The organism is Agrobacterium fabrum str. C58, from assembly GCF_000092025.1.
Classification (GTDB): domain Bacteria; phylum Pseudomonadota; class Alphaproteobacteria; order Rhizobiales; family Rhizobiaceae; genus Agrobacterium; species Agrobacterium fabrum.
In genome coordinates this window covers 2748331-2804689 of sequence record NC_003062.2, presented here as the reverse complement: position 1 = coordinate 2804689, position 56359 = coordinate 2748331, and the positions used below count along the sequence as shown (strand labels likewise).

Below are 56359 nucleotides of genomic sequence, written 5' to 3'. Positions count from 1 at the left end.
TGCGGTCGAGACTTCGCCGCTTGCCGGCCGGGATGATGCGGAAATCGCGGATGGCCGTTTTCTCGCCGAGGAGATTAGAAAAGGCGCTGGCGCCCTGGCGCTGCATGACAAACTCGCGGCCAAAACTTCTGTTGTCATCGATGGCGGCGGACGCCTCGCAATGGGCGATTTGCTGGCCGATATTCGTCTGAAAGCAATCCGGCTGGAAGGTCGGACTTTCTGGCAACTGCTTGTTGGCGGGCCGGAAAGCAAGGCGTTGAAGGCGGGGCTGGTTGAGCCGGTTGCGGCGGCCGGTGTGGTTCTGTCACTTCTTGTTTTTCTGGCTGAAAAGGGACCGTTTGCCCGCGGCCGCGATGTGGATCAGCAAACGGTGACGGCGATTTGCGGTGAGCGTCTGCTGGGTTGGGGAAGCGGGGGCGAAGCCCGGACCCCTTCGTTGCCCCTGGGTTTGATGATGACGGGAGAGAGCCGCTTCGCCGTTGGTGTCGCGCCTGCTTTCGGGCAGATTCGAAGTGCCGACTTGGCGCATCTCTGCGAGCGGGCTGACACGTTCGGTATCGATGCCCTGCGGCCATCGCTAAACCATAGCCTGCTATTTTTTGGATCGTCGTCGGCCTGTGAGGCTTTGCGTGAGGCTGCGGTGGCATCCGGCTTCGTCACGACGGCAGGCGATGCGCGGTCCTCCATCGCGGTCTGTTCCGGCGCGCCGGGCTGTGCCTCGGCTTTTCTTCACACGCACGACCTGGCGGCTTTTGCTGCCGAAGAATGTGCCGCGTTGCTGGACGGTTCCTTCACGCTGCATGTTTCCGGCTGCGGCAAGGGCTGTGCACATCCCGCCCCTTCGCTCTTCACTCTCGCGGGTACTTCGGATGGCCTGGCATTCTCGATTTCCGGCCGCGCCGGTGACCCGCCAGCCGGGATTTTGCCTTTCGAGCAACAGCAGACCGCGCTTTCGCGGCTTGCCCGTCTTTACGAAAAAGAACATAAGCCCGGTGAAAACGCCGCCATCTTTTTTGCCCGTCTGGGCCGGGAGGAAATCGGTGCGGCGCTTCGACAGGATAACCAATGACCGACTATGATTATATTCGCGATGGCAATGCGATCTATGAGCGCTCTTTCGCCATTATTCGCGAGGAAGCGGATTTATCCGCCTTTACCGAAGAGCAGGCGGATATCGCCATTCGCATGATCCATGCCTGCGGGCAGGTGGAGGCGGCAGGCCATTTCCGCTTTTCGCCGGATTTCGTTTCGGCCGCGCGGGGCGCCTTGCTCGCCGGCAAACCCGTTCTGTGTGATGCGCAAATGGTTGCCCATGGCGTGACGCATGCAAGACTTCCGGCTGATAATGCTGTCATCTGCACGCTTCGCGATCCACGCACGCCGGAGCTTGCGAAAAACATCGGCAACACCCGCTCGGCTGCTGCGCTCGATCTCTGGGCGGATTATCTCGACGGTGCCTTGGTCGCTATAGGCAACGCGCCAACGGCTTTGTTTTATCTTCTGGAAATGCTGGAAAAAGGCGGCCCGCGTCCGGCTGCCATCATCGGTATGCCGGTTGGTTTTGTCGGTGCGGCGGAATCGAAAGATGCGCTGGAGGCAAGTGCGCTTGGCATTCCCTATGCTATCGTCAAGGGACGTTTGGGCGGCTCGGCCATGACGGCCGCCGCCATCAACGCGGTTGCGAGGGCGGGCCTGTGAGTGCTGCGCTTTTTGAACATGCCAAGGGTAAGCTTGTCGGCGTCGGCACTGGTCCGGGTGATCCTGAGCTGCTGACGCTGAAAGCCGTGCGCGCCATCGAAAATGCCGATGTTCTCGCCTTTTTCTGCAAGAAGGGCAGCGCCGGCAATGGCCGTGGCATTGTCGAAGCCTTTATTCGACCCGGCACGCTTGAAATGCCGCTGGTCTATCCCGTCACTGTCGAAAGCGACAAGAACGGCGAAGATTATCGCGGCGCGATTGCCGCGTTCTTTGATCAGTCCGCGAAGGATATTGCCGTGCATCTCGATGCCGGGCGCAATGTGGCCGTGCTCTCTGAAGGCGATCCGCTGTTTTACGGCTCCTATATGCATCTCCATCTGCGGCTTGCGCCGTCCTATGAGGCGGAAGTCGTTGCCGGCATCACCGCCATGTCCGGTTGCTGGTCCATGGCCGGCCTGCCGCTCGTGCAGGGCGACGATATTCTGAGCGTGCTTCCCGGCACGCTGGCAGAAGAGGTGCTCGCGGAGCGACTTTCCGGCACGGATGGCGCCGTGATCATGAAGGTCGGCCGCAATCTGCCGAAAATCCGCCGCGCGCTGGAAGTGGCCGGCAAGCTCGAAGAGGCGCTGTATGTCGAGCGCGGCACCATGGCGAACAGCCACGCGGTGCGGCTCATCGAGCGTGATGCCTCGCCCGCGCCCTATTTTTCGCTGGTTCTGGTACCAGGCTGGAAAACCAGGCCAGCAGGGAGCGAAGGGTCATGACCGGCAAACTCGTTGTTATCGGCCTTGGTCCCGGCAACGGAAATCAGGTGACGCCTGAGGCGCTGGCCGCTGTCGAGTCATCGGAAGATTTTTTCGGTTACATCCCCTATCTCGACCGCCTTTCGCTTGGGCCTCACCAGCGGCGTCATGCTTCCGACAATCGTGAGGAAATCTCCCGCGCCGAACAGGCGCTCACGCTTGCGGCCGAAGGCGGCAACGTCTGCGTGGTGTCAGGCGGTGATCCCGGTGTTTTCGCCATGGCGGCGGCGATTTGCGAGGCGATTGAAAACGGCCCTCTCGAATGGCGTGACATCGACTTTTCCGTCGTGCCTGGTGTGACCGCCATGCTCGCCGTCGCTGCAAAGGCCGGTGCGCCACTCGGCCATGATTTCTGCGCCATTTCGCTTTCAGATAACCTCAAGCCCTGGGGCATTATCGAAAAACGGCTGATTGCAGCGGCCGAAGCCGGATTCGTGATGGCTTTCTACAATCCTGTTAGCAAGGCGCGGCCGCACCAGCTTTCTACCGCCTTCGACCTGTTGCGCAAACATTTGCCCGGCTCGGTACCGGTGATATTCGGCCGCGCCGCAGGCCGGGTTGATGAACGTATTCGGGTGGTGCCCCTGTCGGAGGCGTCGAGCGACATGGCCGACATGGCCACCTGCATCATCGTCGGCTCGGTGGAAACCCGCCTGATCGCGCGTTCCGGCAAGGAACCGATCGTTTATTCGCCACGGTTTTCGAAAAGGGAAAGCTGATGGCGTATGGCGGTGAGCGCAGTGGCGATATCCGGCACGGTCACATTATTCGCGGGCGTATCGTTCAATTGTTGCGGCCGTTCGATCATGATGACCGGCAGGCCGAGCCGTCTCGCTGCTTCGATCTTGCCGTAACTGGCGCTGCCGCCCGAGTTTTTCGATATCACCACCTCGATGCGGTTTTCCTCCAGCATGCGGATTTCATCTTCCGTTACGAAAGGACCACGCGCGGTGATATAGCGCGCATCCGGGGCCCTCAGCGGCGGTTCCACCGGGTCGACGCTGCGGATGAGATAACTGTGCTGAGGTGCTGCTTCGAAAGGAAGAAGCTCCTGACGGCCAAGCGCCAGAAACACACGTTTGCCCGTAGTGCCCAGCGCGGTGACGGCCTGTCCGACGGTGTGGACGCTCTGCCATGTGTCACCCGGCTGACGCGGCCAGACGGGACGCGAGAGCACGACCAGTGGTATATTGGCAAGCCTTGCCGCCTCGACGGCATTGGCGGAAATTCTGGCCGCATAGGGATGAGTGGCGTCCACGAGAATATCGAAACCCTCTGCGCGAATGAAATCCGCCAGTCCTGCCGCGCCACCAAACCCGCCGCTGCGCATCGGCACGGGCTGTTCCACCGGCGAGAGCGTGCGCCCGGCCATGGACAGCAGAATTCGGTAGCCGGAGTCTTCCGCCAGCCGGCCGGCCAGAATGCGGGCATCCGCCGTGCCGCCAAGGATGAGTATGGAGCGTGTCATGACATCTGAATATTCCGGAACGGCAAAGGCTTCCACTGAAAAGAACGAAAAGCCGTGGCTGTCCATTGTCGGTATAGGCGAGGACGGGCTTCAGGGGCTGGGTGAAAATGCGCGTCAGGCGATAGAGGCAGCCGAGGTGGTTTTCGGCGGCAAACGCCATCTGGAACTGGCGGCTGGGGCCATTCGCGGCGAAGCGCGGGCCTGGCCGGTGCCGTTTGATGTGGACATGAACGATGTTCTCGCATTGCGCGGCCGCCTGGTGTGTGTGCTGGCATCGGGCGATCCGTTCTTCTATGGTGCGGGGGTCACGCTTCTGCGGCGGATTCCGGCGGAGGAAACGGCTTGTTATCCCTCGCCTTCCGCCTTTTCGCTGGCCGCCTCGCGGCTTGGCTGGGCCCTGCAATCGGCCGAATGCGTTTCGCTGCATGGGCGCTCAATCGATCTGTTGCGGCCACATCTGCATCATGGCGCGCGGATCATCGCGCTGACGTCTGATGAGCGCGACCCAGCCTTGATTGCGCGGCTGCTGTCCGATGCCGGCTTCGGCCGTTCGGAATTCATCCTGCTTGAAGCATTGGGCGGAGACCGGGAAAAGCGACGGCAAATCCGGGCTGCTGATTTTGGCTTTGAAGATACTGATCCGCTCAATGTCGTCGCGATCGAGGTCGTGGCGGATGAGGGTGCGCGCCTCCTGCCTTTTGCTCACGGGCTTGATGACGGCCTGTTTGAACATGACGGGCAGATCACCAAGCGCGAAATCCGCGCGGTGACGCTTTCGTCACTCGCCTCCCGTCGGGGAGAACTGCTGTGGGATATTGGTGCGGGCTCCGGCTCGATCGGCATCGAATGGATGTTGTCGCATCCTTCGCTGCGCGCCATCGCCATCGAGCAGCATCCGGAAAGGGCTGAGCGGATTGCCCGCAATGCTGACGCTTTTGGTGTTCCGGGGCTTGAGGTCATGATCGGCACGGCTCCGGCGGCTTTTGAAGGCTTGTCTTCACCGGATGCGATCTTTATTGGCGGCGGCGGCAGTGAGACGGGTGTGCTGGAGGCCGCCATGGATGCTCTGAAACCGGGCGGGCGGCTGGTGGCCAATGCGGTGACGCTGGAAATGGAAGCGGTATTGCTTGCTGCCCATGCGAAATTCGGCGGGTCGATGATCCGGCTGGAGGTCTCGCGGGCTGCTGCTGTCGGTTCCATGTCCGGCTGGCGTCCGGCTATGCCGGTGACACAATGGAGCTGGGTCAAGCCATGGTGACCGTGGCTGGCATAGGCTGCCGCAAAGGTGCCGCCTCGGACGCGATCATTGCGGCTGTGCGGGCGGCGGAGCGTGCTTTTGGCGTCACGGTTGACTATCTGGCGACTGCGCCGCTAAAGGCCGACGAGGCCGGCCTTGCGGAGGCGGCGAAGGGTCTGTCTCTGTCGCTTGAAATCGTGGCGCAGGAACGGCTTGAAGCGGTTGCCGCCGAGACAATGACATTTTCACAGGCCAGCCTCGATCACTCAGGTTCGCCAAGCGTCAGCGAAGCGGCAGCACTTGCTGCGGCTGGTGCAGGCGCAAGGCTGGTCGCGCCACGCCTCGTGGTCGGTGACGTCACTGTGGCTATCGCAATGACGAGTGACGCGCCGCATGGTAGCCGCAGCGCCATTGAATACGGAGAACAAGAATGACGGTTCATTTCATCGGCGCCGGTCCGGGCGCCGCCGATCTCATCACGGTGCGCGGGCGCGATCTTATCGCGGCCTGCCCAGTCTGCCTTTACGCCGGTTCGCTGGTTCCGAAGGCCTTGATCGATTATTGCCCGCCGGGTGCACGCATTGTCGATACGGCAGCACTTTCGCTTGACGAGATCGAGGCGGAGTTCGTGGCGGCCGCCAAGGCCGGTAAGGATGTCGCGCGGTTGCATTCCGGCGATCTTTCGATCTGGAGCGCCATGGGCGAGCAGATCCGCCGCCTGGAGCGCCTGGGTCTCGATTATACCGTCACCCCCGGTGTGCCCTCCTTCGCTGCCGCTGCTGCCACCCTGCAGCGGGAGCTGACGGTGCCGGAAATGGCGCAGAGCCTAGTGCTGACCCGTATTTCCGGCCGCGCTTCAAAAATGCCTGAGGGTGAGACGCTGAAGGCTTTTGGCGCGACAGGTGCGACACTCGCCATTCATCTCGCCATCCATGCCATCGGCAAGGTGGTGGAGGAACTGACACCGCTTTATGGCTCCGATTGCCCGGTCGCCATTGTCGTGCGTGCCTCCTGGCCGGATGAACGGATCATTCGTGGCACGCTTTTTGATATCGAGGGCAAGCTTGTGGCCGAGCCGGTGGAACGTACGGCGCTGATCTTCGTCGGGCATGGTCTGGCCTCAACGGATTTCCGCGAAAGTGCGCTTTATAGCGCCGACTATGTACGCCGGTTCCGGTCCCCGAAGGAGGATGGTGCGGGCTGATGCGACGGCGTGGAGGTGGTGCGCCCCTTGAGTGCACCCTGACGGTCAAACACCAGAATATCGAGCGCGATCGCCGGCGTCTTCAGTGCCGCGGCGGCGGTCACCCAGGCTTTTTCCGCAACGACCGCGCCGAGGTCTATTCCTACGCTTTCGGCAAGCTGAAAGGCGTGCGCGACCATGTTCGCCTGACGGATGGCAACGGCGAGATTGTCATCCCCTCCCGCCTCGGCGGCCAATACCGCCAATGCTTCAAGGTCGGCAAGGCCCTTTTTGGAGTGTACGTCGAGCATGCCCTGGGCGAGCTTGGTCATCTTGGCAACGCCACCGGCGATCGTTACCCGCTCGACCGGGTGGCTGCGCAGATATTTCAGCATGCCGCCGATGAAATCGCCCATGTCGATCAGCGCGGTTTCCGGCAGGTCGTAAACGGCTTGGCCGGCCTTTTCGGATGTATTGCCGGTGGCGCCCAGAACATGGGTGCAGCCGGTCGCCCGCGCCACGTCGATGCCGCGCCAGATGGAGTGAATCCAGGCCGAGCAGGAAAAGGGAATGACAACGCCGGTGGTGCCGAGAATAGAAATGCCGCCGAGGATTCCAAGCCTGCCATTCAGGGTTTTTTCTGCCAGTTTCTCGCCGTCGCGGACGGAAATCTCGACCTCGAAATCGGCATTCTCGCCGGCCACTTCGCGAATGGCGGTCTCGATCATCCTACGCGGAACGGGGTTTATCGCGGGTTCTCCCGGTGGCAGGGGCAGGCCCGGCCTCGTGATGATGCCGACGCCCTTGCCGGCCCTGAAAGTGATGCCGCTTCCCGGTTCGCCCCGTCTGACCGTGCTTTCGATCAGCGCGCCATGGGTGACATCTGGATCGTCGCCGGCATCCTTGACAACGCCGGCGCGCGCGAAGTTCTCACCTTTTTCCTCGGTGGCGAGGGAAAATGCCGGCCTCGCGCCGCTTGGAAGTTCCACGTCGACAGGGTAAGGAAACTCGCCGGTCAGAAGGGCGGCGCAAGCCGCCTTCGTGGCGGCTGCCGCGCAGGTGCCCGTGGTCCAGCCGCGGCGAAGGGTCTTTCCATCCGTTTCCATATGCATTCCTATAGCCGGGACGGCTTTTTCCGTCATCGTTAAAAAGCAGCCAAGAACAATGTCGATACCGCAGATTTTGAACAGCATCGCCGCAAAAGGTCCGGTCTTTGAAGCCGGCCACGTCTGGCTCGCGGGCGCGGGGCCGGGCGATGTGCGGTATCTGACGCTCGAAGTGGCGCTCGCGCTGTCGCAGGCCGATATCATCGTGCGCGATGCGCTGGTGAGCGATGATGTCGTGGCGCTCGGTCCGCAGGCGGAAGTCGTCTTTGCCGGCAAGCGTGGCGGCAAGCCCTCCGCGACGCAGGATGACATTACCGCGTCGCTGATCGATTTTGCTCTGCAGGGCAAAAAGGTGCTGCGACTGAAGGGCGGCGATCCCTTTATTTTCGGGCGTGGCGGCGAAGAGGCGGAGGCGCTTGTCCATGCCGGCATTCCGTTTCGCATATTGCCGGGCATGACCTCGTCGTTTACCGCGCTCGCTTCGGCACGCATTCCTGCCACCATGCGCGGCATCAGCCGCGCCGTGACGCTCGCTACCGGCCACGCGGCGGGCACAGAAGAGGATCTCGACTGGCTGGCACTGGCGAAAACGCAGGAACCTATCGTCGTTTATATGGGGCTGAAGAATATCGGCACTATTGCCGGTCTTCTGATGCAGGGTGGACGTTCGGGAAAAACGCCGGTCGCCGTCATCATGTCGGCAACTACTGCGAAAGAACGGATTTTCATCGGTACATTGCAAAGCATAGCTGACGATGCAAAACGGGAGAGCTTCGAAGCGCCGGCTTTGATTATTATCGGCGAGATTGTTTCGATGCGGGATCGTCTTGGAGTGTCGGGCTCATGACGGCGCGGGCAATCATCATCGGTGCGCCGCGCTCGGGCTCCGGCAAGACCAGTGTGACCATCGGCCTGCTCCGGGCTTTTGCGCGCCGCGGGGTGAAGGTGCGCGGCATCAAGACGGGGCCGGATTACATCGATCCCGGTTTTCATGCCTTCGCCACCGGCACACCCGGTCTCAATCTGGACAGCTGGGCCATGCAACCGGACCTGCTGCGACATCTGTTTTCGCAGCAGACCGAGGATGCGGAACTCATTCTCATCGAAAGCGCCATGGGCCTGTTCGACGGTATTCCCGTGGCGGAAAACCGCACCGGCTCGGCGGCGGATCTGGCGCGGCTGTTCCGCATTCCGGTTCTGCTGGTGCTGGATGTCTCCGGTCAGTCGCAGACGGCGGCTACCATTGCGCATGGTTTCGCCCACTACGATCCCGATGTCACCATGGGGGCGGTGGTGCTGAACCGGGCCGGCAGCGAAAGGCACCGGACGCTATGCACTGAAGCCATCGAAAAAATCGGCCTGCCCGTTGTCGGCTGCGTTCTGCGCGATCCTTCCCTCATCTTGCCGGAGCGGCACCTGGGGCTGGTGCAAGCGAGTGAACATCCGGAGATTGACCCCCATATAGACCGGCTCGCGGATGCGATGGAAAAATCCATCGATCTCGACACCCTGTTTTCGCTCGCCGCGCCGGTGGATATGCCCTGCGGTTCGGTGGCGGCGGCGATTGCGCCGCCCGGTCAGCGCATCGCGCTGGCGGAAGATGCGGCTTTCACCTTCCTTTATCCGCATCTTAGGAGGCATTGGCGTGCGGCCGGGGCGGAGATCGTGCCGTTTTCGCCGCTCGCCGATGAGGCGCCCGATGAGAGCTGCGATATTTGCTGGCTGCCGGGCGGGTATCCCGAGCTTTTTGCCGGAAAACTCGCCGATGCTGTCGGCTTCAAGGCGGGCATTACCCGTTTTGCAGAGACCAAGCCGGTGCATGGCGAGTGTGGCGGGTACATGGTGCTCGGTGAGAGGCTGGAAGATGCAGAGGGCGTGATCCATGCCATGACTGGTCTTCTGTCGCACGCCACGAGCTTTGCGACACGCAAGATGAATCTGGGCTACCGGCAGGCCACGATTGCGGCAGACAGCCCGCTCGGCATGGCGGGGGACGTTCTGCGCGGCCATGAGTTTCATTATGCCCGGGTCATCGATCCCGGCCGTGATCAGCCCTTCGCTCATATGGCTGACGGGCAGGGTCGTCCGCTCGGGCCATCGGGCGGCAGGAGAGGTTTTGTCTCGGGCACGTTCTTCCACGCGATCGCCAAAGGCGGTTGATCGTTTGCGGTTCCGGTCGGGGGACCTGCGGCAAAGTGGAGCAAACTGCGAAAGTTTCTAGGCTCCGATCACGGGAAAGTGCTATAGGTCTCTTCATGGGATATGAAAAAGCGGAGTGAGCTCCGGTTACCCATATCCGGTGAAGCGCGACGGGACCTTAAACCGCTTCAAATTTCCCGGTCCGAAGCTGTTATCGCGCATTTTATGTTGAGCGTGCCTGCCATGATGAAACCCGGATTTTTTCTCTCTGCCGCTCTCGCTGCAGCCATTCTGCTGGCTCCTTTGGGCACCGGGGTCGACGGCATTGCCGCCCATGGCGGGGAAGATTATGCAACGCTGGAAAAGCTTGGCGCGGTCCTCTTCGACGATCCCAATCTCTCGATGAACCGCACCATGGCCTGTTCCACCTGCCATATGCAGGCGGCCGGGTTTTCCGATGCACGGGAGAGCGAAAAGGTCGGGCGGGATGTATCACTTGGCGATGACGGGATTTCCCTTGGCGACCGCAACGCGCCGACCGCTGCTTACGCGAAGTTCACGCCGCCTTTCGGCAAGAACGCGGCGGGAGAGTATATCGGCGGGCAATTCTGGGATGGCCGCGCCTCCTTGCTGGAAGATCAGGCGGGCGGGCCACCGCTCAATCCCGTCGAAATGGGCATGCCGGACAAGGCGGCTGTCGTGAAACGGCTCAGGGAGAACCCCGATTACGTCGCGGCTTTCGGCACGCAGTTCGGCAAGGATGTGTTCGCGAGCGACGAAAGCGCCTATGCCGCGATGACCAAGGCGCTGGCGAGCTTCGAGCGCTCGGACGAATTTTCCACCTTCGATTCCAAATATGACCGCTTTCTGCGCGGCGAAGAAAAGCTGACCGATCAGGAGGAGCTGGGCCGCGTTCTGATTTCGTCGACGCAGTTCACCAATTGCAATACCTGCCACGAAATCCGTGGTGCCAAGGGTCTGGAAGACGGCCTCTTTACCAACCACAAATATTTCAACATCGGTGTTCCCGCCAATACATCCGTCAGGGCTGTGAACGGCTCGAAGCCGGATGCTGTCGATCTCGGGCTGGCGCAAAACCCGGCCGTTGCCGGCGATCCAGCCCAGCGGGGCAAGTTCAAGGTGCCGACGTTGCGCAACGTCGCCGTGACCGGTCCTTATATGCACAATGGCGTTTTCAAAGATTTGCGCACGGTGGTGCTGTTCTACGTAAAATATAAGAGCAAGAAGCCTAGCCGTCAGATCAATCCGGAAACCGGCAAGACATGGGATGCACCCGAGGTGCCCGAGAATATTGCCATGACGGAACTGACATCCGCGCCGGCGCTGGACGACAAGCGGGTGGATGCCATCGTGGCATTTCTGAAGACGCTGACCGACCGTCGTTACGAGCATCTTCTGCCAAAGGAGGACGGGCAGACGGCGGCGCCAACTGCCCAGCCCGTTTTAAGCGTTACGCCGAAAGCGCCTTGAATTCGGCGAGAACCGCGTCACCCATGTCAGACGTGCCGACCTGACGGCAACCGTCGGCCATGATGTCGGCGGTGCGGATGCCCTTGTCCAATACATTGGCGATCGCCGCCTCGAGCTTGGTGGCTTCGTCCACCATGTTGAACGAGTAGCGCAGGCACATGGCGAAGGACGCGATCATGGCGATCGGGTTGGCAATGCTCTTGCCAGCGATGTCAGGGGCAGAACCGTGCACCGGCTCATACATGGCCTTGCGCTTGCCGGTCTTGGCATCAGGTGCGCCGAGCGAGGCCGATGGCAGCATGCCGAGCGAGCCAGTCAGCATGGCGGCCACGTCGGACAGCATGTCGCCGAAGAGGTTGTCGGTGACGATCACGTCGAACTGCTTGGGCTTGCGCACCAGCTGCATGCCGCCGGCATCGGCTAGCATATGTTCTAGCTGCACGTCCTTGTATTTGGCCGCGTGGGTTTCGGTGACGACCTGGTTCCACAAAACGCCCGATTTCATCACGTTGCGCTTTTCCATCGAGCAAACGCGGTTGTCGCGGCTGCGGGCCAGTTCGAAAGCGACGCTGGCGATGCGCTCGATCTCGAAGGTGTCGTAGATCTGCGTGTCGATACCGCGCTTCTGGCCGTTGCCCAGATCGATGATCTGCTTCGGTTCACCGAAATAAACGCCGCCGGTCAGTTCGCGAACGATGAGGATATCGAGACCCTCGACCAGTTCCGGCTTTAGCGATGAGGCGGCAGCGAGCGCCGGATAGCAGATGGCCGGGCGCAGATTGGCGAAAAGTTCGAGATCCTTGCGCAGGCGCAGGAGTCCGGCTTCCGGGCGATGCTCATACGGCACGCCATCCCATTTCGGGCCGCCAACGGCACCGAACAGGATTGCATCGGCGGCAAGCGCCTTTTCCATGTCCGCATCGGAAATCGCGACGCCATGCGCGTCGTAAGCGGAACCGCCGACGAGGCCCTCAGAAACGGTAAAGCCGGCATTGTGCGCGCTGTTCATATATTCGATCAGCTTGCGGACCTCAGTCATGGCTTCAGGGCCGATACCATCACCGGGCAGCAGGAAAAGCGAACGGACTGTCATGAGAACCCTCCTTGGGCGGCGCGCCGGAAAACATCACGAAGGGTTTTCGATGGCGGCGAGCGCGGCGTCAAACTCGTTCCGTCCTGCGCATGCCAAGTCGTATCGCAGCCGGACGGGATCGAGGGCTTCTTATCTCCGCCTCAAGGGCTTTTCAAGCAAAGCAAAAGCCGATCCGGTACGGTTTGGTACGGGATCGGCTTTTTTGAAGAGCGGAAATGTAATCAGGCCCAGGGACGGACGGAGGCGTTCGCCTTTTCGAACGTGTCGATGGCGCCGGCATGTTCCAGTGTCAGGCCGATATCGTCGAGACCGTTCAGCATGCAGTGTCGCTTGAATTCGTCGATCTCGAAGGTGATCGTGCCACCATCCGGACCGCTGATTTCCTGGCGCTCCAGATCGATGGAGAGAACGGCGTTCGAGCCGCGCGAGGCGTCGTCCAGCAGCTTTTCGAGGTTCTCGGGGCTGACGACAACCGGCAGGATGCCGTTCTTGAAACAGTTGTTGTAGAAGATGTCGGCGAAGCTGGTGGAGATGACGCAACGGATGCCGAAATCGAGCAGTGCCCATGGTGCATGTTCGCGCGACGAGCCGCAGCCGAAATTGTCACCGGCAACGAGAATCTGGGCGTTCTGGTAGGCGGGCTTGTTCAGCACGAAATCGGGATTGGGCGAACCGTCTTCAAGATAACGGGATTCGGCGAAAAGACCCTTGCCGAGACCGGTGCGCTTGATGGTCTTCAGATAATCTTTCGGAATGATCATGTCGGTGTCAATATTGACGACCGGCATGGGCGCGGCGACGCCCGTCAGCTTGGTAAATTTTTCCATCTGTCGCTTCCCGTGTTTCCCTTGAACAAAATCCGGCACTGACAAAAGCCTGCCGGATGTTTCCTCTGGGGAAATACTGCAAAACCAGGCGCTTTAGAAGCGCAAATCCGCATTCTTCGGTACGCCCGTCGGGCGTTATCGCATCCTGACTGGATTACACGATCTCAGAGATCGATAATCGTGCCCTTGCCGTCGTTCCAGACACGCATGTCGCGCTGGTTACGGGGCTTGACCGGAATGGGGGCCGGCTTCAGACGTGCGGAAAGCAGCCGGGCGGCACTCAAAACCGCAAGCACACCGATGAAAGCTACCGTCAGCGACGCGGTGAAAAGAGCGACCATTGCCAGAATGGCGATTCCAGATGCGGCGATGAAAAACGAACGTATGCCTTGCATGATCCAAACCTTTCTATCGAGACGAATGTGGGCCTTCTTCTACCGGCTTGCAAGAGGATTCAGTGGATTGTCAGCTTGCAGATGTCACAAAAGCTTGACACAAGTGCGGCATCGTCAATTTTTCCGAAAATATTTCTGTGAGACCACGTCGTTCCCTGCTGTCAGTTCCGGCCATCAATATCCGGGCACTCGAAAAAATCCGGGAGCTCGATTGTGATGGCGTGATCCTCGATCTAGAGGATTCGGTTGCGCCCGATATGAAGGGCAAGGCGCGGGAAAATCTGGAAAAGCTGTTCTCAGGCCCGCCTTTCGACGGACGCGAAACCATTATCCGCATCAATCCGCTTTCGACACCTGATGGAAAGGCGGATCTGCAGCTTGTGCTTTCCTGCCGGCCAGATGCGGTTTTATTGCCGAAGGTGGAACAGCCCTCCGATATTCATGACGTGGCCGATTTTCTCGCCGAGGCGGATGCGCCCGAGCATCTGAAAATCTGGGCGATGATCGAGACACCGCTTGGTGTCCTGAATGCTGCCTCGATTGCCGACGCTGCCCATACGCCGAATGCCCGGCTTGCCGCTTTCGTCATCGGGCTCAACGATCTGCGCAAGGAAACGCATGTCCCACGCCTTCCTGGCCGCACCTATCTCGTGCCGTGGATGATGCAGGTGATTCTTGCCGCGCGGGCCTACGGGCTCGATGTCATTGACAGCGTCTCGAATGATTTTCGCGACATCGAGGCTTTCGAAGCCGAATGCGAACAGGGGCGCGCCATGGGCTTCGATGGCAAGATGCTGATCCATCCGGCCCAGATCGAAGCGGCCAACCGGCACTTCGGTCCGGATGAGGCGACGCTTGCGGAAGCACGCGCGATTATTGCCGCTTTCGCAAAACCGGAATCTGTGGAACTGAACATCATCAACATGAACGGTCAGATGATCGAACGGCTGCATGTGGGGCAAGCCGAAAGGCTGGTCGCCATGGCCGATATCATCGCACAAAGAAAGGCAAAAAAGACGTGAAGGTCTATCGTTTCATAACCGGTCCCGACGACGCGAAATTCTGTCACCGGGTCACCGAAGCCCTGAACAAGGGATGGGAACTTGCGGGTTCACCGAGCTATGCCTTCAACGCCGCAAGCGGCGTGATGCATTGCGGCCAGGCCGTGACCAAGGTCGTCGAAGGCAAGGAATACCATCCGGACATGAAGCTCGGCGAGCAATAAGACGCAACGCGGCGGGCCTATCGCTCCGCCGCGGCCTCGTCTGCGCTTTCTTCGATCCGCTCCATGTCGTCATCCGACAGGCCGAAATGGTGGCCGATTTCATGGATAAGGACGTGGGTGATGATATCGCCAAGCGTTTCCTCGTTCTCGGCCCAATAATCGAGAATGGGACGGCGATAGAGCGTGATGCGGTTTATCATCTCGCCCGTTTCCATGGTGAAACGTTCGGAAATACCGCGCCCTTCGAAGAGACCGAGAAGATCGAAGGGTGTTTCAAGCGCCATGTCTTCGAAGACGTCATCGGTCGGAAAATCGGCGATCTCGATGATGAGATCCTTCGTCAGCGCGCGAAATTCCTCCGGCAGGTGGCCATATGCCTCAATCGCAAGCGACTCGAAGGCGGAAAGTGTCGGCGCGTGGCGGTCCCGCCAATCGTCGGTCTGGTCTATGCGGGCCATTTCTGCTCCTTGTTGGAAGGCCCATATAAACACTTGCGGGGCAAATTTCGAGACCCGTCTGCTTCACCCGCCGAAAAAGCATGAAATTCTTGGCGTTACAGTTACTTTTCAAGCCGTCGTCATCTTGACATAAACAGGCGTCTCGCGTAATCGGCACCCAAATTGATGGCGTAGTGCGCCTTCCGTTTATGCCGCCTCTTAAAAGGCGGCTTCACCGGCAGACATTCAAAGGGACTTTCTGTCCTAACGGGTTTCTACCAAATTCCGACTGATAAAAAGACGGCCAGCTTGCATTTGCGGGCAGAGCCGGAACGAACATGAAAGGATAAACAATGTTCGCAGTCATCAAGACCGGCGGTAAGCAGTACCGCGTAGCGGCCGACGCCGTGCTGACCATCGAAAAGCTGGAAGCAGAGGCAGGCGCAACCGTAGAATTCACCGAAGTTCTCGTGATCGGCGAAGGCGCCGACGCTCAGTTTGGTGCTCCCTTTGTCAAGGGTGCCATCGTCAAGGCTGAAGTTGTCGAGCACAATCGCGGCAAGAAGGTCATCGCCTTCAAGAAGCGTCGTCGTCAGAACTCCAAGCGTTCGCGCGGCCATCGTCAGCATCACACTGTCGTCCGCATCACGGACATCGTTGCTGCCTGATCGGCGCGACACGGGAAACAAGGTTTAAAGGAGAACTCCAATGGCACACAAAAAAGCTGGCGGTTCCTCGCGTAACGGTCGCGATTCCGAATCCAAGCGCCTTGGCGTAAAGAAGTTCGGCGGCGAAGCTGTCATTCCAGGCAACATTATTCTGCGTCAGCGCGGCACGCAGTGGCATCCGGGCGCCAATGTTGGCATCGGCAAGGACCACACGATTTTCGCACTGACCGCAGGTAACGTGAACTTCCGTACGAAGGCCAATGGCCGCGTATTCGTATCCGTGGCTCCGAAAGCGGAAGCCGCAGAATAAGCCGGTAAGCGTCATATGCAGCCGGTGTCCCATCGACCCGGCTGAGACGTATCAGGTTCAGTCAAGAAAACAGGGGAGATGGGGCACCACCCAACTCCCCTTTTTCTTTACCCCCAAGGAGGGACTGAACCATGCAAGCTGAATTGTTGAGGGTTGACCAATCACGGTCACCCGAAGAGCGGCCGAGGCCCGATCGGTCGAGGAGCGATTGCCCCGTTTTACTGTCGCAGAGGCTGGTTTTACGCAAGCCTCACGAAGAAGACATCGACGCCCTTGCCCATCTTGCCAACAATGCCAATATCGCGACCATGGTATCGCGTATGCCGCACCCGTACACGGCCAAAGACGCCGCGGACTTCGTGCGACGCTCCAAAGCTGGCGAGATTGGCAAGTGCGTCTATGCGATTACCCGCATGGACAATGGCGAGTTTTTAGGCTGCTGCGCGCTCGAACCCCAGGAAGACGAAAAGACGCTGGAAATCGGTTACTGGCTAGGGGAGCCCTACTGGAACCGCGGCTACATGACCGAAGCGGCGCATGCGCTGATCGACATGGCCTTCCGCACGCGTGAAATCGACCACATCGATGCCCGTTGCCGGGTCACCAACATTGGCTCGCGCCGCGTCATCCAGAAATGCGGTTTCCAGTTCCAGGGCTCCGGCATGGTCGGTTCGCTGGCGCTCGGCGGCATGGTGCCCGTCGAATGGTACCGGCTTGACCGGAAGACGTGGGTTTCGCTGAAGAGCTGGGGGGACATGGGATGAGCGCGCTCGAACTGACCCGTCGCCGGACTGCTACGACCATGGCACCGCCCGGCCCCTGCCCTGTCGTCGAGACGTCGCGTCTGGTGCTGCGCCCGCAACGGCTTTCCGATGCCGGCAGCATCGCGGAATCGCTTGGTGATTTCGCCGTAACCAGAATGCTCGCCCGCGTTCCCGCGCCCTATCACAAGCAGGATGCGCTGGAATGGCTGGTCTTGCGTACATCCGGTACCCTGCCCGACTGGGATTTCGCCATTACCAGTGGCGACGATACCCTGATCGGCGTCGTCTCGGTGGAGTTGCGGCACGGCGAGTGGCATCTCGGCTACTGGCTGAACCGCTTTTACTGGGGCAAGGGTTACATGACCGAGGCAGTGGCCGCCGTGGTCGAGCGGTTTTTCCGCCGCATGCCCGGAGTGGCTCTGCATTCCGGTGTGTTTGCGGATAACCCCGCTTCGTTGCGTGTGCAGGAAAAACTCGGCTTCCGGGTGACCGGCTGCCACCAGATCTACGCCACGGCGCGCGCCACCATGGTGGCGCATATCGATACGGTGATCACGGCTGAGGATTTCATCCGGCCGCACCGCTGACACTGAGGAGCCTCGGGCCGAAAACAGAGAGAGTTTTCGGCCCGAGGCGTTAAACGAAGCCGGTTTAAAGCAAACCGGCCTTGTCCCGCGCAGGGGCTTGCCGCACGATAGTCTTTGACCTCGTGAAGAAGCGCTTGTATTCGAAACGACGATATTTTTGTTTGGCGCGGCACGATTGGTTGGTGCGCCCGCAAACCGACAGAACGGCAGTCCGATGAAATTTCTCGATGAAGCAAAAGTCTATATCAAGTCCGGTGATGGCGGCGCGGGCGCCGTGTCGTTCCGGCGCGAAAAATTCATCGAGTTCGGCGGCCCTGACGGCGGTGATGGCGGACGCGGCGGCGACGTCTGGGTGGAAGTGGTCAATGGCCTTAACACGCTGATCGACTTTCGCTTCCAGCAGCATTTCAAGGCTTCTATCGGACAGCATGGCATGGGCAAGACCCGCACCGGTGCCAAGGGTTCGGATGTCGTGCTGAAAGTGCCTGTTGGTACCCAGATTTTCGAGGAAGACAATGAAACGCTGATCATGGACCTTACGAAGGAAGGTCAGCGCTTTCGTCTTGCTGCCGGCGGCAATGGCGGTTTCGGCAATGCCTACTTCAAGTCGTCCACCAATCAGGCGCCTACCCATGCCAATCCGGGCCTGGCAGGTGAGGAAAAAACCATCTGGCTGCGGCTTAAGCTGATTGCTGATGCCGGTCTCGTTGGTCTGCCGAATGCGGGTAAATCCACATTCCTGGCGACCGTGACCCGTGCGCGTCCGAAGATCGCCAATTATCCCTTTACCACGCTGCATCCCAACCTTGGCGTTGCGACCATCGACGGTCGTGAATTCGTGCTGGCCGACATTCCCGGTCTTATCGAAGGCGCGCATGAGGGTGTGGGCATCGGCGACCGCTTCCTCGGCCACGTGGAGCGCACGCGTGTGCTGCTGCACCTCGTCTCCGCCCAGGAAGAAAAAGTCGGCAAGGCCTATAAGACGGTCAAGGCCGAGCTGGATGCTTACGGCGGCGGGCTGACCGACAAGCCGGAAATCGTGGCGCTGTCGCAGATTGACGTGCTGGACGAGAAAGAACTGAAGAAAAAGGCTAAGGAACTGGAAAAGGCCTGCGGCCGTCCGCCGCTCCTGCTATCCGCTGCCGCCCATATCGGCATGACGGAAGCACTGCGCGCCCTTCGCGACATCATCGTTTCGGCAAGCAATGGCGGCGACACCGCCCTTCCAGACCGGTCGATGCCGCATGAGAGCGAGGTCGAGGAAGAGGACGACCGCCTATGAGCCTGACGCGCAAGCCGCTGGCGAGCCACCACCGGATCGTCATCAAGATCGGTTCGGCGCTTCTGGTGGACCGGAAAAGCGGCCTGAAGAAAGACTGGCTGGATGCCATCTGCGAGGATATCGCGGCGCTGAAAAAAAACGGCGCGGATGTCCAGGTCGTGTCTTCTGGCGCCATTGCGCTTGGCCGCACCGTGCTCGGCCTGCCTTCCGGTGCACTGAAGCTGGAAGAAAGCCAGGCGGCGGCGGCAGTCGGCCAGATTGCGCTGGCGCGGGCATGGTCGGAAAGCCTGTCGCGGCATGAGATCGTCGCCGGTCAAATTCTATTGACGCTATCCGATACCGAGGAGCGTCGGCGTTATCTCAACGCGCGTGCCACCATCAATCAGCTTTTGAAGATCGGCGCCATTCCGATCATCAATGAAAACGACACGGTGGCGACCACTGAAATCCGTTATGGGGACAATGACCGTCTGGCCGCGCGCGTGGCCACGATGACGGGTGCCGATCTCCTGGTGCTGTTGTCGGATATTGACGGGCTCTACACCGCCCCACCGCATCTCGATCCCGATGCGAAATTTCTTGAGACGATTGCCGATATCACGCCCGAAATCGAAGCCATGGCGGGTGGGGCGGCCTCCGAGCTTTCGCGCGGCGGTATGCGCACCAAGATCGATGCGGGCAAGATCGCGACCGCTGCCGGTTGTGGTATGATCATCGCTTCCGGCAAGACGCTCAATCCGCTGAAGGCAATCGAAAACGGCGCACGGTCTTCATGGTTTGCACCCTCCGGCACGCCGGTGACGGCCCGCAAGACCTGGATTGCCGGGCAATTGCAGCCGGCCGGCGAAATCCATGTGGATGCCGGGGCCGAAAAGGCGCTTTATGCTGGGAAAAGCCTGCTTCCCGCCGGTGTGCGGCAGGTGAAGGGCAATTTCGGACGCGGCGATGCCATTGCCATCATCGGCGTCGAAGGCCGTGAAGTGGCGCGCGGTCTTGCGGGTTACGATGCAGAGGAAGCGCGCCTGATCATCGGCCACAAGTCCAACGAGATCGAGACGATCCTCGGTTATGTCGGACGGGCGGCGATGATCCATCGCGACGACCTTGTGATGACTGGCGCTGCCGTCAAAGTGAAACATGCAAAGAAGGATGAGGTCCATGCCTGAACAGGCCGTGAAGCAGAGCCATGATATCGATGCGCTGATGATGACCATCGGCGCTCAGGCGAAAGCTGCTTCGCGACCGTTGTCCATCGCCGGCACGGACCAGAAGAACCGTGCGCTGCTTGCCATGGCATCTGCCATTGAGGCTTCGAAGGAGGCGATCCTTGCCGCCAACCGCAAAGATCTGGCGGCTGCGGAAAGCGCCGGCCTTGCCGCTTCGTTCGTCGACAGGCTGACACTCAACGATGCGCGCATCGCCGGCATTGCCGAAGGCATCCGCTCGGTTGCCGCGCTGGCCGATCCGGTGGGTGAAGTCATCGCCGCCTGGGATCGCCCCAACGGGCTGAAAATCGAGCGCGTGCGCACGCCGCTCGGCGTTATCGGCGTGATCTACGAAAGCCGCCCGAATGTGACGGCGGATGCGGGCGCGCTGTGCCTCAAGGCCGGCAACGCCGTGATCCTGCGCGGCGGCTCGGATTCGCAACATTCATCGCGTGCTATCCATGCCTGTCTCGTGCAGGGCCTGAGGATCGCCGGTCTTCCGGAGAATGCCATTCAACTCGTGCCGGTAACCGACCGCGCGGCTGTCGGCGCTCTTCTCAGCGGGCTTAAAGGTACGGTCGATGTCATCGTGCCGCGCGGCGGCAAAAGCCTGGTGGCGCGGGTGCAGTCTGAAGCCCGTGTGCCGGTCTTCGCGCATCTGGAAGGCATCTGCCATATCTATGTCGACAAATCCGCTGATCTCGACATGGCAAAAGCCATCGTCGTGAATGCGAAGATGCGCCGCACCGGCATTTGCGGGGCGGCCGAAACCCTGCTGGTGGATGCGTCTGCCGTCTCCAGTCATCTCGAGCCAGTCGTCAAAGCCCTGCTTGACGCGGGTTGCGAAGTACGTGGTTCGCAGCCGGTTCGTAATGTGGTTGAGGGGCTGGAGGCCGCTACGGAAGAGGACTGGCGCACCGAATATCTCGATGCGATCATTTCGGTCGCCGTGGTGGATGGCATTTCCGGCGCGATCGAGCATATCGGCACCTATTCGTCCAATCATACCGAGGCGGTGATCGCCGAGGACCCGGATGTGGTCGCGCGGTTTTTCAACGAACTCGATTCGGCCATTCTGCTGCACAATGCCTCGACGCAATTTGCCGATGGCGGCGAATTCGGCATGGGCGCGGAAATTGGCATCGCCACCGGCAAGATGCATGCGCGGGGCCCTGTCGGCGTCGAGCAGCTCACCTCGTTTAAATACCGTGTGCATGGCACCGGCCAGACACGGACCTGATATTTGCCGGCCGATAAGCGCCTCGACAGACGTTATCTCGCCATGCCGCACGTGGAGCGCGGCATGGTCGTCGGGCTTTTCGGCGGCTCCTTCAATCCGCCGCATGCCGGTCATGCGCTCGTCGCCGAAATCGCGTTGCGCAGACTGGGCCTCGACCAGCTCTGGTGGATGGTCACGCCGGGTAATCCGCTGAAAAGCCGCTCCGAACTGGCGTCTCTTGAGGACCGTATCGCCGCCTGTGAAAGGCTCGTCAGTGATCCGCGCATCAAGGTAACGGCTTTTGAGAAATCGCTTGGGATCAGCTACACGGCCAATACGCTTGCCAAGGTGAAAGCAAAAAATCCGCATGTTCGCTTCATCTGGATCATGGGAGCCGACAATCTGAAGAGCTTCCATCGTTGGCAGAAATGGCGAGAGATCGCCGAGACCTTTCCAATCGCGGTGATTGATCGGCCAGGCTCCACCCTTTCTTATCTCTCCTCCACCATGGCGCAGGCTTTCAGCCAGGCGCGGATCGATGAGGATGATGCGGGTGTTTTGTGGAAAAAAAAGGCGCCCGCCTGGGTCTTCATCCATGGTCCGCGCTCGACGCTCAGTTCGACGGCGCTCCGTAATAATCACAAATGATGTATGCGACAGCCGTTGAAGGGTCCATATCTTGAAAAGTTAATGCTTTGATGCCACCTTCATGGGGTGACGCACAGATTCGCGTCGCCAGTATCTGTTTTGTCATTCTTGGAAAGGGAAAACCTCTGACAACAGTACACACCAAGGGAAAAGCATTTGTTGCTATCCCGAAGGGTCAGGACAGTGGCGACGATGCCGCCGATCATGCCCTCGAAACCGTCCTCGCGAGCCTCGAGGACTCCAAGGCCGAAGATATCGTATCTCTCGACATTGCCGGAAAATCGGCGCTTGCAGACTACATGGTCGTGGTCTCCGGGCGATCGAACAGGCATGTCTCGGCGATTTGCGAGCATCTCCTGAAAGATATGAAGGATGAAGGGTTCGGAAACGCCCGAATCGAAGGCCTTGAGGCCGGAGACTGGGTGGTTATCGACGCCGGCGATATCATCGTTCATGTGTTCCGTCCGGAAATCCGCGTCTTCTACAACATTGAAAAAATGTGGGCGACGCCTGAAATGCCGGAAGAAACGCTGCATTGATGCGGTGAGCCTTTGAGCGAGTGCATCGTGTTTGCCGAAGATCACGCCTGACTTCGGAAAAGGTGTCTCTGGCCGGAAATCAGACCGGCCGCATGGGAATCCGCAGGCTATGCTGTTAAGAGCGGGACCCTGTTGGTCACGACGAATGCAGGTTTGCGATGCGGATTTCAATTTTTGCGGTGGGACGGCTGAAATCCGGCCCTGAAAAGGATCTTGCGGCCCGTTATATCGAGCGTCTGGCCAAGACCGGCCCGGCGATCGGGCTGGAGTTTTCCCGGGTGATCGAGGTGGGCGAAAGCCGTGCTTCCAATGCCGAGACCCGCAAGCGCGAAGAAGCGGCGATGCTGGAAAAACATCTGGCTGACGGCGCAGTCCTCGTCTTGCTGGACGAGCGCGGGAAAGCCCTTGATAGTCCTGCCTTCGCTTCGCTTTTTGGCGATCTGCGCGATAGCGGCAAGCGTGACCTCGTGATCGCCATAGGCGGGGCAGACGGGCTCGATTCCGCGCTTTACGACAAGGCGACGGCGGTTCTCAATCTCGGCAAGCTGACCTGGCCGCATCAGATCGTTCGTATCCTGATTGCCGAACAGCTCTACCGCGCCGTCACCATCCTTTCCGGCCATCCCTACCACCGCGTTTGAACGGGTTTCGATTCCAAAAATCGTCTCAATTTCAACATGAAACTCCGCGACACCGCTGGCTGCGGGGGGCTTTGACGGCAGCCTTTTTCAGGCCCCTTGGAAGATCGCGACAAAATCCGTAATATCGGCGCTTCCGCTTCGGCAGCAAAGAAAGTTCAAATGGATACTGAGCCTCAACGACAACGGCACGCTGCCCTTGCGGGCGCGGTTATTGCTGCTTTCGTTTTAGGTGGTAGCCCTGTTCATGCGCGTGATGATGCGGGAGCCGTTCCTGCGGCGACTGACGATTCGTCCCCCGCCGCGCTTCAGGCGCTGGAAAAGCGTCGGGATCAGAACCGGCAGGATCTGGAAGAGCTGGTCGACAGCATCGGCCTCTCGGAGGACAAGACAAGGACGCTCGAGGAAAGCATCGCTTCCCTCAATCAGGACAGCGCCCGCATCCGCGAAGAACTGATCGCATCGGCCGCCCGGCGCAAAGCGCTGGAAGCCAAGATCAGTGACGGCGAAGATCGTCTGGCCAAGCTTTCTGTGCGCGAGGATGACGTCAAGGCATCGCTGCGGGAAAGACGTGGCGTGCTGGCGGAGGTTCTGGCGGCGTTGCAGCGAATGGGCAGAAACCCGCCCCCCGCCCTTCTTGTTTCGCCGGAAGACGCGCTTGCTTCGGTCCGTAGTGCCATTCTTCTCGGCGCAGTCGTGCCCGGCATTCGTGGTGAAACCGACAAGCTGGTCGCCGCTCTCAAAGAATTGACCGATGTCAGGCAGGCAATCGCTCGCGAAAAGGATGATCTTACGGGTATGATGACGGCAAGTCTGGAAGAGGAAAAACGCCTCGACCTGCTGATTGCCGAAAACGACCGCAAGAACACCCAGACGGCGGCGCAGCTGGAGGCGGAACGCAAGCGATCTGAAGAGCTTGCGGGCAAGGCGACGAGCCTTGAGGGACTGGTTAGCTCGCTTGAAGGCGAGATTACCTCGGTGCGTGAGGCGATGGAAAAGGCGCGGGCGGAAGAGCAGCGCCTGGCCCGTCTTTCCGAAGCGGAACGCGAGAAGGAGCGTGCTGCGGCCGAGGCCGGAATGCCCGATAAAAACCGCATTGCGCCCGCATATCCCTTCGCGAGTTTGAAGGGAAAGCTGGAGCTTCCGGTTACCGGCGAGGTGTTGCGGCGCTTCGGCGATGCGGATGGTACAGGCCACTTTTCCAAGGGAATTGTTGTGGCGAGCGGACCGGAAGCCATCGTGACAGCGCCTGCGGATGGCTTCGTGGTGTTTGCCGGAGATTTTCGCAGTTACGGCCGGATGATCATCCTCAATACGGGTAACGGATATCATGTGGTGATGACGGGCATGGACAATGTGAGGACGCGACAGGGCATGTTTGTGTTCTCCGGAGAGCCCATCGCCTCCATGGGTGCAAAAAGAGTAGCGAGTGCAGCAGCATTGGCGCTGGAAACCGACCGGCCAACGCTCTACATTGAGTTCAGGAAAGATGGTGTGCCGGTTGATTCCCAACCATGGTGGACCGCAAAAAATACCGGAAGGGCGCACAATGATTCGTAAGGTTTCGCTTCTCCTTATCGGTGGGCTTATGGGCGCCACGGCGATGAGCGTGATTTATTCGGCGAGCATGCCGGCACAGGCGGCCGGGCCTTCGACCTATAAGGAACTGTCGATTTTTGGCGACGTGTTCGAACGCGTGCGCGCACAATATGTGACGCCGCCCGATGACGAGAAGCTGGTTGAAAATGCCATTAACGGCATGCTCAGCTCGCTCGATCCGCATTCGAGCTTCATGAATGCCAAGGATGCCAACGACATGCGCACCCAGACCAAGGGTGAGTTCGGCGGTCTTGGCATCGAAGTGACCATGGAGAACGAGCTGGTCAAGGTCATCTCGCCGATGGACGACACACCGGCTTCGCGTGCAGGCATTCTCGCCGGTGACTATATTTCGGAAATCGACGGTACGCCGGTTCGCGGCCTGAAGCTGGAACAGGCCGTCGAAAAGATGCGCGGTGCCGTCAAGACGCCGATCAAGCTGACGGTGATCCGCAAGGGTGCCGACAAGCCGCTCGAATTCACCGTCGTGCGTGACGTGATTGCCGTGCGGGCCGTCAAGTCTCGCGTCGAGGGGGACAATGTCGGTTATCTGCGCGTCATCTCCTTTACCGAGAAGACCTATGACGATCTCGAAAAGGCGATCAAGAAGATCAAGGCGGATGTGCCGGCCGACAAGCTGAAGGGCTATGTCCTCGACCTGCGCCTCAACCCCGGTGGTCTGCTCGATCAGGCGATCAATGTCTCCGACGCTTTCCTCGAGCGCGGTGAGGTTGTTTCGACCCGTGGCCGCAATCCCGATGAGACTCGCCGCTTCAATGCGACGGCCGGCGATCTGACCGATGGCAAACCGGTGATCGTGCTCGTCAACGGCGGTTCGGCTTCGGCTTCGGAAATCGTCGCGGGTGCGTTGCAGGATCTGCGTCGTGCGACCGTGGTCGGCACGCGCTCCTTCGGTAAGGGTTCGGTGCAGACGATCATTCCGCTCGGTGAAGCGGGCGCGTTGCGCCTGACCACGGCGCTTTATTACACGCCGTCGGGCAAGTCGATCCAGGGTACGGGCATCGAGCCCGATATCAAGGTGGAGCAGCCGTTGCCGGCGGAATTGCAGGGCCGTGTGACGGCTGAAGGGGAATCAAGCCTTTCCGGTCACATCAAAGGCCAGAGCGAGACCGACGAGGGTTCTGGTTCTTCCGCCTACGTCCCGCCGGAAGCAAAGGACGACATCCAGCTCAACTATGCGCTGGACCTGTTGCGCGGTGCCAAGACGGATCCGTCTTTCCCGCCGAACCCGGACAAGGCTGTGGTCAACAAGCAGTAAGATGATGCGCTGGTTCGCCGGCGCGTTCTCTCCATTGCCCAACCATTTGGACGGACTGTTTATTGTCTTCGGACCTGCGAAAACCGCTTCTGGGTCGTCAGAAAAAAAGCGCCGGTATCAACCGGCGCTTTTCCGTCATTATGCTTCTGTCTGTGCTTGCCGTTCTGTCGATCGGTGGCCTGTCCATCTACACGGCGCTGTCGCCCGGTAATCTGCAGAAAACGGCGGCCGGACCGGATGGACAGCCGCAGCTTGCCGAAAAGGCCCCTGAAAAAGCACAGGTCGATGTGCCTGCTGCCGGTGACACCGCCGGGCTGCAGCCGCAAAGCGGTCGCTCCGGCGCCAATATCAATCGGGCGACCTTGCCCGATGGCAATGTCGTATCGGTTTATTCTCCCCGGCCCCGTGACAGTGACGGCCCTGTGCTGATGAGCGGCCAGACCTATGGCCAGGATCCGCGCATGGCGACGCGGCCCAATGAGGAGCTGCTGGAGGAAACCGCCTTCGGTCAATTGCCCGTTGTCGGTGCGGATGGCCTGCGGCCGATGGAGCAATATGCCCGGCCATGGTCCGGCGCACGCGGCACCCGGGTGGCAATTGTGGTCGGCGGTCTCGGTCTCAGCCAGACGGGTTCGCAAAAGGCGATCCGGGATCTGCCGCCGGAGGTAACGCTCGGTTTTGCCGCCAGCGGCAACAGCCTGCAGCGCTGGATGCAGGACGCGCGCCGTGAGGGGCATGAGATCCTTCTGCAGATACCGCTGGAACCCTTCGGTTATCCCGGCACCAATCCCGGTCCTGACACCTTGCTGGCGGGCGACCCTGCCAAGGTCAATATTGACCGGCTGCATCGCTCCATGGCGAAAATCACCAATTATACCGGCGTCATGAATTATCTCGGCGGGCGTTTCCTGGCCGAACAGTCCGCGCTGGAGCCGGTCATGCGAGATATCGGCAAACGTGGATTGCTGTTTCTGGATGATGGCTCCTCGGCGCAGTCGCTGAGCGGCGGGATTGCGAAAGCCATTTCCGCGCCGCAGGGTTTCGCGGATGTTCTGCTTGACGGTGAAGTCACCGAAGCCTCCATCCTGCGTAAGTTGGACGATCTGGAACGGATTGCGCGCCGCAACGGCCAGGCGATCGGTGTGGCCTCGGCATTCGATGAAAGCATTGCGGCGATCTCGAAATGGTCACGCGAGGCTGGTGGGCGCGGCATCGAGATTGTCGGCGTTTCTGCGCTTGTTTCCGGGCAGGCGGGGCAGTAAACCTTGCCTGCGTCCATTTCCGGCGCTGAGACAGTGCGGGTTTCCCATGACAATCAAAGCAGAAGATTTGCCTTACCGTCCCTGTGCGGGAATAATGGTTTTGAACGCTCAGGGCCTCGTCTGGGCCGGCCGGCGCATCAAGGAGGGCAACTCCGAATATGATGGCTCGCCGCAATTGTGGCAGATGCCGCAGGGTGGCATCGATGATGGCGAACGGCCTTTGACGGCTGCCATTCGTGAACTCTACGAAGAGACGGGCATGAAGACTGTGACCCTGCTTGCGGAGGCGAGCGACTGGATTCACTATGATCTGCCGCCCGAACTGATCGGTATCGGCCTCAGGGGCAAATATCGCGGCCAGGCGCAGCGCTGGTTCGCGTTCCGCTTTGAGGGTGATGAAAGCGAAATCCAGATCGATCCGCCGCCTACCGGGCATTCGGCCGAATTCGACGCCTGGGACTGGAAGCCGATGGAAAGTCTTCCGGAACTGATCGTGCCCTTCAAGCGGGCGGTCTATGAAAAGGTCGTGGCAGAGTTCCAGCACCTTTCGGGCAAATAAAAAAGGCGGCCAAGGCCGCCTTTTTCGTTCTGGCGCCAGTGCTTATTCCGCTTCGTTGGCAGAATCGGCGTTGAGCTGGCCGTATTTTTCCGCGCCGATCTTGCCGAGCAGCTCGAGCTGGGTTTCGAGGAAGTCGATATGGCCTTCCTCGTCGATCAGCAGGGCTTCGAACAGCTTCATGGAGACGTAGTCTCCAGCCTCGGAACAGATATCACGCGATTTCTTGTAGGAAGTCCGTGCGTCATATTCGCCAGCCAGGTCGGCTTCAAGCACTTCCTTGACGTTCTGGCCGATGCGCAGCGGAGCCAGAGTCTGGAGGTTGGGATGACCTTCCAGGAAGATAATACGATCAATGATCTTGTCGGCGTGCTGCATCTCTTCGATGGATTCGGCACGCTCCTTCTTTGCGAGCTTGGTGAAACCCCAATCATTCAGAAGCCGGTAGTGAAGCCAATACTGGTTTACTGCACCGAGTTCTAGAAAAAGGGCTTCGTTAAGCCGCTCGATGACTTTTGTGTCGCCTTTCAATGTCCGCTCTCCTGTTCTCTTCATGGAATCGCTTCAAGCGGGACATAAAATCAAAAACATCAGCCTCAGTCGAGTGGCGACGGGCGTGATATTCTTCCGTGGTTTTGATGATCAGGTCGACAACGGTCGGAAAACAGCCGCAGCAGCGACCGCGTTTTTCCATGGCATGATACACTTTTGCAGGAACGATAAGCTGCCAACAGTCCTCATCGAGGAGTTCGTTGATGACGTCTCGGATATCGTGATCGGTAATGTAATTGCAGCTGCAAACCAGCATGATGGACTGCCTGTATGACGCAACACGTTGTTTTCATTCTTAAACCAAAACAGGACAGTAAATGTCAAGAAAAACCTCCAATAGTGCGACGGCAAGCTCTCTAGACTCGTTCTAAACTATACGAAAACCCTCGTATTTTCATTGGTTTAGCAGTTGCTTTATTGCGGTATTCTGCGTTCAAGTTTTTGTGCGCAACAAAACTATCCAGCATCATTATCACGAAAAGTTTATCATCAGCGTCGGGCCGGATGTGGAGGACGAGCTATCTCAGGCGAAATATTGCCCGCCATTGGCTGTCATCGTGGAGCCGGTGATGAAACCCGCCTCGTCCGACACCAGAAACAGGACGCAACGCGCGATTTCTTCCGGTTCACCCAAGCGTCCGACGGGAATTTGCGGCACGATCCGTTCCGCCAGAACCTTTTCCGGTATCGCCCGCACCATCTCCGTGCCGATATAGCCGGGGCAGATGGCGTTGACGGTGATGTTACGGCTGGCGCCTTCCTGGGCAAGCGCCTTGGTGAAGCCGATATCACCCGCTTTCGAGGCGGAATAATTGACCTGTCCCGCCTGTCCTTTCTGGCCGTTGATGGAGGAAATGTTGACGATGCGGCCGAAGCCGCGCTCGCGCATGCCCGGCCAGACGGGGTGTGTCATGTTGAAGACGCCGGTGAGGTTGGTGTCGATCACCTCTCGCCATTGCTGCGGCGACATCTTGTGAAACATCGCGTCGCGGGTGATGCCCGCATTATTGACGAGCACTTCGACCGGTCCGAAGGTTTCCTCAACCTTCGTTATGCCGTCGACGCAGGCGTCATAATCGCGAACATCCCACTGAAACGCCGGGATGCCGGTTTCTTTCTGGAATGCTTCGGCCCTGTCCGTCGTGAAGGCGTAGTTGACGGCCACGCGGTAGCCGGCTGCCTGAAGGGCGCGGGCGATTGCGGCACCTATGCCGCTCGTCCCGCCGGAAATCAACGCAACCCGGCTCATATCGGCCTCCATGACCTATCAACGAAGCGCCTCAATATGCTAGCGCTCCCAACTATTGCGGAACTCGTTCGTTGTGCCCAACGGCCATAGAAATACGGCCAATGGGAGGCCGCTTCTACCCTATTGTCTGGCGAACCGGAATTGCTTTTTGGCAAACCTTGCGAGGGTTTTTAGAGCGCCTCGATGCACATGGCGACACCCATGCCGCCGCCGATGCAGAGCGTTGCGAGACCCCTCGATACGTTGCGGCGACGCATTTCGAAAATCAGCGTGTTCAGGACGCGAGCGCCGGAAGCGCCGATCGGATGGCCGATGGCAATCGCTCCGCCATTAACGTTGACGATGTCAGGGTTAAGGCCCAGCTCGCGCACGACCGCGCAGGATTGGGCGGCAAAGGCCTCGTTGGCCTCGACAAGGCCAATATCGTTGATCGACCAGCCGGCCTTGGCCAGCGCCTTGCGGGAGGCGGGGATGGGACCGGTGCCCATGATCTGCGGATCAACGCCGGCCGTTGCCCAGGAGGCTATGCGCGCTAGCGGTTTGATGCCGCGCTTTGCCGCTTGCTGTTCCGACATGAGAAGCGTGGCGGCTGCGCCGTCATTCAGGCCGGAGGCGTTACCGGCCGTGACCGTGCCTTCCTTGTCGAAGGCGGGACGCAGCTTGGCCATGGTTTCGAGCGATGCGCCATGACGGATATGTTCGTCCGCATCGATGACGATATCGGCCTTGCGGCCCTTTACCGTGAAAGCCACGATCTCGTCAGTGAAGCGACCGGCGTTCTGCGCGGCTTCGGCCTTGTTCTGCGATGCGACTGCGAACTGGTCCTGCTCATCGCGGGAAAGCTGCCATTGGCGAGCGATGTTTTCGGCAGTGATGCCCATCGGGTATCCGTAAAAGGCGTCGGTCAGACCGTCCTTCATCATCGTGTCTATCATCTTGAAGTCGCCCATCTTCACGCCGCCCCGTAGATGGGCGCAATGCGGCGCCATGGACATGGATTCCTGGCCGCCGGCAATGATGATGGCCGCATCCCCCGTCACGATCTGCTGCATGCCCAGCGCCACGGCGCGCAAGCCAGAGCCGCAGAGCTGATTGATGCCGAAGGCGGTTGCCTCCTGCGGAATGCCGGCCTTCATTGCTGCCTGCCGCGCCGGGTTTTGCCCCTCGCCTGCCATGAGCACCTGGCCGAGAATGACCTCATCCACTTCATTGGCCGCGACGCCGGCACGTTCCAGCACCGCACTAATGACGGTGGCACCAAGTTCGTGGGCGGGCGTGTTGGCGAAGTGGCCGTTGAAAGAGCCGACGGCGGTGCGCGCGGCGCTGGCAATCACGATTGAAGGCAGGGTCATTTCTCATCTCCTCACATGCGGGCGGAGACTGGCAAAGCTTTTAATACAAGTCAAATGCCGAAAGTTGCTTTAAAAGATGTTGCTAAATCACGTCGGAATCTTTCGAAAAATTGCTGCGCAAAAAACAAACTGTTGCGATGCACAAAACATTTGTCAGACAGCGTATTTTGCGCATACACTTTGCGCCGGGAAGAGCAAGAAAAACAAAAACAAGAAAATACCATCATCGCGAGGAGGCGGGCATGGCGAAACACGACGGCGAAACAATCATTAAAAAATATGCCAACCGGCGGCTCTATAATACCGGCACGAGCACGTATGTGACGCTCGACGACCTGGCGCAGATGGTCAAGCGCGGCGAGGACTTCAAGGTTCAGGACGCCAAGTCGTCTGAGGATATCACCCACGCGGTGCTGACGCAGATCATCGTTGAGCAAGAAGCCAAAACCGGCAATACGCTGCTGCCGACGGCGTTTCTGCGGCAATTGATTTCCTATTACGGTGACCAGATGCAGATGGTCGTGCCGACATTTCTCGAACATTCGATGAAGACCTTCTCCGATCAGCAGAGCCAGATGCAGGAGCATATGGCCAAGGCTTTCGGTGACGGTTCGCTTGCCCGCAACTTCCAGGCACCGCTGCAGATGATGGAAGAGCAGATTCGCCGCAACACGGAACTGTTCCGGCAGGCGATGCAGGGTTTTACGCCTTTCGCAATGCCACAGGCGCCGAAGGAAACCCGCAAGCCGAATGCATCCGAAATCGATGAGCTGAAGGCGCAGCTGCGCGCATTGCAGCAAAAACTCGACCAGCTCTGATCCTGTCTTTCGGGCCGATGCTGGATTGAACAACCGCATCGGCTGCTGCTCCAGACTTTCAGCCTGCCGTTCTTTCCGGCACGCGCAGCAACAGCAGGAACCCAGCCCCCAGAAACACGATGAGCGTCGCCATGCCGATATGGGCGGAGCCGCTTATAGTGGTTGCTATGGAAAACGACAGCGTTGCCATGAAACTCGTGGCGCGCCCGGAAAGCGCATAGATGCCGAAATAACGGCCCGCTTCTGCCACAGTGATATTGCGGGCGAGATAAGAGCGCGACGAGGCCTGGACGGGCCCGAAGGCAAGGCCGATCAGCACACCATAGAGCAGATAGGCCTTTTCCGCGCCTGTCGCGAAGATGCGGTCATTATCCGCTGTCGATAATTGTATCCAGCCGAACAGGGTGGAGCCCTTTTCCGTCGAGACGATGCCGACCGTTGCGAGCAGCAGCAGCGCCAGACTGATGAGGATAGTGATGCGCGAGCCGAGTTTCTGATCGAGCCGTCCGGCAGCAAAGCAGCCTGCGATGGCGACGACATTGAGCAGGATGCCGAAGAGACCGATTTCCATCGTCGCCCAGCCGAACATGCCGGCAGCGAAGGCCCCACCGAGGATGATTACGCCATTGACACCATCCTGATAAAGCATGCGCGCGATCAGAAATCGCAAAAGCACGGGGCGGTAGCGGAGTTCGCGGAGCGTAATCTTCAGTTCTCCAAGTCCAGAGCGGATCGCGGCTGCAAAGGGCAGACCCTTTTCGGCATCGGAGGTCAACAGGAACATCGGCAGAATGAAGACGAGATACCAGAGGGCGGCAAGCGGTCCGGTTATTCTGGCATCCTCGCCGGTGGCGGGGTCGAGACCGAAAAGCGGTTTGACGCCGGCAATCGTCAGCCCCGTCTGCGGGTTGGAGGCGAGAAGCGTCACCACGGCAATCAGCACCACCATGCCACCAAGATAACCGAGCCCCCAGGCAAGATTGGAGATGCGTCCGACATTTTGCGGATTGGTCAGTCGCGGCATCATGGAATCGTTAAAGACAATCGAGAATTCCGCGGCGATGGAAGCGAGGATCATGCAGATGATGGGCAGGATGATCGGCGACCCCGGCGCTGCAAACCATAGGAAAAACAGGCTGACGATCTTGATGACGGCAAAAAAGGCGATCCACGGTTTGCGTGCGCCGGATTGATCGGCGATGGAGCCGAGGATGGGGGAGAAGAGGGCGATGATGATCGAAGAAACCGTCGCCATGTTGCTCCACGTCGCCTGCGCCGAGATCGGATCATCGGTGAGGCGGGCGACGAAATAGGGGCCGAAAATGAAGGTGGTGACAACAGTGAAGAAGGGCTGCGCCGCCCAGTCGAACATGACCCAGCCCCAAATGCCGCGTTTGGCAACCACTGTTTCCGCGTTCTGGGAGGGGACAGTCATTCATCGTCCTATCGGATAATCGGGAAGTTCGTGATGTTGGCCGTTCACGTCGTTGGTCGCCACCCGGGTCGATGGCCCGGATGACGTTTTTGAGATTCCGCTCAGCGTGCCTGAACAATATCGCCAAGCAGCCCCGCCGCCACGGTAAGGCGCGCGAGGTTGGTGTCGCCGCTTTCGCTGAGCGCGCCGAGCTCGGAGACGATGCGGTTGACGCGCACGCGGTCAGCCGCATACCAGGCCTGAACCGGGTCTTTTTCCTTCGCATACTCGGTGAGAGCCGAAATGACGATGCGGCGTCTTGATGAGGAAATCTGGTCCTGGCTGCGCAGGAGAGCCAGACTCTCATAATGATCCGCTGGTGTTATGCGCTGACTGGCATCCAGCAGACGCGCAACACGGAAGGTGGAGGACACGGTGGCGTAGCTTTCGGCGGCGCGGGCAAGCGTTGTGCCGGCACTTTCGGCAATGCGCATGATTTCAGGCACATAGACCAGTAATGAAAGCGTATCCAGCTCTTCCAGAAGGCCGGAGGGAACGCCATCGATTTCGGTCACGCCCAGCTCGCGGCGATATTTCGTTGCTGCCGGCGACAGCGTCTTGATCGCGGTTTTCAGACGCTCGATCTCGGTCGCCATGTCGCCCGCCGCCGCGCCCGCGCTTCCCGTTTGCAGGTAAAGCCTGCTTGCATCGGAGAAGATGCGGGTGATCGTTGCATAAAGCCCATTCTGGACTTGGCCGCCGACCTTGCCGTCAAGTGCATCGACCTCTGTCCAAAGTCGCTTGAGACCGAAACCATCTTCAACAATGACTGCCGCTTTCACGACGTCTGCCGCCAATAGTCCGCTCGCATCGGCGAGTTTCTGCACGAAGCCCGGGCCACCACGATTGACGACGGCATTGGCGAGCGCGGTTGCGACGATCTCACGGTGCAGGCGATGCGCCTTGATATCATTAGCATAGTTCTTCTGCATCTTGGCCGGGAAATAGTCGAGCAGCAGATGCTGGAGATAGGGCTCATCCGGAAGTGGGCTTGCCACCAGCGCATCGAACAGTGTCAGCTTGGCATAGGAGAGAAGTACACCAATTTCCGGCCGGGTCAGCGGCTTGCCGGAGGCATACCTCTCGCTGAACTCGGCATTGTTCGGCAGGGTTTCCACCTTGCGGTTCAACTGCCCTGTTGCCTCCAGCGCACCCATCAGGCGGCCGAGCTCCTCACGGTTCGCCAGCCCCAGCCGCTCCGTCAGCGAGATCGCGAGCGATTGCTGGTAGTTGTTGCGCAGCACCAGCTGCGCCACATCAGGCGTCATGGAAGCGAGAAGCTGGTTGCGTTTCGGCATCGTCAGGCGGCCGCTATTGACGGCGGAAGCGAGTGCGATCTTGATGTTCACCTCGACGTCGGAGGAGTTGACGCCTGCCGAATTGTCGATGGCGTCGGAGTTGCAACGTCCGCCCGCAAGCGCATAGGCAATGCGGCCCTTCTGGGTGATACCGAGATTGGCGCCTTCGCCGATGACCTTGGCGCGCAGCTCCGTGGCGTTGACGCGGATCGGGTCGTTTGCCCTGTCACCCACCTCGGCATTGGTTTCCACCGCCGCCTTGATGTAGGTGCCGATGCCGCCGAACCAGAGGAGATCGGTCGGCGCCTTCAGAATGGCGGTCATGATCTCGAAGGGTGTGGCGACAGACTTGTCGAGGCCGATGGCGGCCACGGCTTCCGGCGTCAACGTTACCGATTTTTCGGAACGCGAGATGATCATCGCGCCGGCCGAGAGGGTCGAGCGATCATAATCCTGCCAGCTGGAACGCGGCAGTTCGAAAAGCCGCTTGCGTTCGGCAAAGGATTTGTCGGTATCCGGGTCTGGATCGATGAAGATATCGCGGTGATCAAAGGCCGCGATCAGCCTGATCTTTTCCGACAGCAGCATGCCATTGCCGAAAACGTCGCCGGACATGTCGCCCACACCGGCCACGGTGAATGGCGTGGTCTGGATATCGGTATCCATTTCACGGAAATGGCGCTTTACCGTTTCCCATGCGCCACGGGCGGTGATGCCCATCTTCTTGTGGTCATAACCGGCGGAACCACCCGATGCGAAGGCATCGTCCAGCCAGAAACCGGCTTCATGGGCAAGACCGTTCGCCGTATCGGAGAAGGTGGCCGTTCCCTTGTCGGCGGCAACGACGAAATAGGGGTCGTCGCCATCCAGCCTCAGTGTATCGGCCGGCGGCACGATGGCGTCGTCAACGATATTGTCGGTGATCGAGAGCAGGGTGCGGATGTAGGTCTTGTAGGCCTCGCGACCGGCATTAAAGACCTCGTCGCGGGAGCCGCCGGCGGGCAGGTTCTTCGGGAAGAAGCCGCCCTTGGCACCGACAGGCACGATGACCGCGTTCTTCACCTGCTGAGCCTTGACGAGGCCGAGAACTTCGGTGCGGTAGTCCTGGCCACGATCCGACCAGCGCAGACCGCCGCGCGCCACCTTGCCGAAGCGCAGATGCACGCCTTCGACCTCGGTGCCGTAAACGAAGATTTCGCGGAAGGGGCGGGGATCGGGCAGGCCATCCAGGTGTTTCGGATCGAACTTGAATGCCAGGAGGTCACGCGGGGTGCCGTCGGCATTCTTCTGGAAGTAGTTGGTGCGCAGCGTCGCATCGATGGCGTTGACGTAGCGCCGCAGCGTGCGGTCCTCATCGAGATTGGGGACGCCGCTCAGGGCCGCTTCAATCGCCTTGTGAATCTCTGCGAGTTTCTTCACCCGCTTCTTTTCTTCGATAGACGGATCGAAGCCAGCCTTGAATAGCGCGAAAATATTCCGGGAAATGTCAGGATATTTATAGAGCGTTTCGGAAATATGCTCCTGCGAATAAACGATGCCGGTCTGGCGCAGATAACGGGCATAGGCACGCAGCACGGAGACTTCGCGCACGTTCAGGCCGCAGGCAAGGATCAGGCGGTTGAAGTTGTCATTGTCCACCTTGCCGGAGAAGGCGGCAAGGAAGGCTTCCTCGAGTTTCGGTCCGTAGTGCGGGAGATCGAGCGTCGTGCCGGCAGCGACTGACAGTTCCATGTCATGCAGCACGATGTCGCGCTTTTCGCCTTCGGAAACGACACCGATATCGAATGTGCGTTCGCTGATGACGTTGAAGCCGAGATTCTCGAGCAGAGGTACGCGGCGTGAAAGCGGCAGGTGGCCGTCACGGTGGAAAATCTTCAGTGACAGCGTGTCGTCCGACTGGCCTTCCTGCTGGTAGAATTCAATGCGGACCGGCTCGCCATTGGCGGCCGCCAGAATGTCCGGCATGTCGCCGATCGCTTCTTCGGGCGTGAAGGCTTCCTGATAGGCCTGATCGACGTCCAGTACCGGCGCGCCCGGTTCGGAAAGGGCGACGAAATGGTCTATCCAGCGTGCCGCAATATCACTGACGGCATCTTCCAGCTTGTCCTGGGCGATGCGCGGCGTCTTGCCTTCCGTGCGGCCGACGATGAAGTGGACGCGGGCGACTGCGCCTTCGGGGAAGGCGGGATAATAGGCAGAGATATGCCCGTCATAAACCCGGCTCAGATAATCGCCGATCTTCTCGCGCACGTAAGAATTATATTCCTCACGCGGCACGAAGATGATGGCGGAGACGAAGCGGTCGAAACGGTCGATACGTGCGAGCACCCGCACGCGCGGACGGTCGCTCAGTTCCATGATCTGCTCGATGAAGCGGATCAGAAGGTCGGTCTCGATCTGGAAGAGATCGTCACGCGGATAGGCTTCCAGCGTGTTTTGCAGGATACGGCCGGAATGGCTGTTGGGGTCGAAGCCAAAATGGCGCTCGACGTCGGCGACCTTGGCGCGCAGCAGCGGTATCTGCTTGACCGAGCGCGTATAGGCAGTGGCGGTGAAAAGGCCGACGATGCGCAATTCGCCGATGACATTGCCGTCCTCGTCAAAGCGCTTGATACCGATGTAATCCATATAGGCGCGGCGGTGCACGATTGACTTCACATTGGCCTTGGTGACGATGAGGAAATCCGGACCGTCGAGGAAGGCGAGAATTTCAGGGGTTGTCGTCACCGCATTCTTGCCGAGACGCAGAACGCGCACATCCGGGTCGCTGAGGCTGCCGAGACCGACGCCATCACCGCGTTCGATCTTCGCGTTCTTTCCCTTGCCGGAATAGGTGTAGTCGCGCATGCCGAGGAAGGTGAAATTGTCGTTGCGGAGCCAGTTGAGGAATTCGACGGCTTCGGTACGTTCTGTCTTGCGCCGCGACGAGCCACGCTTCGACAATTCGTCCAGCGCTTCATCGAGCTTCGTCAGCATTGGGCGCCAGTCGCGATAGGCGGATTGCACCTGCGTCAGCACAAAGCGCAGCCGCTCTTCCAGCGCCGAGGCGGCCTGCGGCGTCAGCGGCGCGATATGCAGCTGGATAAGGCTGATATTCTCAGCGGGATCGTCCTCGGGCTCGGCGAGGCGGTAACCCTGCGCTTCGTCATCGCGAACGAGGATGGGGTGCACGGCGAGGTAAAGGCCGCGATAGCTGCTGGTGACTTCGCCCATCACGGAATCGTAAAGGAAGGGCATGTTGCGGCCGATAATCGTCAGAACCGTGACCGGAATATCCCGCGGCGAAACGCCTTCCACCGTGGTGATGCTAATGTGGGGCGCATCCCCGGTCCAGTGCGAAAGCGCCTCGAAACTGTGAGCCGCACTCGCTGCCAACATCTCCGCGGAATAATATTCTATATCGTCGGCACTTGCCCTTCCATAAAGAATACCTGGATCAAGAAATTGGACATTTTCGGCAATTGCCTGCTGGCGCGCTTTTTCGATCTGTTTTTCGCGTTTTGGATTGTTTCTGTAGCCCATTTGACGTGGATTCCTCCAAAAATCACACTTTAATATAAAAAAGCACCGCCAATTTACGGATTTTGCCTTTTCAGTCGAATCGGATATTGGCGTGGAATTACGAAGAGTTTAAGAGGCTTTCGTGTTTCTTCAGTCGGTAAGTGAAATTTTTTTGCTTCTTTTGCCATGAGGGTCTGTCGCGAAGCATTTTACAGTATTTTAGCGGCTAAATTTTAGGCGGTTCTAGAGCTGCCATGTGATGTTGCGGCCACGGTCGAAGCAAATTATTGATTTGCACCTATTTTTGTGGTACACCAACGATACTGATCCACAGCGTGGCATTTGTGTGCCCAAAAACACCACGAAAGCAACACCTCTTTTGCACGCGGTTTCCGTGACATATCGAGCGTTTACGTTATCGAACCCCGTAAGACGGGTAGGTGTTTTTTTGCGTGCACGGCTGGACCAGTGCGGAGTCACCTGACGGTTCCCCCGTCTCATCAGGGCCTGACCGACCCAACCCCGGCATCCCCGGGTATGTAACAGGGAGTTTTTAGAACGAATGACGACCCAGCAGAAGAAATCTCCAGCACATCACGGCTTTAAAACCGGTGAAGCGATTGTGTATCCCGCTCATGGTGTCGGTACCATTTCTGCCATCGAGGAACAAGAAGTCGCCGGCATGAAGCTTGAGCTTTTTGTCATCGATTTCGAAAAAGACAAGATGCGTCTTAAGGTTCCCGTCGCCAAAGCCGTCAGCATCGGCATGCGCAAGCTTTCCGAAGGCGATTTTGTCGAGCGGGCGCTGAAAGTGGTGCAGGGCAAGGCGCGTGTGAAGCGGACCATGTGGTCGCGCCGCGCGCAGGAATATGATGCGAAGATCAATTCCGGCGATCTCATTGCGATTGCGGAAGTCGTACGCGATCTCTACCGTGCTGAAAACCAGCCGGAGCAGTCCTATTCCGAGCGTCAGCTTTACGAAGCTGCTCTCGACCGCATGGCGCGCGAAATCGCCGCCGTCAACAAGATGTCCGAAACCGAGGCTGTCCGCCTGGTGGAAGTCAACCTTGCCAAGGGCCCCAAGCGTGGCAAGACCGTTGAAGAGGATGATTCTCAGGACGAAGCCGCTTAATCACGGCCTTTTCCTTCTAAAAAAACCCGCCTTGATGGCGGGTTTTTTGTTGCTTGCCTCGCTGCATGCACATCACAGGATACGGATTTTCGTTCCCTTGCGCATATGGGGCAGGATGCGCCTGATGTCGCGGGGGTGGAGGGCAACGCAGCCCGCGGTCGGCTCGTATCCCGGCCGGATCAGATGCATGAAGATCGCCGAGCCGCGGTTGCGGCTTCTCGAGGTTACGTTCCAGTCCAGCACGAGACAGATGTCATAGAGGCTGTCCTTGCGCATCATTTCTTCATGGCTTGGCGTGAAGGGTGCCTTGACCAGCCTGTTGTAATTGGGATTGCGGGGCTCGTCGCACCACAGCATGGACTTTGACGTCCGTTGCATCGGCAATGCCGTTGCAGTGGCGGACATGCGATCGCCACGATAAAATCCGTGCAGCAGGCGGGTGACGGAAATCGGTGATTTCCCGTCTCCCTCGCGTTTCAGCACGGTGCGGCCATTACGCCCGATGGCGGCGGGAAAGGTGAGATGCCCAAGTTGGACGATCGCCCGGCTGATTTTCATGGGAGCCGGCCGAACCATGAGCGTCGACACGCGTTTACGTTGTTCCGTGGGGCGTTTGCTCATGTTTTTCACGAGATTTTGCTTTGCAGGTTATTTAACGTGAAGTCATAGCACTTCATCATGTGATGGCAATGGGTTGACCTTTTACCGGCAAATCGCTGAATTGGCTGACGATTAAAGTAAGAAAGGCTGAGAATCCGAATGACGGCTCGCACTATCCTTCTGGTGGACGATGACGACGATCTTCGGGAGACGCTGACCGAGCAATTATCTCCCTATGAGGAATTCTCGCTGTTGAGCGGCGCAAACGCCGCGCAGGCGATGCAGACTGCCAAAACCGCCCAGGTCGATCTTCTGATCATGGATGTAGGCCTTCCTGATATGGATGGCCGCGAAGCGGTGAAGCTGTTGCGCAAGGGTGGCTTCAAGGCACCGATAATCATGCTCACCGGGCACGACACCGATTCCGATACGATTCTGGGGCTGGAAGCAGGCGCAAACGACTACGTGACGAAGCCGTTCCGCTTCGCCGTGCTTCTGGCGCGCATCCGGGCGCAACTGCGCCAGTATGAACAGAGTGAGGACGCGGTTTTCACCGTCGGTCCTTATCAGTTCAAGCCCAGCCAGAAGCTGCTGACGACCGAAGACGGCAAGAAAATCCGTCTCACGGAAAAGGAAGCGGCGATCATCCGTTATCTCTATCGCGCCGGCAGCACGGTGGTAACGCGCGATGTTCTGCTGGAAGAGGTCTGGGGTTACAATTCCGGCGTCACCACGCATACGCTCGAAACGCATGTCTATCGTTTGCGCCAGAAGATCGAACGGGATCCTTCCAACGCCGAAATCCTGGTGACCGAGAACGGTGGTTACAAGATCGTTCCTTGAGACCGGGCTCGTTCATAGCCGCAAAGCTCACGCCGCGCCTCCTGAAAGGATGCGCGGCGTTTCAACGTCTTGTATTTTGACGACCGATATTGGAAAACCGCTATAGTGATGCAGGCGGCTTTCCGGAGTAGTGATCGACATGGCCTTGACGGACGATATTATTCTGCTGGGGCAAGTGCCGTTATTTGCGGGGTTCAGCGACGATCAGTTGCGGCTTATCGCCTTCGGTGCGGAACGCCGCCGTGTATCGGCCGGGCAGATATTGTTCCGGGAACATTCGCCGGCTGAATGCGCCTTTGCCGTGACATCGGGGCATTTCGAACTGTTCACCGCCGGGCGGGATGGCAAACCCCTGTTGCAGGCGACGCCCGGCAAGGGTGCGCTGCTTTCGGAGCTCGCGCTTTTCACCCTTTGTGAAAGAAAGTTTACTGCCGTTGCAGTGGAAGATTCCGAAGTCATCCGGATAACGCGCATCCTCTTTCACCGGCTGGTGGAGGAGTTTCCTGAGGTCGCCGATATCGTGTCGGCGCGTATTCGCGACAATATTGCGGCGCTGGCGGCGGGTGCAGCCCGTTTGCAGAACCGCTTCGTCTGAAGCCGGCTCTAGCGTTCAGAAGCGGAAATGAGCCGTGACGGGGACGTGGTCCGATGGCCGGTTCCAGCCGCGGGCTTCACGCAATATCTCGATTTTTTCAAGCGAGGAACCGAGGTCCTGTGAGGACCAGATATGGTCGAGACGGCGGCCGCGGTTAGCGGCTTCCCAATCCTTGGCGCGGTAGCTCCACCACGTATAGATCTTTTCCGTCTCCGGCACGTTCAGGCGCATCAGATCGAGCCAGTTGCCCTTCTTCATGATATCCAGCATGCCTTCGGTTTCGACAGGCGTGTGGCTGACGATCTTCAGAAGCTGCTTGTGCGACCAGACGTCATTTTCAAGCGGTGCAATGTTGAGATCGCCGACGAGAATGGAGGAGGTCCCGGGCACGCCATCGGCGCGCAGTGCCTTCATTTCCTCGATGAAATCGAGCTTGTGGCCGAATTTCGGATTGATCGACCGATCCGGCTCGTCGCCGCCAGCCGGAACGTAGAAATTATGCAGCCGCACGCGGCGCGATCCGACCTGGAAAATCGCGGAAATATGCCTGGCATCGCCGATGCCGCAATAATCCTGCCGGTGGTCTTCGGTCAGCGGGATTTTCGAAGCGATCGCCACACCATGATAGCCTTTTTGACCATGGATGATGACGTGCTCGTAACCGAGTGCTTTTAGCGGTTTCATCGGAAACTCGCCATTCGGGCATTTCGTTTCCTGCAGGCAGAGAATGTCGGGTTTGTAACGCACCAGAAACTGCTCAACGATTGGCATTCTGAGCCTGACCGAGTTGATGTTCCAGGTGGTTATCGAAAACGACATGCATGGGCTCCGTTTCTATCGCCTCGAGGTAGAGCCTCAAGGTATGGTTTCGGGGCGCAGGCTTATAACATCGCGATGAAAACGGGAATGTATTTTAGCGGCAAAATAAAAAAGGCGACCTGAGAGCCGCCTTTTAAAGAGCTTGTATGGGCGAGCAGCGTCAGCCGCGCTTGCGCACTTCCTCATAATTGATGTTGAAGACACGTTCATCGAGGTTCACGCCCGTCTGGACGTTGAAGATCATGACTGTCGTGTCCTTGTTCTGGGCGTCGGTCGTCGTCCATTGCCTCAGATCGAAAGTTTTCGGATCGAACATCAGGGTAATGGTCGAATCGCCGAACACGCTCTTGTCGCCGAGGACAATGGTGGTCAGGTCGGATTCTTCCTTCACATCCCGGACCTTCTGGTTGCCGAGATCGATCTTGTCGGAGAGAAGCAGGCTGAGCGGGGTCTTCGACAGCGGATAGAGATCCCATGTCTTCAGCTTCATGTTGCCGATGACGACATTCTTGCCATCGGAGATGACGCGCATGGGCGAGGGGTCTTCGTAATTGAAGCGAAGCTTGCCGGGCCGTTCAATGTAGAACTTGCCGCCGGTCTGTTCCCCGCGCGGGCCGAACTGCACGAATTCGCCCATCATGGTTTTGACCGAAGAGAAGTGATTGGCGATTTTCTGCGCGGTTGCGCCATTGCCGGCTGCTTGGGCAAATGCGTTAAGCGGCGACAGGCCGGCGATCACCGCAGCCATGGAAAATGCCGTCAGCACCCCACGCCGCGTCACGCCATTTTGCGTAGTGCTTGCATTGGCCGTTTCGCCGGTGGTCAGATCGTTCATTCTGTTCTCCTTCATCGCAGCGATTGTCCGCATAAAAGGCGGCGGCTTCATGACGTGAAAGCGTGTAGTAACGCTTCGCAGCCCCGCTTGGTTGCGGATTTATCGCTCGATGATGTCTGCTTCTGTCGGTACGAGAATTTCGCGTTTTCCGGCATGGTTGGCGGGGCCGATAATGCCCTCCTGCTCCATGCGCTCGATTAGCGATGCGGCGCGGTTGTAACCGATGCCGAGACGGCGCTGCACATAGGACGTGGAGGCTTTTCCATCGCGAAGAACGACGGCCACGGCCTGATCGTAGGGGTCTTCGGAATCGGAGAAGTTGCCAGCGCCAGCCGGACCGCTGCCAGCGCCGTCTTCGTCTTCTTCTTCGGTGATCGCTTCCAGATATTCCGGCGACCCTTGCGTCTTCAGGTAGGCGACGATTTCTTCAACTTCATTGTCGGACACGAAGGGACCGTGCACGCGCTGGATGCGTCCGCCGCCCGCCATATAGAGCATGTCACCCATGCCGAGCAGCTGTTCGGCGCCCTGCTCGCCAAGGATCGTGCGGCTGTCGATCTTCGAGGTGACCTGGAACGAGATACGGGTCGGGAAGTTGGCCTTGATCGTGCCGGTGATGACGTCGACGGACGGGCGCTGGGTGGCCATGATGACGTGGATGCCGGCGGCACGCGCCATCTGCGCCAGGCGCTGCACCGCGCCTTCAATGTCCTTGCCGGCCACCATCATCAGGTCGGCCATTTCGTCGATGATGACGACGATATAGGGCAGGGGCTTCAGATCGAATTCTTCCGTCTCGTACATCGCTTCGCCGGTCTGGCGGTCGAAGCCGGTCTGCACGGTGCGGGTGAGGATTTCGCCCTTGTCCAGCGCCTGCTGCACGCGGCTGTTGAAGCCGTCAATGTTGCGCACGCCGATCTTCGACATCTTCTTGTAGCGCTCTTCCATCTCGCGCACGGTCCATTTCAGGGCCACAACGGCCTTTTTCGGATCGGTGACAACGGGGGAAAGCAGATGCGGAATGCCGTCATAAATCGACAGTTCCAGCATTTTCGGGTCGATCATGATCAGGCGGCACTGTTCCGGCGACATGCGGTAAATAAGCGACAGGATCATCGTGTTGATGGCGACGGACTTGCCCGAACCCGTGGTGCCGGCGACCAGAAGATGCGGCATCTTGGCGAGATCGGCGATCACAGGTTCGCCACCGATGGTCTTGCCGAGCGCCATGGCGAGCTTGGCCTTGCTGTTTTCGAAATCGCGGCTGCCGACCAGTTCCCGCAGGAACACGGTCTCACGCGTCTGGTTCGGCAGTTCGATGCCGATGGCATTGCGGCCGGGAACGACGGCGACGCGGGCGGCGATCGCGCTCATGGAGCGGGCAATATCGTCTGCAAGGCCGATGACGCGTGAAGACTTGATGCCGGGCGCGGGCTCCAGTTCGTAAAGTGTCACCACCGGGCCGGGGCGGACGTGGATGATCTCACCCTTGACGCCGAAATCCTCGAGGACGCCTTCCAGAAGGCGGGCATTCTGTTCGAGCACTTCTTCGCTGAGCGTGTTGTCGCGCACGACATTCTTCGGTTCGGCCAGAAGATGGACGGTGGGCAGCTGAAAACCATCGGCGGCGATGAAAGACGCCTGGGCCTCTCTTGCCACGCGCTCGCTTGGCTTGGGACGGGCGGAAGGCGCGGTTATTCTGGGCTGTCCACGTCCCGGGGCCTGCCGGGGAGTGAATTTATCGTCGGATTCGTCGTCGGAAAGAATGCCGTTCGGCAGCCGGCGTCCGTCCGCGTCGAAAGGCGGCTCGTCATCCGCGTTGTTGTCATGATCGAGCGCAATGGAGGGAGGCGACATTTGCCGGCGCGAGGCGGCGCGTTCTTCGAAAGAGGGTTCCGAGCGCTGGTCGAGACGATTGATCGCCGTCTTCAGGCGAGAGGGTTCGTTCAGGGTACCGAATTCATATTCGTTGAAATCATAGGGATGTTCGAATTCGGTGTGCAGCGATTTCGACTTCAGGCCGAACAGGCGGCGCAAGCGCGCCTGGGTGATGTACCAGTAATGCGCAATAGCGCCAAAGGCGAGCATGTTGGCGAAGAAGCCTTCGCCATCGTCCTCATCATCCTCTTCGGCTTCACGGGCAGCGCGGGCCTTGCTGGTGGCGACGGGCACAGCTTCCTCCCGCTCCAGCTCGTCGTCCAGACCGCCGACGATACCGGCGGCAAACAGCATGAGCCAGGCAGCGGGCGCCGCGAATATGACGCCGAGTATCGTGGCGATGGTGCCGGTGGGGTAAGCGCCGATGAAAAGTGCCGGGAAGCGCAGGATCATGTCACCAATGACGCCGCCGATGCCGTTCGGCAGGGGCCATGTGACGGGTGCCGGAAAACAGCCGAGAGAGGCGGCGCAGACGATGGCGCCCGCAACCCATGCGACGAGGCGGGCGGGTATGCGATTGAACTTGCGGCCGGCGATGAGCGCGATCGCCCAGGCGATGATGGGCAGGAATGCAATGATTGCGGAAAGACCGAGGAACTGCATCACGATATCGGCAAAGATCGCGCCGCTGTAACCCAGAAGATTGGTGGGCTGGTTCCCCGTGGCATAAGAGAGGCTCGGATCCGCGACATTCCATGTGGCCAGTGCAGCAATGCCGAGCGCAATCGTCGCCAAAAGAGCAAAACCGGCGAGAGCCATGATCTGACGCACGAAAAACGCCGTCAACACGAAGCGCGTGTGACGACCATCGAATGTCGGAGAATGCATTCTGCCCATGTCCCTGAACCCGTTGTTTTGTGGTTTCGGCAAGATCCGGCAGGGTGACCTGATCCCGGATTGACAGGGAAAACTAACCGCTCGCTGGTTAATGTCGTGTTAACCATGCGGCTTTTTGAGGCCGAGCGCGGATTTACGGCAAAGAAAAAGGCCCGCCGGAGCGGGCCTTCTTGCGGGAGAGGGGATGGAGAACCCCTTTTCCCTGATATCAGGAGTGGTAAGCGGCTTCGCCGTGGGTCGCGAGGTCGAGACCTTCGCGTTCGGCTTCGACCGGAACCCGAAGACCAACGATCACGTCGACGATCTTGTAGAGGATAGCCGAAACGACCGCGCACCAGACGATGGTGATGGCGACGGCAACGAACTGGGTCCAGAGCTGCGAGGAGATGGAGAAATCGGCCTTGCCGGTGCCGCCAAGCAGCGGCGAGGTGAAGATGCCGGTGCCGAGGGCGCCAATGATGCCACCGATGCCGTGGACGCCGAAGACGTCGGCAGTATCGTCATAACCGAACTTGTTCTTCACCACGGAGACGAAGAAGTAGCAGATCGGCGAAACGATGAGACCGAGAACGATCGCACCCATCGGGCCGACGGAGCCGGCAGCAGGCGTGACGGCAACGAGGCCGGCGATCATGCCCGAAGCAGCACCCAGCATGGAAGCCTTGCCGCGGGTGAAGCTCTCAACCAGCGACCAGGAAACGATGGCCGCAGCAGTGGCGAGGAAGGTGTTCATGGTTGCGAGAACCGCACCGCCCGATGCCTCGAGGTTGGAGCCGGCGTTAAAGCCGAACCAGCCGAACCACAGCATGGCGGCGCCAACCAGCGTCAGCGTCATGGAGTGGGGAGCCATCATGTCCTTGCCGAAGCCGGTGCGTTTGCCAACCATGATAGCGCCGATCAGGCCAGCGATACCGGCATTGATGTGAACGACGGTGCCGCCGGCGAAGTCGAGAGCGCCCATGCCGAAGATCAGGCCGTTCGCGTCCCAGACCATGTGCGCGATCGGGAAATAAACGAAGGTGGCCCAGAGGATGGTGAAAAGGATAACGGCGGAGAACTTCACGCGTTCTGCAAAAGCACCGATGATCAGCGCCGGCGTGATGGCCGCAAAAGTCATCTGGAAGGCGATGAAGGTGTATTCGTAGATCACGACACCCTGCGAGAAGGTGGCAGACGTGCTGTCAAGCGAAACGCCCGACAGGAACAGCTTGCCGAAGCCGCCGAAATAAGGACCGGTGCCGCCGCCGAAGGCGAAGGAGTAACCGTAGATGACCCACACCAGCATCATGACTGCGCCGATGACCGTGCACTGCATGAGAACGGAGAGCATGTTCTTGGTGCGGACCAGACCGCCGTAAAACAGCGCCAGACCAGGAATGATCATGAACAGCACGAGGATCGTTGCGATATACATGAAGGCGGTATCGGCTTTTTCCGGAACAGGAGCCGCTGCCGCTACTGCTGGCGCTGCATCCTGGGCAAAGGCGATGGCCGGGGCCATCAGGGCCGTTGCTGCGGCGCCCAGCTTGCCGAGCGTCAAAAACTTGTTGAGTTGCATAGTTGGAAAACTCCCCTGTCAGCCGTGCTTTAAAGCGCTTCTGTGTTGGTTTCGCCGGTACGAATGCGCACGGCCTGTTCGATAGAGTAGACAAAGATCTTGCCGTCACCGATCTGCCCGGTCTTTGCCGCAGACGCGATCGCCTCGACGGCCTTGTCGACGACGTCGGATGGAACTGCGATCTCGATCTTCAGCTTGGGAAGGAAGCTCACCGCGTATTCCGTGCCGCGATAGATCTCGGTATGCCCCTTCTGACGTCCGTAACCCTTCACCTCGGTCACGGTCAGGCCCTGGATGCCGACGCCGGTGAGTGCTTCGCGCACCTCATCCAGCTTGAACGGCTTGATAATGGCCATCACAATTTTCATCTGGTTTCCCATCCTTTGTTTGTCCTCGGCATGGAGCCGACTCTCCTTGCCGCTGGCAGATCAGTAACAGCGACTGCGGACATACATTCAAAGGGCGTGCCAGTTTTGGTACAGGGGCGTAATTTATTGAAATATAAAGATTATATGACGGGCGTCTGAAAAAGGGGCATTTGTCGCCCAAAAAAGCGTCTATAAAATGTGCGATTTTTTAAAAAAGCGTATTATTTAATCATTTGCCCTTTTGCGGATCAAACCCTCCTGCGCAACGGAGGCGACGAGTTCACCCTGCCTGGTGAAAATATTGCCACGGGTGAGCCCCCGTGCGCCGGACGCGCTGGGGCTGTCCTGGGTGTAGAGCAGCCAGTCATCCAGCCGGCAGGGGCGGTGGAACCACATGGCGTGGTCGAGACTCGCCACCTGAATGGATGGATCGAAGATCGTCGTTCCATGGGCATAAAGCGAGGTGTCGAGCAGCGTCATGTCCGAGAGGTAGGCGAGAATGGCCGATTGCAGACGCGGATCAGCAGGCACCTCGCCGACGGCGCGAACCCAGATATCCTGCTGCGGCTCCAGCTTTTCCTTCGAGATGTAATGGGTCAGCGAAACCGGCCTTATCTCGATCGGCCGCTTGTTGCTCCAGTATTTACGGATCGATGCGGGCGCCTTGGCGAGGAAGGCCGCCTGCATCTGCTCCTCGCTCATCAGTTTTTCAGGCGGCGTCACATCAGGCATCTTGATCTGATGGTCGAAGCCGTCCTCCAAGATCTGAAATGACGCCGACATGGAAAAAATCGCCTTGCCGTGCTGGATGGCGACCACGCGGCGGGTGCAGAAGCTTGCGCCGTCGCGGATGCGCTCCACCTGGTAGACGATAGGCACCAGCGGATCGCCGGGGCGCATGAAATAAGCATGCAGCGAATGCACGAAACGGTCGTCATCCACGGTTCTTTGCGCGGCAATCAGGGCCTGTGCGATGACCTGGCCGCCAAAAACCCGCTGCCAGCCGATCTGCGGGCTTTCGCCCCGATAGAGGTTCTCTTCCAGCTTCTCGAGATCGAGCGTGGCAATGAGATTGACCATCGGGTCTGACGTTTGCGAAGGATGCGACATTTTTTCGGCCTGCTCCGGCTGTAGGAAGACGTCACATGGTCTATAGTGTGCCGATGATGTGTGCACAAGATTTGAGGAGAAGCGCGATGCTCGACGTGGTAGTTGCAGGTGGCGGATATGTGGGTCTTTCCGCTGCTGTTGCGATCAAGCAGGCGGCTCCGCACCTCAATGTACAGGTGATTGAAGCCGCCCCTGATGATGTCTGGAAAAAGGATGTCCGGGCTTCCGCCGTCATTGCGGCGGCCACGCGCATGCTCGATGTTTTCGGCATATGGAACGAGATCGAGCCTGAGGCGCAGCCGATCCACAAGATGGTCGTCACCGATTCGAAGACCGCTGATCCCGTCCGCCCTGTCTTTCTGACCTTTGACGGCGCTGTGGAGGAGGGCAGGCCTTTTGCCCATATGGTGCCCAATGTTGCGATGGTGAGTGCACTGCGTGGCCTTTGCGAGCGTATTGGCATTAAAATCCGCCATGGTATCAGTGTTTCCGGTTTTACTGCGGGGCCGCAATCGACAGCGATCACCCTTTCCGACGGTACATCGCTGGAAGCGCGGTTGCTCATTGCCTGCGACGGTGTTCGCTCGGCTCTGCGGGATATGGCCGGTATCAAGACGGTGCATTGGGCCTATGACCAGTCCGGTATCGTCACGACCGTCGAGCACGAACGGCCGCATGAGGGCTGCGCGGAAGAGCATTTCCTGCCCTCCGGCCCCTTTGCCGTCCTGCCGTTGAAGGGAAACCGCTCCTCGCTTGTCTGGACCGAGCGCACCGCTGATGCCGTCAGGCTGGTCGCTTCCGACGATCTTGTCTTCGAGGAAGAGCTGGAGCGCCGGTTCGGCCACAAGCTCGGGCCCGTCCGTCCGGTCGGTCCGCGACGCGCCTTTCCGCTGGGCCTGACGCTGGCGCGCTCCTTCGTCGCGCCGCGGTTTGCGCTTGCAGGTGACGCGGCGCACGGCATTCATCCGATTTCCGGACAGGGCCTCAATCTCGGCTTCAAGGATGTGGCGGCGCTTGCCGAAACCGTGGTCGAGGCCGACCGTCTCGGCCTCGATATCGGCTCTCTCAACGTTCTCGAGCGGTATCAGTCCTGGCGGCGTTTCGACACGTTGCGGATGGGTGTGACGACGGATGTGCTGAACCGGCTTTTCTCCAACGATGTCGGCCCCATCCGCGTCATGCGCGATTTCGGTCTGGGAGTGGTCGATCGGTTGCCGGGTCTCAAGTCCTATTTCATCGGTCAGGCCGCCGGTACGACGGATGCAAATGCGCCGCGCCTTCTTGCCGGCGAGGCGCTTTGACTGGGACCCTTCGCTAAGGGTGAATAGCGCCACCCGCAATCGTCGCTTGACAGGCCACTACGGTATTTTCCGGGAATGGAAAGCTGAATCCGGGCAAGGACTTACCCGGATTCACAATCTGGTATGGGGCATCAATTTTCCAACCAGATATTGCGGAGAACAAAAACGGAATCAGGGCGAGTCAGCGATTCGTATTCGATTCGTTCGCAGACTGTTCCGCAACCGAATCGATTCCATCTTCGCCGGATTCTTTTTGAACCATCAAGTCGCTGAATCTGAACGGATAATTCACCAGAGAAGCCCTCCTCCGCTACTTTGCGGATGAGGCCTATTGCCTTTGTCGGCGCGCATTGCCATGTGTGGTGGGTGCGGCCCGCATCCGGTGATGCCGGGCGGCACGGCAAGCAGATGAAGTCGATTCGCGGATGCTACGTTGAATTTTCGCCCCATGATCCTGAGCGGCCGCGGTGTCACGGCCGTTCTCGGCCCCACCAATACCGGCAAGACCCATTACGCGATCGAGCGAATGGTGGCGCATGGCAACGGTGTCATCGGCCTCCCACTGCGCCTTCTGGCGCGGGAGGTCTATACCCGTCTGGTTGAAAAGGTGGGGGCGCCGAATGTGGCGCTGATAACCGGCGAAGAAAAAATCTCACCGCCCAAAGCCAAATATTCCGTCTGCACCGTGGAAGCCATGCCGCGCGAGACGACCGCCGCCTTCGTCGCGATCGACGAGGTGCAGCTGGCCGGCGATCTTGAGCGTGGCCATATCTTCACCGACCGGGTGCTGCATCTGCGCGGGCGGGAGGAAACGCTGCTTCTGGGTGCCGGCACGATGCGCCCGATCCTCGAAAAGCTGCTGCCGGGAATAACCGTGGTCGAGCGGCCGCGCCTGTCGCAGCTTTTTTATGCGGGCCAGAAGAAGATAACCCGCCTGCCACAACGTACGGCGATCGTCGCCTTTTCGGCGGAAGAGGTCTATGCCATTGCCGAGTTGGTGCGGCGCCAGCGCGGTGGCGCCGCCGTTGTAATGGGTGCGCTTTCGCCGCGCACGCGCAATGCGCAGGTGGGGCTCTACCAGTCGGGCGATGTGGAATATCTTGTCGCGACGGATGCCATCGGCATGGGTCTCAACCTCGATGTCGATCACGTCGCCTTCGCGCAGGACCGCAAATTCGACGGTTACCAGTTCCGCAACCTCAATCCGGGTGAAATCGGCCAGATTGCCGGCCGCGCCGGCCGTCATCTTCGCGATGGCACATTCGGTGTGACGGGGCGTGTCGATCCGTTCGATGACGAATTGGTCGAGCGGATCGAAACCCATCAGTTTGATGCGGTGAAGGTGCTGCAGTGGCGGACGAAAAACTTCGATTTTTCCTCCATTGCCAATCTGCGCCTGAGCCTTGATGCCGCGCCGACGATCCAGGGGCTTTCGCGCGCCCTGCCGGCGATCGACCAGCAGGCGCTGGAATATCTGTCGCGTTATCCTGAGATCATCGACGTAACGACAACGGATGCGCGGGTGGAAAAACTCTGGGAGGCCTGCGCGCTGCCCGATTATCGCCGCATCGCCCCCGCACAGCATGCCGATCTGATCTCCACGCTCTATTTCGATCTGGTCAAACGCGGGACCGTGAACGAAGATTTCATGGCCGAACAGGTGCGCCGTGCTGACCGAACAGATGGAGAGATCGATACCTTGTCTGCAAGGATTGCGCAGATCAGAACATGGACTTATGTATCGAACCGCCCAGGATGGCTTGCCGATCCGACACACTGGCAAGAAAAGACGCGGGAAATCGAGGATCGATTGTCCGATGCGCTACATGAAAGGTTGACGAAACGCTTTGTTGATCGCAGGACATCTGTGCTCATGAGGCGCCTGAGAGAGAATGCGATGCTTGAAGCTGAAATCAGTGTAAATGGTGATGTCTTCGTAGAAGGACATCACGTCGGCCAATTGGCCGGATTCCGGTTCACGCCGGTATCGGGAATGGAAGGGCCGGATCAGAAGGCCGTGCAGGCTGCGTCGCAGAAGGCGCTGGCGCTCGAGTATGAGGCGCGCGCTGCGCGTCTGCATGCCAGCGGCAACGGCGATCTCGCTTTGAGTTCCGATGGTCTGGTTCGCTGGCTTGGCGAACCGGTTGCCCGCCTCGCGGCAGGCGATAACATCATGAAGCCGCGGGTAATCCTGCTGGCCGACGAGCAGTTGAGCGGCAATGCCCGCGATCATGCGCTGGCGCGCGTCGAACGTTTCGTCAATCATCAGATTGCGACCGTGCTGAAGCCGCTCGACGATATTTCGCGCGCCGAAGACCTTCAGGGTCTCGCAAAGGGACTGGCGTTCCAGCTGGTCGAAAATCTGGGCGTGCTGTTCCGCCGCGACGTCACCGAAGACGTGAAGTCGCTGGATCAGGATGCGCGCGCCTCCATGCGCCGCTACGGCGTGCGTTTTGGCGCTTATCATGTCTTCCTGCCCGCGCTTCTGAAGCCCGCTCCGGCGGAGCTCGTGACGCTGCTCTGGGCGCTGAAGAACGATGGTCTTGGCAAGCCGGGTTACGGCGATCTCATTCCGGTGCTGGCCGCCGGCCGCACCTCGGTCGTGACGGATGCGAGCTTCGAGCGGATGTTCTACAAGCTCGCCGGTTTCCGTTTCCTCGGAAAGCGCGCCGTGCGTATCGACATTCTGGAGCGTCTGGCCGATCTGATCCGTCCACTGCTGCAGTGGAAGCCCGGTCAGCAGCCGCGCCCGGAAGGCGCTTATGATGGCCGCCGTTTCACGACGACGACCGCCATGCTTTCCATCCTCGGTGCAACGCTCGACGACATGGAAGAAATCCTCAAGGGCCTCGGTTACCGAGCTGATCAGGTTACGGCGGAAGAGGCGCAGGCCTTCCTCGCCAGCCAGGCCGGTGCTGCCGCTCCTGTTGCCGCAGAAGCGGTGACGGGCGAAGAGGAAAACGCTGAGACCGAACAGGACGAGCCGGCTTCCGAACAACAGGAAACCGAAACGGCGGTTGTTGCTGAAGGCGACGCTTCCGAGGCACCTGTCGCGGAAGCCGTCGGTGAAGAGGTTGCCGCAGGTGAGGCCGCGTCTGCCGAAGGCGCTGAGCTTTCGGAGCCGAAGCCTGTTCTTCTGTGGCGTCCGGGTGGTCGCAACGAAAATCAGCGCGGCGAAAACCGTCGTCCCGGCCATCGCGGTCAGGCTCGTGACGGCGCACGCGAGCAGGGCGAGCGTCGCGGCGAAGGCCGTCGCGACAATCGTGACGGTGCAAACCGCGACAATAATCGCGACGGTGCGAATCGCGAAGCAGCCAATCGCGGTAGCGATGGCGAGCGCAAGCGTGACGGCGGTCGCCCCGATCGCGGAAACAACCGCAACAATGATCGCGGGGAGCGCAAGGACCGGCCGGAGCGCAACGACCGTGGCGGAAAAACGCAGGGTCAGCAGCGCTTCGAAGCCAAGCCACCGCGCAAGGAGAAGCCGATGGATCCGGATTCGCCCTTCGCAAAGCTCGCTGCGCTCAAGGAGCAGCTGAAGAAGTAAGCCCATGGGAAGCAACGAACAGCCACTGGAAAGCACGCGTCAGCGTCTGGACAAGTGGCTGTTCTTTGCTCGCATGGCAAAATCGCGGTCGCTGGCCCAGAGTTACATCCAGTCAGGCCATGTAAAGGTCAACGGCGCTACCATCCGCCAGCCCAGCCACATGCTGAAGGCGGGGGACAGACTGGACATCGGCTTTGAGCGGATGGACAAGGTACTCGTCGTCAAATCCGGTGGAGCACGGCGCGGACCCTATGAGGAAGCCCGGCTTCTCTATGACGATCAGACGCCACAACGGGAGCCGTCCGACAGGCTGACCCCTCTCGAGCAGGCGCTGCGCGAGTCTGGTAGTGGGCGTCCGACGAAAAAAGAGCGCAGGGCGCTCGACAGGTTTCTGTCTGACAGCGACGGAAGCAAAGAATAGAATAAACCTCCAGGTCTGCCCCGTTTTTCAGAATTGTTATCCTTGCTATCTGCTGGCAAAGGCATTACGTCACTTGCGAAATTGCCCTGTCTGAATTCCGGGCGACGGCTTGTGTTCCGAAGCCCAAAGACCCGGCCTGCATATTCTGGAGTTCATCATGACATATGTCGTGACCGACAATTGCATCCGCTGCAAATATACCGATTGCGTTGAGGTCTGCCCTGTCGACTGCTTTTACGAGGGTGAAAATTTCCTCGCTATCAATCCCGATGAGTGCATCGATTGTGGTGTGTGCGAGCCGGAATGTCCTGCTGAGGCCATCAAGCCCGATACGGAGCCGGGTCTCGACAAGTGGTTGAAGATCAATACCGAATATGCGGCAATCTGGCCGAATATCACCATCAAGCGCGATCCGATGCCGGAAGCCAAGGAAATGGACGGGGTCGAAGGTAAGCTGGAGCTCTATTTCTCTGCTGAGCCCGGCAAGGGCGACTGAACCAGAACGTTTCTGGATCAAAATTCGAAAAGCCCTCGTTGCATCAGCACGAGGGCTTTTTTGTTTATCCACCGCGACCGGACTGAAGCGTGGTCGACAGCAATGTTAGAAGAGCCACGCTTTCCTCCAGGCTTTGCCGCTGGCGGCTTTGCAGGATGGCTGCCTGCAGACGGTTCATCTCACGGGCAATCGCCGCTGGCTGCCACGTCCGCAGCGCTCTTTCGATGATCGGTTTCCGGCGAAAATGGATATGGCGTCCGAGTGTCTGCATGACCTGGCCGGCCTGCTGCTTTTTCTCATCCATCTCGGCGCGCATCTGGTCGAGCAGCTGGAATTGCTTGAGGCATCCCTGGAGGACAAGGAAGATCGGCGTTTTCGATGAAATGATCTTCTGGGTGGCGTGGAAAAAGGCGTTCCTGTCGCCTTTCAGGATGGCGTCGACGGCATCGTCGGCCGAAACCGTGCTGGCATCGCCGATGATGGCCAGAATATCATCTTCCTCGATCACGTCGGCCCCGAGGCAATAGAGCGCCAGCTTGCGGATTTCGTTGCGCGAGGCGATACGGTCGCCGCCGAGCTGCTCGATCAGCCTTTGTCGTGCAGCCGGTGCAATGCGCAGATTATTGGCGGAGAGTTCCTGATCTATCAATGCGTTTAAGGAGCGCGCATCGTCCGCATAACAGGGGATTGCCGCGATGGAGCGCGCCGGCTCCGCTATCTTACGCAGCCCCGTGCCCTTTTTGATGTCGCCCGCTTCGATGATCAGGAAACTTGCTTCCGGCGGTGTGTCTGCCAGAATCTGAAGCGCATCCACCAGCGCCTTTTCAGCGGAGGCGCTTTTGACCCACACAAGTTTTTCGCCACCAAAAAGGCCGATGGCGTTCACTTCATCAAGCAGGCGACCGGGGTCGCCCTGCAGATCGGATGCGGTCAGTTTTAGCGATGCGAAAGCGTCATCGGGATCGATGCCGGTCTTCTTGGCGATGAGGCCTGCCCGCTCCGATACAAGACCACGATCCGGTCCATAGAGCACAAAAACGCGAAAGCGCTCCGCCGGATTTTCGGCGAAGCGCTCGAACTCATGGGACTTTATCTCCGCCACGGCCGCCGCTCTCAGCGGCCGAGGGTGGCGGCGATATCGGTGCGGATGATTTCAGCCAGCTCGCGGGCCGCACGGTTTTCGGCGTCGCGGATCGCCCGGATCTTGGCGAATTCCTGCTGCGGCAGATCCACCTGCGCCGTCACGCTGCGGCGTGCGGAGCGCAGGATCTGACCGTCCGAGACGCGCGTCAGGACATATTGACCAGTCATCACGACACGGCCGGGATAAGGACCGTCGTAATTGTTGTTCGCGCGGGTCGTCAGATCGTAGTTCTGCACCTCTGTGGTCGTGGCGCTCGAGCTTACGGCAATCTTGACATTATATTGCGCCGTGGCCGGTTCTCCGGCACCGCCGGACATCAGGAAGATCAGCTGGTTGCGTACTTCCAGCCCAGCCCGACCGCCGATCTGGGAGACGCTGACGGCCGCCAGCCTTTCCTTGGTTCCGGAAGCTTCGCCATAAAGCGGGCGCACCTGGCAGCCCGCCAGAAGACCAGCCATCATCACGACGGAAATTGCTGCCGCAACGCGGCTCCATCTCGAAAAAACGTCAGACAACAATGTTCACAATCCTCTGCGGAACCACGATGACTTTCTTGGGCTCGCCACCGGCAAGAATCGATTTGACGGCGTCCAGCTCAAGGGCGGCCGTGCGGACCGCATCTTGATCCGCATCGCGCGCGATTGTCAATTCACCGCGCTTCTTGCCATTGACCTGCACGGGCATGACCACGTCGTTTTCCTCGACCAGCGAAGCCACGAAGGTCGGCCATGGCGTCTCAGCCACCAAGCCTTCATTGCCCAGCGCGGACCAGCATTCTTCCGCGAGATGCGGCGTCATGGGCGCGATGATGCGGATCAGGATTTCGACGGCGTCACGCGCGGCCGCCTTGACGTTATCAGGTTTGCCGCCGGCAGCGACATCCGCAAGCGGACCGGCGAGGGCATTGACCAGT

General features: G+C 59.3%; 56 protein-coding genes (2 of these 56 running past the window's edge). 34 read left to right on the top strand and 22 right to left on the bottom strand.

The window, feature by feature from the left end:
* The 4 genes in view from cobG to ATU_RS13635 are tightly spaced (each overlapping or abutting the next) and all read left to right on the top strand, a layout consistent with a single transcriptional unit that may run on beyond the window.
* On the top strand, positions 1 to 1069 hold the 3' portion of the coding sequence (cobG, locus tag ATU_RS13650) for a precorrin-3B synthase (RefSeq protein ID WP_010972576.1). Its footprint begins 287 nt before the window's first position; the window shows 1069 of its 1356 coding nt (coding positions 288–1356); its start codon lies off the left edge, out of view; it ends in the stop codon at positions 1067 to 1069.
* Positions 1066 to 1698 (top strand): precorrin-8X methylmutase, encoded by a 633-nt coding sequence (locus ATU_RS13645; RefSeq protein ID WP_010972575.1) that lies wholly within the window; start codon positions 1066 to 1068, stop codon positions 1696 to 1698. Before cobG ends, ATU_RS13645 begins: the two co-directional genes overlap by 4 nt.
* Positions 1695 to 2462 carry a precorrin-2 C(20)-methyltransferase gene (locus ATU_RS13640; RefSeq protein WP_010972574.1) on the top strand — a complete coding sequence of 256 codons (768 nt, stop codon included), beginning with the start codon at positions 1695 to 1697 and terminating at the stop codon, positions 2460 to 2462. The genes ATU_RS13645 and ATU_RS13640 overlap by 4 nt, the downstream gene beginning before the upstream one ends.
* Positions 2459 to 3220 carry a precorrin-3B C(17)-methyltransferase gene (locus ATU_RS13635; protein WP_006311008.1) on the top strand — a complete coding sequence of 254 codons (762 nt, stop codon included), beginning with the start codon at positions 2459 to 2461 and terminating at the stop codon, positions 3218 to 3220. Before ATU_RS13640 ends, ATU_RS13635 begins: the two co-directional genes overlap by 4 nt.
* Here ATU_RS13635 and ATU_RS13630 read toward each other — a convergent pair.
* Positions 3187 to 3969, bottom strand: a complete 783-nt coding sequence (locus ATU_RS13630; protein WP_006311006.1) for a cobalt-precorrin-6A reductase — start codon at positions 3967 to 3969, stop codon at positions 3187 to 3189. The genes ATU_RS13635 and ATU_RS13630 overlap by 34 nt on opposite strands.
* Between ATU_RS13630 and ATU_RS13625 the strand changes: the two genes are divergently transcribed.
* The 3 genes from ATU_RS13625 to cobM are packed head-to-tail and all read left to right on the top strand — an operon-like array spanning position 3968 to position 6410.
* Positions 3968 to 5227, top strand: coding sequence for a bifunctional cobalt-precorrin-7 (C(5))-methyltransferase/cobalt-precorrin-6B (C(15))-methyltransferase (locus tag ATU_RS13625; RefSeq protein ID WP_010972573.1), 1260 nt, complete (start codon positions 3968 to 3970; stop codon positions 5225 to 5227). The genes ATU_RS13630 and ATU_RS13625 overlap by 2 nt on opposite strands.
* Positions 5221 to 5640, top strand: coding sequence for a cobalamin biosynthesis protein (locus ATU_RS13620; protein WP_035258046.1), 420 nt, complete (start codon positions 5221 to 5223; stop codon positions 5638 to 5640). Before ATU_RS13625 ends, ATU_RS13620 begins: the two co-directional genes overlap by 7 nt.
* The gene (gene cobM / locus ATU_RS13615; protein ID WP_010972571.1) at positions 5637 to 6410 is read left to right on the top strand and encodes a precorrin-4 C(11)-methyltransferase; all 774 of its coding nucleotides are present in this window, start codon (positions 5637 to 5639) and stop codon (positions 6408 to 6410) included. The genes ATU_RS13620 and cobM overlap by 4 nt, the downstream gene beginning before the upstream one ends.
* Here cobM and ATU_RS13610 read toward each other — a convergent pair.
* Positions 6365 to 7495 (bottom strand): cobalt-precorrin-5B (C(1))-methyltransferase, encoded by a 1131-nt coding sequence (locus ATU_RS13610; protein ID WP_035258096.1) that lies wholly within the window; start codon positions 7493 to 7495, stop codon positions 6365 to 6367. The genes cobM and ATU_RS13610 overlap by 46 nt on opposite strands.
* Positions 7496 to 7553: 58 nt before the next feature.
* Between ATU_RS13610 and cobA the strand changes: the two genes are divergently transcribed.
* From cobA to ATU_RS13595, 3 genes are all read left to right on the top strand, one after another.
* Positions 7554 to 8342 carry a uroporphyrinogen-III C-methyltransferase gene (gene cobA / locus ATU_RS13605; RefSeq protein ID WP_010972569.1) on the top strand — a complete coding sequence of 263 codons (789 nt, stop codon included), beginning with the start codon at positions 7554 to 7556 and terminating at the stop codon, positions 8340 to 8342.
* The gene (locus tag ATU_RS13600; RefSeq protein WP_010972568.1) at positions 8339 to 9655 is read left to right on the top strand and encodes a cobyrinic acid a,c-diamide synthase CobB; all 1317 of its coding nucleotides are present in this window, start codon (positions 8339 to 8341) and stop codon (positions 9653 to 9655) included. The genes cobA and ATU_RS13600 overlap by 4 nt, the downstream gene beginning before the upstream one ends.
* 222 nt (positions 9656 to 9877) lie before the next feature.
* Positions 9878 to 11125, top strand: coding sequence for a cytochrome-c peroxidase (locus ATU_RS13595; RefSeq protein ID WP_035258093.1), 1248 nt, complete (start codon positions 9878 to 9880; stop codon positions 11123 to 11125).
* Here ATU_RS13595 and leuB read toward each other — a convergent pair.
* The 3 genes from leuB to ATU_RS13580 all read right to left on the bottom strand — a co-directional run bounded on the left by leuB (position 11106) and on the right by ATU_RS13580 (position 13440).
* Complete coding sequence (gene leuB / locus ATU_RS13590; RefSeq protein ID WP_010972566.1) at positions 11106 to 12218, bottom strand: 3-isopropylmalate dehydrogenase; 1113 nt, start codon at positions 12216 to 12218, stop codon at positions 11106 to 11108. The two genes, ATU_RS13595 and leuB, sit on opposite strands and share 20 nt — an antisense overlap.
* A 221-nt stretch (positions 12219 to 12439) precedes the next feature.
* The gene (leuD, locus tag ATU_RS13585) at positions 12440 to 13045 is read right to left on the bottom strand and encodes a 3-isopropylmalate dehydratase small subunit (protein WP_010972565.1); all 606 of its coding nucleotides are present in this window, start codon (positions 13043 to 13045) and stop codon (positions 12440 to 12442) included.
* A 164-nt stretch (positions 13046 to 13209) separates the two neighbouring features.
* The gene (locus tag ATU_RS13580) at positions 13210 to 13440 is read right to left on the bottom strand and encodes a hypothetical protein (RefSeq protein ID WP_006310995.1); all 231 of its coding nucleotides are present in this window, start codon (positions 13438 to 13440) and stop codon (positions 13210 to 13212) included.
* 110 nt (positions 13441 to 13550) lie between these two features.
* On the opposite strand from ATU_RS13580, the gene ATU_RS13575 reads away from it, so the two are divergent.
* Both ATU_RS13575 and ATU_RS13570 read left to right on the top strand, forming a co-directional pair.
* Positions 13551 to 14462 (top strand): HpcH/HpaI aldolase/citrate lyase family protein, encoded by a 912-nt coding sequence (locus ATU_RS13575; RefSeq protein WP_035258043.1) that lies wholly within the window; start codon positions 13551 to 13553, stop codon positions 14460 to 14462.
* A complete protein-coding gene (locus ATU_RS13570) occupies positions 14459 to 14665 on the top strand; it encodes a DUF1737 domain-containing protein (RefSeq protein ID WP_003505258.1) in 207 nt (68 codons plus the stop codon). Before ATU_RS13575 ends, ATU_RS13570 begins: the two co-directional genes overlap by 4 nt.
* Positions 14666 to 14682: 17 nt before the next feature.
* On the opposite strand, the gene ATU_RS13565 is transcribed toward ATU_RS13570, so the two are convergent.
* Entirely contained in the window at positions 14683 to 15123 is a 441-nt protein-coding gene (locus ATU_RS13565) for a metallopeptidase family protein (protein ID WP_006310993.1), read from the bottom strand.
* Between the two features lie 332 nt (positions 15124 to 15455).
* Here ATU_RS13565 and rplU point away from each other — a divergent pair, with 332 nt between their 5' ends.
* From rplU to ATU_RS13495, 14 genes are all read left to right on the top strand, one after another.
* Positions 15456 to 15770, top strand: a complete 315-nt coding sequence (rplU, locus tag ATU_RS13560; protein WP_003516451.1) for a 50S ribosomal protein L21 — start codon at positions 15456 to 15458, stop codon at positions 15768 to 15770.
* Between the two features lie 40 nt (positions 15771 to 15810).
* Positions 15811 to 16080: a 50S ribosomal protein L27 gene (gene rpmA / locus ATU_RS13555; protein ID WP_003492686.1), complete on the top strand. Its 270-nt coding sequence runs from the start codon at positions 15811 to 15813 to the stop codon at positions 16078 to 16080.
* Positions 16081 to 16211: 131 nt separating this feature from the next.
* Complete coding sequence (locus tag ATU_RS13550; RefSeq protein ID WP_006310979.1) at positions 16212 to 16844, top strand: GNAT family N-acetyltransferase; 633 nt, start codon at positions 16212 to 16214, stop codon at positions 16842 to 16844.
* Positions 16841 to 17431 (top strand): GNAT family N-acetyltransferase, encoded by a 591-nt coding sequence (locus tag ATU_RS13545; RefSeq protein WP_010972563.1) that lies wholly within the window; start codon positions 16841 to 16843, stop codon positions 17429 to 17431. Before ATU_RS13550 ends, ATU_RS13545 begins: the two co-directional genes overlap by 4 nt.
* Positions 17432 to 17645: 214 nt before the next feature.
* Positions 17646 to 18713 (top strand): GTPase ObgE, encoded by a 1068-nt coding sequence (gene obgE / locus ATU_RS13540; RefSeq protein ID WP_006310970.1) that lies wholly within the window; start codon positions 17646 to 17648, stop codon positions 18711 to 18713.
* Positions 18710 to 19879 (top strand): glutamate 5-kinase, encoded by a 1170-nt coding sequence (proB, locus tag ATU_RS13535; protein WP_010972562.1) that lies wholly within the window; start codon positions 18710 to 18712, stop codon positions 19877 to 19879. The genes obgE and proB overlap by 4 nt, the downstream gene beginning before the upstream one ends.
* On the top strand, positions 19872 to 21158 hold the full coding sequence (locus ATU_RS13530; protein WP_035258038.1) for a glutamate-5-semialdehyde dehydrogenase: 1287 nt from the start codon (positions 19872 to 19874) through the stop codon (positions 21156 to 21158). Before proB ends, ATU_RS13530 begins: the two co-directional genes overlap by 8 nt.
* A 42-nt stretch (positions 21159 to 21200) precedes the next feature.
* A complete protein-coding gene (locus ATU_RS13525; protein ID WP_010972560.1) occupies positions 21201 to 21785 on the top strand; it encodes a nicotinate-nucleotide adenylyltransferase in 585 nt (194 codons plus the stop codon).
* 50 nt (positions 21786 to 21835) lie between these two features.
* Complete coding sequence (rsfS, locus tag ATU_RS13520) at positions 21836 to 22324, top strand: ribosome silencing factor (protein ID WP_010972559.1); 489 nt, start codon at positions 21836 to 21838, stop codon at positions 22322 to 22324.
* A gap of 158 nt (positions 22325 to 22482) precedes the next feature.
* Positions 22483 to 22965, top strand: coding sequence for a 23S rRNA (pseudouridine(1915)-N(3))-methyltransferase RlmH (rlmH, locus tag ATU_RS13515; RefSeq protein WP_010972558.1), 483 nt, complete (start codon positions 22483 to 22485; stop codon positions 22963 to 22965).
* Between the two features lie 159 nt (positions 22966 to 23124).
* A complete protein-coding gene (locus ATU_RS13510) occupies positions 23125 to 24522 on the top strand; it encodes a murein hydrolase activator EnvC family protein (protein ID WP_010972557.1) in 1398 nt (465 codons plus the stop codon).
* Positions 24512 to 25840, top strand: a complete 1329-nt coding sequence (locus tag ATU_RS13505) for a S41 family peptidase (RefSeq protein ID WP_006310962.1) — start codon at positions 24512 to 24514, stop codon at positions 25838 to 25840. The genes ATU_RS13510 and ATU_RS13505 overlap by 11 nt, the downstream gene beginning before the upstream one ends.
* Before the next feature lie 62 nt (positions 25841 to 25902).
* Positions 25903 to 27102 (top strand): divergent polysaccharide deacetylase family protein, encoded by a 1200-nt coding sequence (locus ATU_RS13500; protein ID WP_010972556.1) that lies wholly within the window; start codon positions 25903 to 25905, stop codon positions 27100 to 27102.
* Between the two features lie 46 nt (positions 27103 to 27148).
* Entirely contained in the window at positions 27149 to 27661 is a 513-nt protein-coding gene (locus ATU_RS13495) for an RNA pyrophosphohydrolase (protein ID WP_010972555.1), read from the top strand.
* A 42-nt stretch (positions 27662 to 27703) separates the two neighbouring features.
* Here the strand turns inward: ATU_RS13495 and bfr are convergent, their stop codons facing one another.
* The 4 genes from bfr to ATU_RS13475 all read right to left on the bottom strand — a co-directional run bounded on the left by bfr (position 27704) and on the right by ATU_RS13475 (position 30811).
* Entirely contained in the window at positions 27704 to 28189 is a 486-nt protein-coding gene (gene bfr / locus ATU_RS13490) for a bacterioferritin (protein WP_006310955.1), read from the bottom strand.
* On the bottom strand, positions 28155 to 28466 hold the full coding sequence (locus ATU_RS13485) for a (2Fe-2S)-binding protein (protein WP_006310953.1): 312 nt from the start codon (positions 28464 to 28466) through the stop codon (positions 28155 to 28157). Before ATU_RS13485 ends, bfr begins: the two co-directional genes overlap by 35 nt.
* 267 nt (positions 28467 to 28733) lie before the next feature.
* The gene (phbB, locus tag ATU_RS13480) at positions 28734 to 29459 is read right to left on the bottom strand and encodes an acetoacetyl-CoA reductase (protein WP_010972553.1); all 726 of its coding nucleotides are present in this window, start codon (positions 29457 to 29459) and stop codon (positions 28734 to 28736) included.
* Between the two features lie 170 nt (positions 29460 to 29629).
* Positions 29630 to 30811: an acetyl-CoA C-acetyltransferase gene (locus ATU_RS13475; RefSeq protein WP_010972552.1), complete on the bottom strand. Its 1182-nt coding sequence runs from the start codon at positions 30809 to 30811 to the stop codon at positions 29630 to 29632.
* A 242-nt stretch (positions 30812 to 31053) separates the two neighbouring features.
* On the opposite strand from ATU_RS13475, the gene phaR reads away from it, so the two are divergent.
* Positions 31054 to 31629: a polyhydroxyalkanoate synthesis repressor PhaR gene (gene phaR / locus ATU_RS13470; RefSeq protein ID WP_003520279.1), complete on the top strand. Its 576-nt coding sequence runs from the start codon at positions 31054 to 31056 to the stop codon at positions 31627 to 31629.
* Between the two features lie 58 nt (positions 31630 to 31687).
* On the opposite strand, the gene ATU_RS13465 is transcribed toward phaR, so the two are convergent.
* Positions 31688 to 33064 carry an MFS transporter gene (locus ATU_RS13465; protein ID WP_010972551.1) on the bottom strand — a complete coding sequence of 459 codons (1377 nt, stop codon included), beginning with the start codon at positions 33062 to 33064 and terminating at the stop codon, positions 31688 to 31690.
* A 101-nt stretch (positions 33065 to 33165) separates the two neighbouring features.
* A complete protein-coding gene (locus ATU_RS13460; RefSeq protein WP_010972550.1) occupies positions 33166 to 37923 on the bottom strand; it encodes an NAD-glutamate dehydrogenase in 4758 nt (1585 codons plus the stop codon).
* Between the two features lie 541 nt (positions 37924 to 38464).
* Between ATU_RS13460 and ATU_RS13455 the strand changes: the two genes are divergently transcribed.
* The gene (locus tag ATU_RS13455; RefSeq protein ID WP_003505223.1) at positions 38465 to 39034 is read left to right on the top strand and encodes a CarD family transcriptional regulator; all 570 of its coding nucleotides are present in this window, start codon (positions 38465 to 38467) and stop codon (positions 39032 to 39034) included.
* A gap of 72 nt (positions 39035 to 39106) precedes the next feature.
* Here the strand turns inward: ATU_RS13455 and ATU_RS13450 are convergent, their stop codons facing one another.
* Positions 39107 to 39610 carry a L,D-transpeptidase family protein gene (locus ATU_RS13450; RefSeq protein ID WP_113519812.1) on the bottom strand — a complete coding sequence of 168 codons (504 nt, stop codon included), beginning with the start codon at positions 39608 to 39610 and terminating at the stop codon, positions 39107 to 39109.
* Positions 39611 to 39793: 183 nt separating this feature from the next.
* Between ATU_RS13450 and ATU_RS13445 the strand changes: the two genes are divergently transcribed.
* A complete protein-coding gene (locus tag ATU_RS13445; protein WP_003505216.1) occupies positions 39794 to 40477 on the top strand; it encodes a response regulator transcription factor in 684 nt (227 codons plus the stop codon).
* Positions 40478 to 40616: 139 nt separating this feature from the next.
* Positions 40617 to 41072, top strand: a complete 456-nt coding sequence (locus ATU_RS13440; protein WP_010972548.1) for a cyclic nucleotide-binding domain-containing protein — start codon at positions 40617 to 40619, stop codon at positions 41070 to 41072.
* 15 nt (positions 41073 to 41087) lie between these two features.
* Here the strand turns inward: ATU_RS13440 and ATU_RS13435 are convergent, their stop codons facing one another.
* The 6 genes from ATU_RS13435 to tesB all read right to left on the bottom strand — a co-directional run bounded on the left by ATU_RS13435 (position 41088) and on the right by tesB (position 48537).
* Positions 41088 to 41891, bottom strand: coding sequence for an exodeoxyribonuclease III (locus tag ATU_RS13435; RefSeq protein WP_006310943.1), 804 nt, complete (start codon positions 41889 to 41891; stop codon positions 41088 to 41090).
* Between the two features lie 160 nt (positions 41892 to 42051).
* Positions 42052 to 42777 carry an outer membrane lipoprotein carrier protein LolA gene (locus tag ATU_RS13430; protein ID WP_046033604.1) on the bottom strand — a complete coding sequence of 242 codons (726 nt, stop codon included), beginning with the start codon at positions 42775 to 42777 and terminating at the stop codon, positions 42052 to 42054.
* Between the two features lie 48 nt (positions 42778 to 42825).
* Positions 42826 to 45492: an FtsK/SpoIIIE family DNA translocase gene (locus tag ATU_RS13425; protein WP_035258088.1), complete on the bottom strand. Its 2667-nt coding sequence runs from the start codon at positions 45490 to 45492 to the stop codon at positions 42826 to 42828.
* Between the two features lie 217 nt (positions 45493 to 45709).
* Complete coding sequence (locus tag ATU_RS13420; protein ID WP_006310939.1) at positions 45710 to 47059, bottom strand: ammonium transporter; 1350 nt, start codon at positions 47057 to 47059, stop codon at positions 45710 to 45712.
* Positions 47060 to 47088: 29 nt separating this feature from the next.
* Complete coding sequence (locus tag ATU_RS13415; protein ID WP_004444057.1) at positions 47089 to 47439, bottom strand: P-II family nitrogen regulator; 351 nt, start codon at positions 47437 to 47439, stop codon at positions 47089 to 47091.
* A gap of 213 nt (positions 47440 to 47652) precedes the next feature.
* A complete protein-coding gene (tesB, locus tag ATU_RS13410; RefSeq protein ID WP_010972544.1) occupies positions 47653 to 48537 on the bottom strand; it encodes an acyl-CoA thioesterase II in 885 nt (294 codons plus the stop codon).
* On the opposite strand from tesB, the gene ATU_RS13405 reads away from it, so the two are divergent.
* The 4 genes from ATU_RS13405 to fdxA all read left to right on the top strand — a co-directional run bounded on the left by ATU_RS13405 (position 48513) and on the right by fdxA (position 54302).
* Positions 48513 to 49838 carry a ubiquinone biosynthesis hydroxylase gene (locus tag ATU_RS13405; RefSeq protein WP_410170820.1) on the top strand — a complete coding sequence of 442 codons (1326 nt, stop codon included), beginning with the start codon at positions 48513 to 48515 and terminating at the stop codon, positions 49836 to 49838. The two genes, tesB and ATU_RS13405, sit on opposite strands and share 25 nt — an antisense overlap.
* A gap of 448 nt (positions 49839 to 50286) precedes the next feature.
* Positions 50287 to 53385, top strand: a complete 3099-nt coding sequence (locus ATU_RS13400) for a helicase-related protein (RefSeq protein ID WP_010972542.1) — start codon at positions 50287 to 50289, stop codon at positions 53383 to 53385.
* 4 nt (positions 53386 to 53389) lie between these two features.
* Entirely contained in the window at positions 53390 to 53806 is a 417-nt protein-coding gene (locus ATU_RS13395) for an RNA-binding S4 domain-containing protein (RefSeq protein WP_010972541.1), read from the top strand.
* A 157-nt stretch (positions 53807 to 53963) separates the two neighbouring features.
* Positions 53964 to 54302, top strand: coding sequence for a ferredoxin FdxA (gene fdxA, locus ATU_RS13390; RefSeq protein ID WP_010972540.1), 339 nt, complete (start codon positions 53964 to 53966; stop codon positions 54300 to 54302).
* A 64-nt stretch (positions 54303 to 54366) separates the two neighbouring features.
* Here fdxA and holA read toward each other — a convergent pair whose 3' ends face one another.
* The 3 genes in view from holA to leuS are tightly spaced (at most 11 nt apart) and all read right to left on the bottom strand, a layout consistent with a single transcriptional unit that may run on beyond the window.
* The gene (holA, locus tag ATU_RS13385; RefSeq protein ID WP_006310932.1) at positions 54367 to 55404 is read right to left on the bottom strand and encodes a DNA polymerase III subunit delta; all 1038 of its coding nucleotides are present in this window, start codon (positions 55402 to 55404) and stop codon (positions 54367 to 54369) included.
* Positions 55405 to 55415: 11 nt separating this feature from the next.
* Complete coding sequence (locus ATU_RS13380; RefSeq protein ID WP_051883820.1) at positions 55416 to 55961, bottom strand: LPS assembly lipoprotein LptE; 546 nt, start codon at positions 55959 to 55961, stop codon at positions 55416 to 55418.
* Positions 55954 to 56359, bottom strand: the end of a protein-coding gene (gene leuS, locus ATU_RS13375) for a leucine--tRNA ligase (protein ID WP_010972538.1). The gene runs 2225 nt beyond the window's last position; the window shows 406 of its 2631 coding nt (coding positions 2226–2631); the start codon falls outside the window, past its right edge — the gene reads right to left on this strand; it ends in the stop codon at positions 55954 to 55956. The genes ATU_RS13380 and leuS overlap by 8 nt, the downstream gene beginning before the upstream one ends.

Bases quoted from the DNA above. Each gene is read 5' to 3' on its own strand.
- ATU_RS13455 (WP_003505223.1), top strand. From the start codon at position 38,465: ATGACGACCCAGCAGAAGAAATCTCCAGCACATCACGGCTTTAAAACC.
- ATU_RS13415 (WP_004444057.1), bottom strand. From the start codon at position 47,439: ATGGGAAACCAGATGAAAATTGTGATGGCCATTATCAAGCCGTTCAAG.
- ATU_RS13505 (WP_006310962.1), top strand. From the start codon at position 24,512: ATGATTCGTAAGGTTTCGCTTCTCCTTATCGGTGGGCTTATGGGCGCC.
- ATU_RS13420 (WP_006310939.1), bottom strand. From the start codon at position 47,059: ATGCAACTCAACAAGTTTTTGACGCTCGGCAAGCTGGGCGCCGCAGCA.
- ATU_RS13440 (WP_010972548.1), top strand. From the start codon at position 40,617: ATGGCCTTGACGGACGATATTATTCTGCTGGGGCAAGTGCCGTTATTT.
- ATU_RS13525 (WP_010972560.1), top strand. From the start codon at position 21,201: ATGCCGCACGTGGAGCGCGGCATGGTCGTCGGGCTTTTCGGCGGCTCC.
- ATU_RS13645 (WP_010972575.1), top strand. From the start codon at position 1,066: ATGACCGACTATGATTATATTCGCGATGGCAATGCGATCTATGAGCGC.
- ATU_RS13595 (WP_035258093.1), top strand. From the start codon at position 9,878: ATGATGAAACCCGGATTTTTTCTCTCTGCCGCTCTCGCTGCAGCCATT.
- phaR (WP_003520279.1), top strand. From the start codon at position 31,054: ATGGCGAAACACGACGGCGAAACAATCATTAAAAAATATGCCAACCGG.
- ATU_RS13550 (WP_006310979.1), top strand. From the start codon at position 16,212: ATGCAAGCTGAATTGTTGAGGGTTGACCAATCACGGTCACCCGAAGAG.
- ATU_RS13465 (WP_010972551.1), bottom strand. From the start codon at position 33,064: ATGACTGTCCCCTCCCAGAACGCGGAAACAGTGGTTGCCAAACGCGGC.
- ATU_RS13530 (WP_035258038.1), top strand. From the start codon at position 19,872: ATGCCTGAACAGGCCGTGAAGCAGAGCCATGATATCGATGCGCTGATG.
- cobM (WP_010972571.1), top strand. From the start codon at position 5,637: ATGACGGTTCATTTCATCGGCGCCGGTCCGGGCGCCGCCGATCTCATC.
- ATU_RS13395 (WP_010972541.1), top strand. From the start codon at position 53,390: ATGGGAAGCAACGAACAGCCACTGGAAAGCACGCGTCAGCGTCTGGAC.
- ATU_RS13485 (WP_006310953.1), bottom strand. From the start codon at position 28,466: ATGCTGGTTTGCAGCTGCAATTACATTACCGATCACGATATCCGAGAC.
- ATU_RS13545 (WP_010972563.1), top strand. From the start codon at position 16,841: ATGAGCGCGCTCGAACTGACCCGTCGCCGGACTGCTACGACCATGGCA.
- ATU_RS13635 (WP_006311008.1), top strand. From the start codon at position 2,459: ATGACCGGCAAACTCGTTGTTATCGGCCTTGGTCCCGGCAACGGAAAT.
- rsfS (WP_010972559.1), top strand. From the start codon at position 21,836: ATGCCACCTTCATGGGGTGACGCACAGATTCGCGTCGCCAGTATCTGT.
- ATU_RS13475 (WP_010972552.1), bottom strand. From the start codon at position 30,811: ATGACCCTGCCTTCAATCGTGATTGCCAGCGCCGCGCGCACCGCCGTC.
- ATU_RS13565 (WP_006310993.1), bottom strand. From the start codon at position 15,123: ATGGCCCGCATAGACCAGACCGACGATTGGCGGGACCGCCACGCGCCG.
- proB (WP_010972562.1), top strand. From the start codon at position 18,710: ATGAGCCTGACGCGCAAGCCGCTGGCGAGCCACCACCGGATCGTCATC.
- ATU_RS13495 (WP_010972555.1), top strand. From the start codon at position 27,149: ATGACAATCAAAGCAGAAGATTTGCCTTACCGTCCCTGTGCGGGAATA.
- ATU_RS13435 (WP_006310943.1), bottom strand. From the start codon at position 41,891: ATGTCGTTTTCGATAACCACCTGGAACATCAACTCGGTCAGGCTCAGA.
- ATU_RS13625 (WP_010972573.1), top strand. From the start codon at position 3,968: ATGACATCTGAATATTCCGGAACGGCAAAGGCTTCCACTGAAAAGAAC.
- ATU_RS13400 (WP_010972542.1), top strand. From the start codon at position 50,287: ATGATCCTGAGCGGCCGCGGTGTCACGGCCGTTCTCGGCCCCACCAAT.
- ATU_RS13445 (WP_003505216.1), top strand. From the start codon at position 39,794: ATGACGGCTCGCACTATCCTTCTGGTGGACGATGACGACGATCTTCGG.
- ATU_RS13600 (WP_010972568.1), top strand. From the start codon at position 8,339: ATGACGGCGCGGGCAATCATCATCGGTGCGCCGCGCTCGGGCTCCGGC.
- ATU_RS13620 (WP_035258046.1), top strand. From the start codon at position 5,221: ATGGTGACCGTGGCTGGCATAGGCTGCCGCAAAGGTGCCGCCTCGGAC.
- ATU_RS13425 (WP_035258088.1), bottom strand. From the start codon at position 45,492: ATGCATTCTCCGACATTCGATGGTCGTCACACGCGCTTCGTGTTGACG.
- phbB (WP_010972553.1), bottom strand. From the start codon at position 29,459: ATGAGCCGGGTTGCGTTGATTTCCGGCGGGACGAGCGGCATAGGTGCC.
- leuD (WP_010972565.1), bottom strand. From the start codon at position 13,045: ATGGAAAAATTTACCAAGCTGACGGGCGTCGCCGCGCCCATGCCGGTC.
- ATU_RS13460 (WP_010972550.1), bottom strand. From the start codon at position 37,923: ATGGGCTACAGAAACAATCCAAAACGCGAAAAACAGATCGAAAAAGCG.
- rlmH (WP_010972558.1), top strand. From the start codon at position 22,483: ATGCGGATTTCAATTTTTGCGGTGGGACGGCTGAAATCCGGCCCTGAA.
- ATU_RS13580 (WP_006310995.1), bottom strand. From the start codon at position 13,440: ATGCAAGGCATACGTTCGTTTTTCATCGCCGCATCTGGAATCGCCATT.
- fdxA (WP_010972540.1), top strand. From the start codon at position 53,964: ATGACATATGTCGTGACCGACAATTGCATCCGCTGCAAATATACCGAT.
- tesB (WP_010972544.1), bottom strand. From the start codon at position 48,537: ATGTCGCATCCTTCGCAAACGTCAGACCCGATGGTCAATCTCATTGCC.
- leuB (WP_010972566.1), bottom strand. From the start codon at position 12,218: ATGACAGTCCGTTCGCTTTTCCTGCTGCCCGGTGATGGTATCGGCCCT.
- ATU_RS13450 (WP_113519812.1), bottom strand. From the start codon at position 39,610: ATGGTTCGGCCGGCTCCCATGAAAATCAGCCGGGCGATCGTCCAACTT.
- cobA (WP_010972569.1), top strand. From the start codon at position 7,554: ATGTCGATACCGCAGATTTTGAACAGCATCGCCGCAAAAGGTCCGGTC.
- ATU_RS13510 (WP_010972557.1), top strand. From the start codon at position 23,125: ATGGATACTGAGCCTCAACGACAACGGCACGCTGCCCTTGCGGGCGCG.
- ATU_RS13430 (WP_046033604.1), bottom strand. From the start codon at position 42,777: ATGAAGCCGCCGCCTTTTATGCGGACAATCGCTGCGATGAAGGAGAAC.
- ATU_RS13610 (WP_035258096.1), bottom strand. From the start codon at position 7,495: ATGGAAACGGATGGAAAGACCCTTCGCCGCGGCTGGACCACGGGCACC.
- rpmA (WP_003492686.1), top strand. From the start codon at position 15,811: ATGGCACACAAAAAAGCTGGCGGTTCCTCGCGTAACGGTCGCGATTCC.
- ATU_RS13630 (WP_006311006.1), bottom strand. From the start codon at position 3,969: ATGACACGCTCCATACTCATCCTTGGCGGCACGGCGGATGCCCGCATT.
- obgE (WP_006310970.1), top strand. From the start codon at position 17,646: ATGAAATTTCTCGATGAAGCAAAAGTCTATATCAAGTCCGGTGATGGC.
- rplU (WP_003516451.1), top strand. From the start codon at position 15,456: ATGTTCGCAGTCATCAAGACCGGCGGTAAGCAGTACCGCGTAGCGGCC.